The organism is Caenimonas aquaedulcis (assembly GCF_015831345.1).
In the GTDB taxonomy this organism is placed as follows: domain Bacteria; phylum Pseudomonadota; class Gammaproteobacteria; order Burkholderiales; family Burkholderiaceae_C; genus Ramlibacter; species Ramlibacter aquaedulcis.
This window is the reverse complement of record NZ_JADWYS010000001.1, coordinates 2,316,638-2,372,403: the sequence shown is the minus strand read 5'-3', so window position 1 is coordinate 2,372,403 and position 55,766 is coordinate 2,316,638. Positions and strand designations below refer to the sequence as shown.

At 69.6% G+C, this 55,766-nt stretch carries 50 protein-coding genes and 1 pseudogene (2 of these 51 running past the window's edge); 18 read left to right on the top strand and 33 right to left on the bottom strand.

Annotated elements, in window-relative coordinates; translation table 11 throughout:
- The 14 genes and pseudogenes from I5803_RS11385 to I5803_RS11320 all read right to left on the bottom strand — a co-directional run.
- Positions 1–223, bottom strand: the 5' end (the start) of a protein-coding gene (locus I5803_RS11385) for a LysE family translocator (RefSeq protein ID WP_196986476.1). The gene continues 392 nt to the left of window position 1, outside the view; 223 of the gene's 615 nt are visible here — the first part of the coding sequence; its start codon is at positions 221–223; its stop codon lies beyond the left edge, outside the window.
- Between the two features lie 22 nt (positions 224–245).
- A complete protein-coding gene (locus I5803_RS11380) occupies positions 246–710 on the bottom strand; it encodes a GNAT family N-acetyltransferase (RefSeq protein WP_196986475.1) in 465 nt (154 codons plus the stop codon).
- A gap of 7 nt (positions 711–717) precedes the next feature.
- A complete protein-coding gene (locus tag I5803_RS11375) occupies positions 718–1,086 on the bottom strand; it encodes a hypothetical protein (protein WP_354001651.1) in 369 nt (122 codons plus the stop codon).
- Positions 1,087–1,090: 4 nt separating this feature from the next.
- Complete coding sequence (locus I5803_RS11370; protein ID WP_196986473.1) at positions 1,091–1,336, bottom strand: DUF1653 domain-containing protein; 246 nt, start codon at positions 1,334–1,336, stop codon at positions 1,091–1,093.
- On the bottom strand, positions 1,336–2,109 hold the full coding sequence (locus I5803_RS11365; RefSeq protein WP_196986472.1) for a class I SAM-dependent methyltransferase: 774 nt from the start codon (positions 2,107–2,109) through the stop codon (positions 1,336–1,338). Before I5803_RS11365 ends, I5803_RS11370 begins: the two co-directional genes overlap by 1 nt.
- Before the next feature lie 41 nt (positions 2,110–2,150).
- A complete protein-coding gene (locus tag I5803_RS11360; RefSeq protein WP_196986471.1) occupies positions 2,151–2,585 on the bottom strand; it encodes a MarR family winged helix-turn-helix transcriptional regulator in 435 nt (144 codons plus the stop codon).
- Entirely contained in the window at positions 2,582–2,971 is a 390-nt protein-coding gene (locus tag I5803_RS11355) for a GIY-YIG nuclease family protein (protein WP_196986470.1), read from the bottom strand. Before I5803_RS11355 ends, I5803_RS11360 begins: the two co-directional genes overlap by 4 nt.
- A gap of 123 nt (positions 2,972–3,094) precedes the next feature.
- On the bottom strand, positions 3,095–3,610 hold the full coding sequence (locus I5803_RS11350; protein WP_196986469.1) for a hypothetical protein: 516 nt from the start codon (positions 3,608–3,610) through the stop codon (positions 3,095–3,097).
- A gap of 4 nt (positions 3,611–3,614) precedes the next feature.
- A complete protein-coding gene (locus I5803_RS11345; protein WP_196986468.1) occupies positions 3,615–6,836 on the bottom strand; it encodes an efflux RND transporter permease subunit in 3,222 nt (1,073 codons plus the stop codon).
- A gap of 15 nt (positions 6,837–6,851) precedes the next feature.
- Positions 6,852–7,979, bottom strand: a complete 1,128-nt coding sequence (locus I5803_RS11340; protein WP_196986467.1) for an efflux RND transporter periplasmic adaptor subunit — start codon at positions 7,977–7,979, stop codon at positions 6,852–6,854.
- A 208-nt stretch (positions 7,980–8,187) separates the two neighbouring features.
- Positions 8,188–8,667, bottom strand: coding sequence for a GNAT family N-acetyltransferase (locus I5803_RS11335; protein ID WP_196986466.1), 480 nt, complete (start codon positions 8,665–8,667; stop codon positions 8,188–8,190).
- Positions 8,664–9,407, bottom strand: a complete 744-nt coding sequence (locus I5803_RS11330) for a GNAT family N-acetyltransferase (protein WP_196986465.1) — start codon at positions 9,405–9,407, stop codon at positions 8,664–8,666. The genes I5803_RS11335 and I5803_RS11330 overlap by 4 nt, the downstream gene beginning before the upstream one ends.
- Before the next feature lie 3 nt (positions 9,408–9,410).
- A complete protein-coding gene (locus I5803_RS11325; protein WP_196986464.1) occupies positions 9,411–11,261 on the bottom strand; it encodes a sensor domain-containing diguanylate cyclase in 1,851 nt (616 codons plus the stop codon).
- Between the two features lie 22 nt (positions 11,262–11,283).
- A pseudogene (locus tag I5803_RS11320) lies at positions 11,284–13,113 on the bottom strand (carboxyl transferase domain-containing protein); the annotation flags it as partial.
- A 59-nt stretch (positions 13,114–13,172) separates the two neighbouring features.
- Here I5803_RS11320 and I5803_RS11315 point away from each other — a divergent pair.
- Complete coding sequence (locus I5803_RS11315) at positions 13,173–14,180, top strand: asparaginase (RefSeq protein WP_196986462.1); 1,008 nt, start codon at positions 13,173–13,175, stop codon at positions 14,178–14,180.
- Between the two features lie 82 nt (positions 14,181–14,262).
- Positions 14,263–15,576, top strand: a complete 1,314-nt coding sequence (locus I5803_RS11310) for a hypothetical protein (RefSeq protein ID WP_196986461.1) — start codon at positions 14,263–14,265, stop codon at positions 15,574–15,576.
- On the opposite strand, the gene I5803_RS11305 is transcribed toward I5803_RS11310, so the two are convergent.
- The 7 genes from I5803_RS11305 to I5803_RS11275 all read right to left on the bottom strand — a co-directional run bounded on the left by I5803_RS11305 (position 15,577) and on the right by I5803_RS11275 (position 23,180).
- Positions 15,577–16,989 (bottom strand): enolase C-terminal domain-like protein, encoded by a 1,413-nt coding sequence (locus tag I5803_RS11305; RefSeq protein WP_196986460.1) that lies wholly within the window; start codon positions 16,987–16,989, stop codon positions 15,577–15,579.
- Entirely contained in the window at positions 16,986–17,837 is an 852-nt protein-coding gene (locus tag I5803_RS11300; protein ID WP_196986459.1) for a sugar phosphate isomerase/epimerase family protein, read from the bottom strand. The genes I5803_RS11305 and I5803_RS11300 overlap by 4 nt, the downstream gene beginning before the upstream one ends.
- 19 nt (positions 17,838–17,856) lie before the next feature.
- Positions 17,857–19,389: a tripartite tricarboxylate transporter permease gene (locus tag I5803_RS11295; RefSeq protein WP_196986458.1), complete on the bottom strand. Its 1,533-nt coding sequence runs from the start codon at positions 19,387–19,389 to the stop codon at positions 17,857–17,859.
- Between the two features lie 15 nt (positions 19,390–19,404).
- Positions 19,405–19,968: a tripartite tricarboxylate transporter TctB family protein gene (locus I5803_RS11290; protein WP_196986457.1), complete on the bottom strand. Its 564-nt coding sequence runs from the start codon at positions 19,966–19,968 to the stop codon at positions 19,405–19,407.
- Between the two features lie 6 nt (positions 19,969–19,974).
- Positions 19,975–20,985 carry a Bug family tripartite tricarboxylate transporter substrate binding protein gene (locus I5803_RS11285; protein WP_196986456.1) on the bottom strand — a complete coding sequence of 337 codons (1,011 nt, stop codon included), beginning with the start codon at positions 20,983–20,985 and terminating at the stop codon, positions 19,975–19,977.
- 100 nt (positions 20,986–21,085) lie between these two features.
- The gene (locus I5803_RS11280) at positions 21,086–22,153 is read right to left on the bottom strand and encodes a dihydrodipicolinate synthase family protein (protein WP_196986455.1); all 1,068 of its coding nucleotides are present in this window, start codon (positions 22,151–22,153) and stop codon (positions 21,086–21,088) included.
- Between the two features lies 1 nt (position 22,154).
- Positions 22,155–23,180: an NAD-dependent epimerase/dehydratase family protein gene (locus tag I5803_RS11275; RefSeq protein WP_196986454.1), complete on the bottom strand. Its 1,026-nt coding sequence runs from the start codon at positions 23,178–23,180 to the stop codon at positions 22,155–22,157.
- Positions 23,181–23,313: 133 nt separating this feature from the next.
- Between I5803_RS11275 and I5803_RS11270 the strand changes: the two genes are divergently transcribed.
- Together I5803_RS11270 and rocF are read left to right on the top strand one after the other, a co-directional pair.
- Entirely contained in the window at positions 23,314–26,007 is a 2,694-nt protein-coding gene (locus I5803_RS11270) for an excinuclease ABC subunit UvrA (protein WP_196986453.1), read from the top strand.
- The gene (rocF, locus tag I5803_RS11265) at positions 26,004–26,912 is read left to right on the top strand and encodes an arginase (protein ID WP_231402390.1); all 909 of its coding nucleotides are present in this window, start codon (positions 26,004–26,006) and stop codon (positions 26,910–26,912) included. Before I5803_RS11270 ends, rocF begins: the two co-directional genes overlap by 4 nt.
- Before the next feature lie 12 nt (positions 26,913–26,924).
- Here rocF and I5803_RS11260 read toward each other — a convergent pair whose 3' ends face one another.
- The 6 genes from I5803_RS11260 to I5803_RS11235 form a co-directional block, all read right to left on the bottom strand.
- The gene (locus I5803_RS11260; RefSeq protein WP_196986451.1) at positions 26,925–28,427 is read right to left on the bottom strand and encodes a RecQ family ATP-dependent DNA helicase; all 1,503 of its coding nucleotides are present in this window, start codon (positions 28,425–28,427) and stop codon (positions 26,925–26,927) included.
- Between the two features lie 2 nt (positions 28,428–28,429).
- The gene (locus tag I5803_RS11255; protein ID WP_196986450.1) at positions 28,430–28,774 is read right to left on the bottom strand and encodes a hypothetical protein; all 345 of its coding nucleotides are present in this window, start codon (positions 28,772–28,774) and stop codon (positions 28,430–28,432) included.
- Between the two features lie 112 nt (positions 28,775–28,886).
- Positions 28,887–29,762, bottom strand: a complete 876-nt coding sequence (locus I5803_RS11250) for a peptidylprolyl isomerase (RefSeq protein WP_196986449.1) — start codon at positions 29,760–29,762, stop codon at positions 28,887–28,889.
- 62 nt (positions 29,763–29,824) lie between these two features.
- Positions 29,825–30,784, bottom strand: a complete 960-nt coding sequence (locus I5803_RS11245; RefSeq protein WP_196986448.1) for an NUDIX domain-containing protein — start codon at positions 30,782–30,784, stop codon at positions 29,825–29,827.
- A gap of 6 nt (positions 30,785–30,790) precedes the next feature.
- Positions 30,791–34,681 carry a cadherin domain-containing protein gene (locus I5803_RS11240; protein ID WP_196986447.1) on the bottom strand — a complete coding sequence of 1,297 codons (3,891 nt, stop codon included), beginning with the start codon at positions 34,679–34,681 and terminating at the stop codon, positions 30,791–30,793.
- Between the two features lie 17 nt (positions 34,682–34,698).
- The gene (locus I5803_RS11235) at positions 34,699–36,066 is read right to left on the bottom strand and encodes a hypothetical protein (protein ID WP_196986446.1); all 1,368 of its coding nucleotides are present in this window, start codon (positions 36,064–36,066) and stop codon (positions 34,699–34,701) included.
- A gap of 115 nt (positions 36,067–36,181) precedes the next feature.
- On the opposite strand from I5803_RS11235, the gene I5803_RS11230 reads away from it, so the two are divergent.
- Together I5803_RS11230 and I5803_RS11225 are read left to right on the top strand one after the other, a co-directional pair.
- The gene (locus tag I5803_RS11230) at positions 36,182–37,090 is read left to right on the top strand and encodes a LysR family transcriptional regulator (protein WP_196986445.1); all 909 of its coding nucleotides are present in this window, start codon (positions 36,182–36,184) and stop codon (positions 37,088–37,090) included.
- Positions 37,090–38,031 (top strand): Bug family tripartite tricarboxylate transporter substrate binding protein, encoded by a 942-nt coding sequence (locus I5803_RS11225; RefSeq protein WP_196986444.1) that lies wholly within the window; start codon positions 37,090–37,092, stop codon positions 38,029–38,031. Before I5803_RS11230 ends, I5803_RS11225 begins: the two co-directional genes overlap by 1 nt.
- A 13-nt stretch (positions 38,032–38,044) precedes the next feature.
- On the opposite strand, the gene I5803_RS11220 is transcribed toward I5803_RS11225, so the two are convergent.
- From I5803_RS11220 to I5803_RS11210, 3 genes are all read right to left on the bottom strand, one after another.
- A complete protein-coding gene (locus I5803_RS11220) occupies positions 38,045–38,344 on the bottom strand; it encodes a hypothetical protein (protein ID WP_196986443.1) in 300 nt (99 codons plus the stop codon).
- A 79-nt stretch (positions 38,345–38,423) separates the two neighbouring features.
- Entirely contained in the window at positions 38,424–38,687 is a 264-nt protein-coding gene (locus I5803_RS11215) for a hypothetical protein (protein WP_196986442.1), read from the bottom strand.
- A gap of 432 nt (positions 38,688–39,119) precedes the next feature.
- The gene (locus I5803_RS11210) at positions 39,120–39,710 is read right to left on the bottom strand and encodes a hypothetical protein (RefSeq protein ID WP_196986441.1); all 591 of its coding nucleotides are present in this window, start codon (positions 39,708–39,710) and stop codon (positions 39,120–39,122) included.
- Positions 39,711–39,829: 119 nt separating this feature from the next.
- Between I5803_RS11210 and I5803_RS11205 the strand changes: the two genes are divergently transcribed.
- From I5803_RS11205 to arsC, 7 genes are all read left to right on the top strand, one after another.
- On the top strand, positions 39,830–41,746 hold the full coding sequence (locus tag I5803_RS11205; protein ID WP_196986440.1) for a potassium transporter Kup: 1,917 nt from the start codon (positions 39,830–39,832) through the stop codon (positions 41,744–41,746).
- Positions 41,747–41,884: 138 nt separating this feature from the next.
- On the top strand, positions 41,885–42,817 hold the full coding sequence (locus I5803_RS11200; RefSeq protein ID WP_196986439.1) for a Fe-Mn family superoxide dismutase: 933 nt from the start codon (positions 41,885–41,887) through the stop codon (positions 42,815–42,817).
- A gap of 94 nt (positions 42,818–42,911) precedes the next feature.
- A complete protein-coding gene (locus I5803_RS11195) occupies positions 42,912–44,993 on the top strand; it encodes a TonB-dependent receptor (protein ID WP_354001650.1) in 2,082 nt (693 codons plus the stop codon).
- Between the two features lie 63 nt (positions 44,994–45,056).
- Complete coding sequence (locus tag I5803_RS11190) at positions 45,057–45,407, top strand: ArsR/SmtB family transcription factor (RefSeq protein WP_196986438.1); 351 nt, start codon at positions 45,057–45,059, stop codon at positions 45,405–45,407.
- Entirely contained in the window at positions 45,404–45,856 is a 453-nt protein-coding gene (locus tag I5803_RS11185; protein ID WP_196986437.1) for an ArsI/CadI family heavy metal resistance metalloenzyme, read from the top strand. The genes I5803_RS11190 and I5803_RS11185 overlap by 4 nt, the downstream gene beginning before the upstream one ends.
- Before the next feature lie 11 nt (positions 45,857–45,867).
- Entirely contained in the window at positions 45,868–46,536 is a 669-nt protein-coding gene (locus tag I5803_RS11180) for an aquaporin (protein WP_196988531.1), read from the top strand.
- A 19-nt stretch (positions 46,537–46,555) separates the two neighbouring features.
- Positions 46,556–46,969, top strand: a complete 414-nt coding sequence (gene arsC, locus I5803_RS11175) for an arsenate reductase (glutaredoxin) (protein WP_196986436.1) — start codon at positions 46,556–46,558, stop codon at positions 46,967–46,969.
- Here the strand turns inward: arsC and I5803_RS11170 are convergent.
- Complete coding sequence (locus I5803_RS11170) at positions 46,956–47,945, bottom strand: Bug family tripartite tricarboxylate transporter substrate binding protein (protein WP_196986435.1); 990 nt, start codon at positions 47,943–47,945, stop codon at positions 46,956–46,958. The genes arsC and I5803_RS11170 overlap by 14 nt on opposite strands.
- A gap of 100 nt (positions 47,946–48,045) precedes the next feature.
- Between I5803_RS11170 and I5803_RS11165 the strand changes: the two genes are divergently transcribed.
- From I5803_RS11165 to I5803_RS11145, 5 genes are read left to right on the top strand one after another with little or no spacing between them, the layout of a single operon-like run.
- Complete coding sequence (locus I5803_RS11165) at positions 48,046–48,735, top strand: aspartate/glutamate racemase family protein (RefSeq protein WP_196986434.1); 690 nt, start codon at positions 48,046–48,048, stop codon at positions 48,733–48,735.
- A 29-nt stretch (positions 48,736–48,764) separates the two neighbouring features.
- Positions 48,765–49,838 carry an isocitrate/isopropylmalate dehydrogenase family protein gene (locus I5803_RS11160; protein WP_196986433.1) on the top strand — a complete coding sequence of 358 codons (1,074 nt, stop codon included), beginning with the start codon at positions 48,765–48,767 and terminating at the stop codon, positions 49,836–49,838.
- Between the two features lie 28 nt (positions 49,839–49,866).
- Entirely contained in the window at positions 49,867–51,138 is a 1,272-nt protein-coding gene (gene otnK, locus I5803_RS11155) for a 3-oxo-tetronate kinase (protein WP_196986432.1), read from the top strand.
- Between the two features lie 8 nt (positions 51,139–51,146).
- Positions 51,147–52,073 (top strand): GntR family transcriptional regulator, encoded by a 927-nt coding sequence (locus I5803_RS11150; RefSeq protein ID WP_196986431.1) that lies wholly within the window; start codon positions 51,147–51,149, stop codon positions 52,071–52,073.
- Positions 52,070–52,756 (top strand): class II aldolase/adducin family protein, encoded by a 687-nt coding sequence (locus I5803_RS11145; protein WP_196986430.1) that lies wholly within the window; start codon positions 52,070–52,072, stop codon positions 52,754–52,756. The genes I5803_RS11150 and I5803_RS11145 overlap by 4 nt, the downstream gene beginning before the upstream one ends.
- 19 nt (positions 52,757–52,775) lie before the next feature.
- Here I5803_RS11145 and I5803_RS11140 read toward each other — a convergent pair whose 3' ends face one another.
- Positions 52,776–53,510 (bottom strand): ABC transporter substrate-binding protein, encoded by a 735-nt coding sequence (locus tag I5803_RS11140; RefSeq protein ID WP_196986429.1) that lies wholly within the window; start codon positions 53,508–53,510, stop codon positions 52,776–52,778.
- Between the two features lie 61 nt (positions 53,511–53,571).
- Positions 53,572–55,766, bottom strand: partial view of an L-glutamate gamma-semialdehyde dehydrogenase gene (locus I5803_RS11135; protein WP_196986428.1) — the 3' portion only. The gene runs 784 nt beyond the window's last position; 2,195 of the gene's 2,979 nt are visible here — the last part of the coding sequence; its start codon lies off the right edge, out of view; it ends in the stop codon at positions 53,572–53,574.

Genomic DNA, 55,766 nt, shown 5'->3' with positions numbered 1-55,766 from the left:
CGTACTTCAGCACATGGAAGGCCACCGCGCTCGCGTGCATCACCGCGGCCAGGCCCAGCACGGTCGCGGCCAGGTGCGGCACGATGCCCGCGGTGCATCCGAGCGCGGCGAAGATGCTGGCGCGGCGCCCCTGCATGATGCCGGTGGACACGGTGTGGATCACGCCGGGCCCGGGAATCAGCACGACGATGAGCGAGGTGATGAGGAACTCGAGCGTGATCATGGACCTCTCCGGTTGAAAGCCATCATGGTTTCGGAAGTTCCAGCGTCATGAAGACGCTGTGGGGGTCTTCCGCGTAGCTGCCGAAGGGGCCGCATTCGGTGAAGCCGACACTGCGGTAGAGCCGGTGCGCGGGCTCGAAGGCGGGATGCGACCCCGTCTCCAGGCTGAGCCTGTCGTAGCGGCGTTCGCGCGCCACGGACAGGATGTGCTCCAGCACTGCGCGGCCCGCACCGCGCCGGCGCATCGCGGCCGGCGTGCGCATGGACTTGATCTCCCCTTGGGTGGGCGAGAGCTCCTTGAGCGCGCCGCATCCGATGAGGTCTTCCCCGTCCCACACGGACCAGAAGGTGATGCCCGGCGCGCGCAGTTTCGACAGGTCGAGGGCGAACACGTTCTCGGGCGGCGAGAGCTCGTACATGTTCGCCAGGTGCTCCTCGAGCAGCGCGTGGACTTGCGGGCGGGTGAGGTCGTCGACTTCGATGCGCATGGTGGCTTCAGGTGTCCGGATGGTCGCGCTGGTATTTTGCCTCGGCCTGCTCCAGGTGGCGCACGAGCACGTGGGAGACCAGGTTGATGCCGATGCCGCCGAAGAGGGCGGGCAGCAGGTAGAGCGCGAGCGAGAGTTCGGAGAGGAAGACGGCATCGTCGGCCAGCGACGGCGTGAGCTTCGCGGCGGCGGCCACGTGCTGCAGCAGGTAGATGTCCACGGCCGACAACGCGACGAGGAGCAAACCCAGGCCGAGCACCGTGTAGGCAGAGATGGCCTTGCGCACGAGCATCGCGCCGTAGATGGCGACGGGCACCACCAGCGACAGGGCGACCAGCGCCCAGAACTCGACCTCGGTGAAGACGGACTGGCTCACCCGCTCAGCCGCCCACGGGCGCAAAGCGCGGCTGCCGCACGCCATCCACTTCGACGTCGCCGAAGAACATCGCGTGCGGCCTCACCCACAGGCCGGATGCGTTGTAGAGCGGGCGGTAGACCACCAGCGGCTCCAGCGTTTCGCTGTGGCGCGCGCCGCCGACCACTTCGTAGTCACCGCCTTTGTAGTGGCGGTAGCGGCCCGCGGGCGTGGCGGGCAGGGGAGGGAGATCGTCACCGGGCGCTGACATCAGTTCTTCACGGCGGCGAACGCCAGCGTGCGGTAAGGGAAACGCAACTCCGCCCGGCCTTGCAGCGCCGGGTGCGTCGCGACGAGCTGTTCCAGCTCCGCCTGGACGTGCGCCTTCCCGGCCGGGGGCAGCGCCGCGAGGAAACTCACGCTCATGAACCGGTCGATGACCACCTGCTGCGCGCTGCCCACGTGCTCGTACGCGAACGCCGTCTCGCGCAGCGGGCCGAAGCGCGGATGCGGGAAGGGCTTCTTCCAGTCGCCTTTGTAGAAGCGTGGCGCATCGCCCTCGTAGGGCGTGATGAGTTCGGTGATCGCGCGCACCCAGTCCACCGATTCGTCGCGCACGTTCCAGACGAGGCCGAGACGCCCGCCGGGCTTCAGCGCGCGCGCGAATTCATCCAGCACGTCGGTCGTGGCAAACCAGTGGAAGGCCTGCGCGCAGACGATCGCATCGAGCGACGCGTCCGCCACCGGCAGCGCCTGCGCGGTCCCGGCCAGCGCCACGACGCCGGGGAGCTTCGCGGCTTCCGCGCGCATCTCGTCCACCGGTTCGATCGCCAGCACCTGCGCGCCCGTGGCGCTGAGCAGCTTGCAGAACTTGCCCGTGCCCGCGCCCACATCGGCGACGCGCCGGCCCGGGCCCAACGCGAGGGTCTCCTCGAGCCAGGCCTGCAGTTCGGGCGGATAGTCGGGACGGCCGCGGCTGTAGGTGCCCGCCTCCCGGGCGAAGCCTTCGCGGGCGGCGGAATGGACGTCGGTGGTCGTGCTCATGATGCGCAGGATCATGCAGTCCCCGCGTGCACCATGCAAGTTCAAAGGCGCAAGGCAGGGGCATCGCACAGTCGTTGCAGGATGTCACGCAGGACCGCCGCGTTCGCCGCCGGCCCTTCCGCCAGCGCCTCGGCGCAGATCGCCTCCGCCGTGACTTCCGCTTCGCGCACGGCGCGCTTGCCGCCGGGCAGCAGCACGGCATAGCGCTTGCCGTCGGTGCCTGACTCGCGCCTGAGCTGGCCGGTTTTCTCCAGCGGCATGAGTTGCCGCGTGACCCCCGACAAGCGCACGCCCATGGGCGAGACCAGCGCCGCGACCGGCAGCCGTTCCTGCGGCGCACTGGCCAACGCGCGCAGCAGGCGGAATTCAGCCAGGCCCAGTCCATGCATCGTGCCGAGCACGTCATCGAGCTTGAGCATGAGGCGGGCATAGGCGTCGCACACCTGCATGCACAGGGCCATCGCGTCGGGCTTCATGCGGACACTCCTTCGCGCTCGTTGTAGCCGGCCGGGGCCCAGCTTCCGAGTTCCTGCCGCCACATCGCCAGCAGTCCCTCGAGTTCGGCCGCGGCGTCGAACCCCGGCTCCTCACGCTTCTTCACGGTGTCGACGATCTCGAAGCTGAACCGCTCCGCGCCCAGGCGCAGCCAGTCGGCCTGCAGCGCCTTGTTGCGGTGGCCTCGCATCGTGAGTTCGAAGCGCGCGCGGTTCATCGCGCCATCGACGTTCATGCTGCCGTTCACGTACACGCGGTGGTCGTCGAGGTTGCGTATTGCGAACACGCCGGCGGGCGGCGGGTTGTCCTTGTAGTGGCGCGAGAGTTCGCGGCGCGCGGACGGGGATGAGGGGGCGGGATTCGCCATGACAAAGCTCCTGGTTCGTTGGAGGCCAATCCCGCGCTTGGCCAACGAAACAACGGTGCCGTCAGGTCGAATGAATCGAGAAGACTGTGGAGGGTGAGAGCCTCTTGTGCGGGCAGGCGCCCCTCAGCGCCTGAGCCGCGATTGTAGCGAAGGGCGGGGTGTCGCGAAAGTGTCCGGCGGCGCGCGCAGGCGTTGCCGCGCGAGTGCGACCCACGGGGGGCGGCCATAGCCACGCACCAGGTCGCGGCCGATCTCGGCCCAGGAGGGGTCGGCCGGGTCGAGCGCGAGTTCGCGGATGAATTCGTCCCGGGCGACGACGTATTGCCGTCCGTAGGGCAGCACGAAGCTGCCGGGATGCGACGCCTGCGTCTCGAGCGCGGGCGCATAGGACGCGAACCACTCGTTGAACAGCGTCGTGCAGCGCGGGGCGTGCCAGAAGGTGCCCATGTCGTCGCCGTGCGCCGAATCGCCGCCGAGCACCTTGCGCGCATGATCCCAATCGCGAAAGCCCGCCTCGCGCGAGACGGCGATCAGTTCGTCGCGCAGGCGCAGGCCGTGCGATGCGTCCTCGCGGCGCGCCGCATTCAGCCGGATGCGCGCGCGGGCCTTGACCTCGGTGACGGCGGCGTTGTCGGCCAAGCGCTTACTTGCCCACGACCGCGGCGGCGTCGCCCTGGGGCACCGCGGCGCGGCCGCCGCGCCACTGTCGCAGCGCCCGCCACGCGCCGCGCAGCATCAGCAGCGCGAGCACCGCTTCGCCGGCCGTGAGCGCGAACGCCACGATGGCGTTGCGCCGCGCGGCGCGCCGTTGAAACTTCGCCACCATGCGGTCGCGCGCGATCTCGATGCTGTCGTAGAACGCGGGCACCACCAGCAGCGTGAGCAGCGTCGCCGTCAGCGTGCCGCCGATGATCGCGATCGCGAGCGGGCGGTAGAAATCCGCGCCTTCGCCGATGCCGATCGCGACGGGCATCATGCCCGCGATCAGCGCGAAGGTCGTCATCAGGATCGGGCGCAGCCGCGCACGGCCAGCCGCCATCAGCGCGTCCTCGCGGCCCATGCCGTCCTCGGCTTCGCGTTTGCGCGCGGCGTCCAGCAGCAGGATCGCGTTCTTCGCGACGAGGCCCATCAGCATGATGATGCCGATGAAGCTCATGAGGTTGAGCGTGGCGTGTGTCACGAGCAGGGCCAGCACCACGCCGATCAGGCTGAGGGGCAGCGACAGCATCACCGCCAGCGGCGCGGTGAAGGAGCCGAACTGCACGACGAGGATCAGGTACATGAGGCCCACGCCCATCGCGAGGGCCGTGCCCATCGCGCCGAACACTTCCTTCTGGTCCTTGCCCGCGCCGCCCAGTTCCACGCCGTAGCCGGGCGGGAATTCCATCGCCTTGGCGAGCTTCATCGCGTCCTGCGTGACGTCGCCCGACGCGCGGCCCTGCGCGTTGGCCGACACCGCGATCATGCGGCGGCTGTTCAGGTGCTGGATCTGCGCGGGGCCCTCGCCCATGGTGATGGTGGCGATCTGGTTGAGCGGCACGACCATGTTGCTGTTGGCCACGGCAATCGGCAGGCGCTCGATGTTCTCGGCGTCCACGCGGTCCTTGGGGTCGAGCCGCACCGCGACGTCGCGCGATTCGCCGGTCGGGTCGACCCAGTCGCCGACCTCCACGCCCGCGAACGCCACGCGCAGGGCCTGCGCCGCGTCGTTCACGGAGATGCCCAGCGAGTTCGCGAGACCGCGGTTCAGCTCGATCTTCAGTTCGTCCTTCGGGCTCGCTTCCGACAGGCCCACGTCCACCGCGCCGGGCACCGTGCGCAGCCGGTCCATGTACGCGTTGGTGAGGCCCAGCAGCGTGCGCGCGTCGGCGCCATAGAACTGGATCTGCACCGGCTTTCGCGTGCCGTTGTTCAGGTCGTCCTGCACCGTGTATTCGGCGCCCACGAGCTGCGCCATCAGCTTGCGCAGGTCCACCGCGATGGCCTGCGCCTTGCGCTTGCGCTCGGAGAGCTTGCCGATGTCCACGTAGACGCGGCCGCCGCCGATGTTCACGATGCTGTTGGTCGCCACCGTCTCGGGCAGCGTGCGCGCGAGCTCGGCGGCCTTCTCGATCTTCAGGCGCGTGTATTCCAGGCTCGCCGACGAGGGCGTGCGGATCTCCACGGCGATCACACCGGCGTCCTGCACCGGCAGGAAGCTCGAGCCGCCCAGCCACGCGTGCAGCCCGATGGCCGCGGCGAAGCTGCCGACGGCCGCCACCGTCATCCAGCGGCGGTGGTGCAGCGCCCAGGCGATGACGTTGCCGTAGCGGTCGGCCTGGTGGTCGAACCATTCGTTGAAGCGCTTCAGGTACAGGGAGATGCCCTTGTATTCGCGCTGGCTATGGCTCACCGGGTCGCCCCAGTAGGCGGAGAGCATCGGGTCGAGCGTGAAGGAGATGTACAGGCTCACCAGCACCGAGCACGCCACGGTGAGGGCGAACGGGCGGAACCATTCACCGGCCACGCCGGGCATGAACGCGACCGGGATGAAGATCGCGATGATCGAGAAGGTCGTCGCGGCGACGGCCATGCCGATCTCGGCGGTACCCACGCTCGCGGCGGTGCGCCGGTCCGCGCCGCGCTCCATGTGCCGCACGATGTTCTCCCGCACGACGATCGCGTCGTCGATCAGCACGCCGATCGCGAGCGACAGGCCCAGCAGCGTCATCAGGTTGAGCGTGAAGCCGCACAGCCACACCGCGATGAACGCGGCGATGGCGGAGGTCGGCAGGCTGAGCGCGGTGATCAGCGTGGAGCGCCACGAGTTGAGGAACACGTACACCACGAAGATCGTGAGCAGCGCGCCCAGCGTGAGCGAGTGGATCACGTTGTTCAGGTTGTCCTGCGCGTCCTCGCCGCCGTCGCGTGTGATCTCCAGCTTGGTGCCGGCGGGGAGGGTCTTGTTGATCTCCGCCGTCATCTCGCGCACCTTCTTCGCGACGGCCACCGTGCTTGCGTCGCGCGCGCGCGTGATGGAGATGCTCACGTTGGGGTGCGCGCTGCGCACGCTGAAGCTGTCGAGCTCGGCGAAGCCGTCCACCGTGCTCGCGATCTGGCCGAGGCGCACGATCTCGTCGCCGCGCCGCTTGACGATGATCTGCGCGAACTCCGCCGGCGATTCGATGCGGCCGACGAGGCGGATGCTCTGGTCCTTCAGCGGCCCGATGATGCGGCCCACGGGCGCCGTGGTGTTCTGGTTCTGCAGCGCGAGCACAACTTCGGCGACCGACACGTTGTATTCGCGCAGGCGGTCGGCCTTGAGCAGCACGGAGAGCTGTCGCTTGAGCGAGCCGTTGACGCTCACGATCGACACGCCGTCGATGCCGCGGAACTTGTCGGACAGCTCGTCTTCCGCCATGCGCGAGATCACCGCGTGGCTGAGCGAGGTGGACGACAGCGCGAGGTCCATGATCGGGAAGGCACCGGGGTCGCGCCGGCGGATCACCGGCTCGCGCATTTCCACGGGAAGCTTGTAGCGCACGGTCGAGATCGCGTTGCGCACCTCGTCGGACGCCTCGATCATGTTCTTGTTGAAATTGAAGATGACGATGATCCGCGCGTTGCTGTCGCTCGCGGTGGAGCGGATCTCGTACACGCCGGTGATGCTCTGCAGCGATTTCTCGATGCGGTTGATGATCTCGCGCTCGACTGTTTCGGGGGCGGCGCCGGGGTAGTTGATGTCCACGGAGAGCACCGGCTGCTCCACGTCGGGGATCTCGTTGACGCGCAGCTTGTTGAGCGCGAGCAGGCCCAGGCACATGAGCCCGAGGATGATGACGACCGTCGCGACGGGCCGCTTGATCGAGAAGTCGGAAAGGAACATGGCGCGCCTTCCGCTTCAGCGCACCGCCGACGACGCGGCGTTGGACGCCGTCACCGCCGAGGCCGTGGCCTGCACCGCCTGCCCGTCCTTGAGCGTGCCGCCCGGGTGCCGCAGCAGCCGGTCGCCGTCGGCCAGGCCGGCGATGACCACGTAGTCGCCGCGGCGCGGGTCGCGGTCGCCCACCGTCAGCGCCACCTTCCTGATCGCATTGCCCTGCAGGCGCCAGGCCCAGGACTTGTCGCCTTCGCGCACCAGCGCGGACGCCGGGATCACGAGCGCCGTGCTGCTGGACGCCTCGACGCGGCCCTCGGCGTAGAGGCCGGCCAGGCGCGCAGGCGCGTCGCCCGCGATGTCCACCAGCACTTCGACCTGCCGGGTGGTGGGATTGGCCGTCGGCGACACCAGCCGCACGCGGCCGTTGAAGTCCTGGCTGCCGTAGCCGTTGACGCGGAAGCTCACCGCCTGCCCGGCGCGGATCGACTGGATCGCGTCGGAGGACACGAGCCCCTCGAACCGCAGGCTGCGCGGGTCCATCACCTTCAGGAGCTCCTTGCCGACCTGCGCCGTATCGCCGGCGGAGACCTTGCGGTCGGCCACGATGCCGTCGAAGGGCGCGCGCACCTCGGTGCGCTGCAACTGCTGGCGGGCGCCCACGACGCGCGCCTTGGCGGCGGACAGGTCGCTTTGCGTGGTGTTGCGGCGGATTTCGGCGTCTTCCATCTGCTGCGCGGAGGTCATGCCGGATTCGCGCAGCGTCTTCAGGCGCTGGAACTGGCGCTCGGCCTGGTCGAACGCCTGCCCGGCGGCACGCTCGGCCTCCTGGGCGGACAGCAGGCTGTCGCGGATGGAGGTGTCGTCCAGGCGCACCAGCAGGTCGCCCTTTTGGACCGCCTGGCCGTTTTCCTTGAGCACCGCCAGGACGACGGCGGAGACTTCCGCGCGCAGGTCGGCCCGGCGGTCGGGCTGGATGCTGCCGGTGATGAGCGGCCCGGCCGTCACAGCGGAGGGCTTGAGGGTGATGACGTCCTCGGGGGCGATCAGGAGCGCCTGCGGCGTGGTGGCGGCCTTGGCGTCCGCACCGGCGCCCCGGTTGCAGCCGGCCAGCGTGGCGGCGACCGCCAGGGCAATGAAAAGAATACGCACGTCGAACCCCTCCAGGTTTTTGACCTCTGTGTAGATAGCGGAGGGCCTGTTTTGGAGTCCCGCCCGCGCCAGGGGCGGACTGTACGCACGCCCCGGCGGAAAGGCATCTATTTTGCGACGAACCGCCTGCGGAAGCGACAGGATGCCGGCGGACGGGATAAACCGGGCCGTTTGGGTACCTGGAGGGTTTTTTGCGAAGATCGCCCCCTCAGGCGAAGTACTTCACCCCCGGCTTCAATTCCTCGAAGATCAGGTAGTCCGTCGCGGCCATCCCCAGTGACCGGTAGGTGCGCTGGGCGGGGGCGTTGTCCTTTTCCACGTAGAGCCGGAAGCCGCAGATGCCCGGGTCGGCCCTGGCGAGTTCGCGGATGTGGTCGTACATGGCGCGGTACACGCCCTGGCGGCGCGCGTTTTCGGCCACGTAGACGCTCTGGATCCACCAGAAGAGGCCGTTGCGCCAGTCGCTCCATTCGTTGGTGACCAGCAGGCAGCCCACGACGTCACCGGCGCGCTCCGCCACCACGTAGAAACCCAGGGAGGGGTCGCCCAGCAGCCGCCTCACCCCGGCGCCGATCCGCTCGGGCAGGAGGTGCTTGTGTTCGGTTTCCAGCGCCATCGCGGCGTTGAAGGTGGCGATGGTGTCTGCATCGCGGGGCTGGGCCTTGCGGATGTGGAGGGGTGCATTCATCGGGGGGTCCAGTAGCTGTAGTTCCACGCGGTGGCAAACCCCGCGCGGCGGTAAAGTGAAATCGCCGCATCGTTGCCGGCTTCGACCTGCAGGAACATGCGCTCCATGCCGCGCGCGAGCGCGCCATGGGCCAGCGCGGCGAGCACGCGGCCCGCCAGGCCGCGGCCCCTGCAGCGCTGCGCGGTGCGCATGCCGTGGACGCTCGCCCATCCGTGGCTGTATGCGCCCATGCCGGCTGCGACAGTGTCGTCGTTTTCGCGCACGCTCGCGAAGAGCGCGTCCGGCGCCCGGCTCAGGATCGCGACGCGGCTGGCGCCCGCCACGGGGTCGAACCCCTCGCCCAGGAAGACCGACGCCCACCCCGGGTCCGGCCGCGAATCGGTGTCCGCCGGCGGCTCGCGCGTGAATGCGCGCACGCCCGCGGCAGGGGCGACCTGGACGTGCACCGGCTTGCCGGTTTCCGCCCAGCCGCGCCGGGCCAGGGCGTCGCGGCAGGCGTCGAAAGCCGCCACGGCGGGCAGCCGCAGCAAGGGACGCATCCCGCGCTCGAGGTAGCGCGACTCGATGGCTGCGATCAGGTCCAGCGCCGGGGGGTCGTGCGACAACGGCACGGCGCTCTTCGCGCGGTTGACGACGCCCGCGTCGAAGGGCAGCAGCCAGCCTGCGAGTTCCTCCTGCGCGGTCGGCGACACGGCGGCGACGGTGGCGCGCTCGATGGCGGCGATGTCGTCTGCACCCATGCTTCAGCGATTCGGCACGGACTGGGCCCAGGAGTCGGCGGTGCCGCCCAGCATCTGGGTCGGGGCTTCGAGCTCCTGGTCGTCCGCCTCGGCCTCCGCCGCCCGGCTCACGCCGGCCTCCAGGAAACGGATCGGCCGGCGCGTGCGCGCGGACATCGATGCGAGGTCGTTTTCCAGCGCCTGTTGCAGGGCCGGGGCTTCCAGCGGGTTTTCCGACAGCACGTTGCCCACCACGTGCAGGTTCAGGATGATCTCCGGCACCAGGTCCTTCAGCGGCATGAGGCCGTGCGCGACGAGCCGCGACGCGCGCTCCATCAGCGCGGCGCGCATCGTGACGGTCTCCACGATCAGGCCGATGGTGTTCTCGCTCACGCGCCCGATGCAGTCGGCGTCCGGCATGAGGCCCTGCAGGCGGATCGCCGCGCGGATCATCGTCTGCTCGGCGGCGGCGCTTCCGTGCGTCTCGCGGATGCGCGGGTAGTTGGTGACGCGGATGTAGAGCACCGCCGCGTTGTGCCGGCTGCGCTGCCAGCGGCGCACGGCGGCACGCACGCGGTCCGCGAACATGCGCGGCGCGAGCAGGCCGGTGAGCGGATCGATCGACGGCATCTCCCGCGCGCGCTCCTGCACCGCCAGGAATTCGCGCGAGCGCTGGTGCAGCGCGTACAGCAGCAGCGGCAGGATCGCGCCGATGGCGAGCGAAGTGGCCACGCTGGAGTCGAACTCGAAGGGCGCGATGCCGAACATGCGCAGCATCACGAGCAGCGTGAGCCCGATGAGGGGCGCATGCGCGATGAAGACCCACAGGCCCACCGGGTCGCCGCGGCGCCAGGTCCACAGCGCCATCGCGAGCACCGTGAGCGCCGCGGCGCCCATCGCCACCGCCATCACGGGCGGCAGGACGACGCCCAGCACCGCGAATGCCACGGCCACCGCGATCACGCCGCCACCGATCACGGCCGAGCCGTTCGACAGCGTCATGCCGCGCGTGCGCACGCGGCACAGCGCCCGAACGAGCCACACCGACACGCCGGCCGCCGCGACCGGGAAGACGGCCTTGGAGACGTCCGCCCACTCGATCGCGTCGCCCCAGAGGTACTGCGTCGTGAGCCCGGAGATCGCGGAGAAGGCGAAGCCGAGCAGCAGCGCGTAGGCGCCGTAGAGGAGGTAGGCGGAATCCCGGTAGACCACGCCCTGCACCAAGCAGGCCGCGACCAGCAGGGCGAGCATGCCCAGCACCAAACCGAAGCCGATGCCGGCGCGCTGCTCGGCCTCCTCGCCGGCCGCATCCGTCACGAGGCGGGTGGGCACGGGCGCCGGCACGGCATTGCGCACGCGCACCACGAACTGCCGCGTCTCGCGCGGCTCGAAACGCATCTCGAATCGCGCATAGCGCCCGTGCCGCGGCCATTGCGACTGGAGGACGCGGTCGCCGGCGCTGCTTTCGCTCCAGCGGCGGTTGCGCGATTCGTACAGGGTGACTTCATCGATCGAGGGCTGCGGCACCTGGAATTGCCAGGTCGCGGGTTGGTCGGAAGCGTTGTGCAGGCGCAGCGGGATCCACAGCTCGTCCTTCTCGGACAAGGGCACCGTGACGCCGTCGGGCTGCTCGGGATGGCCGCCCAGCCGCCCTGCGGCGGCGTCGGCGAAGGTGAGCGCCCCGCGCGGCGCGAGCACCTGCGGCAGGGCCGAGAGCGAATAAGGGCCGGCGCCCGGCGCGAGGTGGATGGCGGGGACCGAAGGCGCGGCGCCGTGCGACGCCGCCTGCGCGGCTGCGCAGAGGCAGGCTGCGATCAGCAGCAGGAAGAATTTCGCGATCGAGCGAGTAGATGCGGTGGGACGGGCAAACTCCACGGGGCCCATGATGCCCGGGGATTTACCAGGTGTCCACGCTGGCGCCCGGGGCGCCCGGGGCGCGGCGGGCGGCGGCGAGGCCGCGCGCGAGCCAGGCCCGGGTGTGCGCGGGGTCGATCACCGCGTCGATCTCCAGCGTGGCGGCCATGTTCAGCGCCTGGCCGTTGTCGTATTGCCGCGCCACCAGCTGCTCGTAGAGCCGGTCGCGCCCTTCGCCCGGCGCGGCGGCTTCGAGCTCCTTGCGGTAGCCCAGTTTCACGGCGCCTTCCAGCCCCATCGCGCCGAATTCGCCCGTCGGCCAGGCCGCGATGAAGTCGGGTTCGTGGAAGCCCCCGGCCGTCATGGCCATCGCGCCCAGGCCGTAGCCCTTGCGCAGCACCACGGAGAAGTAGGGCACGCGCAAGTGGGCGGCCGCGACGAACATGCGGCTCACGTGGCGCACCTGCGCGCGCGCTTCGATGTCCGGCCCCACCATGAAGCCGGGCGTGTCGACCAGGCTCACGAGCGGCAGGCCGTGCGCGTTGCACAGCTGCATGAAGCGCGCGGCCTTGTCCGCGGCGTCCGCGTCGATCGCGCCGCCCAGGTGCAGCGGATTGTTCGCGAGGAGCCCGAACGGGCGGCCTTCGATGCGGGCGAGCGCGGTGTGGATGCCTGCGCCGAAACCCGTGCGCAGCTCGAGCAGCGAGCCGGTGTCCGCAAGCCCCGACATCGCGGCGCGCGTGTCGTAGGCGCGCAGGCGGTTTTCGGGCACCACGTCGCGCAGGAGCAACGGATCGGGCGCGGTGAAGTGCTTGACGGGCCCCTGGAAGTAGGAGAGGTATTGCCGCGCCGCGGCGACGGCCGCCGCTTCATCGGCCACGAGGACGTCGATGACGCCGTTGCCGTGTTGCACGCGCGCGGGACCGATCGCTTCGGGCGCGAAGCTGCCCAGCCCGCCGCCCTCCACCATGGCCGGCCCGCCCATGCCGATGTTGCTGTCCTCCGTCGCGATGATGACGTCGCTGCAACCGAGCAGCGCCGCGTTGCCCGCGAAGCAGCGCCCGGAGACGATGCCCACAACGGGCACCTGGCCGTTCAGCCGCGCGTAGCCCGCGAAGGTGCCGACGTGCAGGCCCGCAACCACCGGCATGTCCGTGTCGCCCGGCCTTCCGCCGCCGCCCTCGGCGAAGAGCACCACGGGCCAGCGGTTCTTCAGCGCGAGGCCCAGCATCCGGTCGGTCTTCTGGTGGTTGCGCATGCCCTGCGTGCCGGCGAGCACGGTGGCGTCGTACGCCATCACGACGGCGCGGGACTTCTCCGGCCCGAAGAGCGCGCCGTTGATGTTGCCGACGCCCGTCACCATGCCGTCCGCGGGCGTGTTGCGCATCAGGTCGTCCTCGCTGCGCCGGCTGCGCTGCGCGGCGACGGCGAGCGCGCCGTACTCGTCGAAGCTGCCCGCATCGCACAGGTCCGCGACGTTCTCGCGTGCGGTGCGCTGCCCGCGTTCGCGCCGGCGCTGCACGGCCTGCGGGCGCGCGGCGTCGAGCGTGAGCGCGTGGCGGTCGATGACGCGCTGCAGGTCGGGCCGGGGATTCGTGTTCGCGCTCGCCGTTTCCATGCCGGGGTCGGCGCGCGGTGCTTGCGGCTTGTGCGCAGCCACCGGTGCCAGGCGCGCGAGCACGTCGCCTTCGTCCACGATGTCCCCGCGCTCGAAGAACAGTTCGATGACGTCGCCATCTTCGGTGGCGCGGACTTCGTGCTCCATCTTCATCGCTTCGAGGATGGCCACGACCTGTCCCGCCCGCACGGTCGCGCCCGGCGCGACTTGCCATTCCACCAGTTGGGCCTGCAGGGGTGCGCGAAGGTCAGTCATGAGGGGATTGTCGGGAATTTTGACGGCCGGACGCGCAAGCCGCAGAAGATAATCCCCCCATGACTTCCCTCGTCCCCCTCATCGAGCTGTACCGCGGCGGCACGCTGGAATCCACGCACTTCGGCGCCGTCGCGCTGGTCGATACGCAGGGCCGCCTGCTCGCGAGCGCCGGCGACCCGATGCGCACGGTCTTCACGCGCTCCACGCTCAAGGCGCTGCAGGCGCTTCCCTTCATGCAGGCCGGCGGCCCGAAGCTCTTCGGCTTCACGCGCGAGAACGTCGCGATGATGTGCGCGAGCCACAGCGGCGAGCCGATGCACGTCGCCAACGTGGAGGCGATGCTGGACAAATCGGGCCTGACCTACAAGACGCTGCAGTGCGGCTGCCACATGCCCTACTACGTCGAGGCGGGTGTCGGCCCGGCGCCCGCGGTGGTGGACGAGCGGCACAACAACTGCAGCGGCAAGCACGCGGGCTTTCTCGCGCACTGCGTGCAGCAGGGCTGGCCGGTGGCCAACTACCTCGCGCCGGGGCATCCGCTGCAGCAGGCGATCCGCCGCGACGTCGCGCGCTCGGTGGGCCTCGCGCCGGAAGACCTGAAGGCCGGCACCGACGGCTGCTCCGCGCCCAACTACGCGGTGCCGCTGGCGCATCTCGCGCGTGGCTACGCGCGCCTCGCGAGCGGCGAGGCCGACGGCGAATTCGGCGAGAGCTTCTCGCAGCTCGCCGACGCGATGACGGCGCATCCCGACCTCGTCTCCGGCACCGGCCGCAGCGACCAGGCCTTCATGCGCGCGGGCCGGGGCGACTGGGTCACCAAGGCGGGCGCCGACGGCATGCAGGCCTTCGCGAGCCGCAGCCGCGGACAGGCCTTCGCGCTGAAGATCTCCGACGGCAACAAGCTCGCCGTCAACGCGGCGACGGTGGCGGTGCTCGACCAGCTCGGCTGGCTCGACGCGCGCCAGCGCGACGAACTGCGGCCGTGGCGCAGCGAGGCGATCGCCAACGCGCGCGGCACGCAGGTCGGCGAGCGCAAGCCCGCGTTCTCGCTGCAGTTCGTGGCCTGAGCGCCGCATCCGGATTACCGCGCTGGCGCTCGCGCGCACCCCGCGTTAGGATGCCTCATCCATATCGAAGAGGAGCGGGCCCATGGCAGTCGGATCCATTGTCGGCAGCTGGTATGCATCCAACCCCGGCGGGGGGACGGACCAGATCTGCTATTCCTTTCTCGCGGACGGCACCTTCCTGGTTGCGACCAAGGGCACGAGCTCGCGCGAGCCGAGCGGCTTCAACGGGCTGGAATACGGCACCTACACCTGGGACTCGCTCAGCAGCACGCTGAACCTCGTGTTCACCGTCAACACCGACGGCACCTGGGGCCTGTCGGACGGCAACATCACCGGCGCGCAGGTCCAGGGCGACATCCTGACCTTGACGGGCGACAACGACCCGGTGCTGGTGCCGCGCCTCTTGACCTCACCGGGCTCGATCGTCGGCTCCTGGTTCTCCGCACAAACGACCGGCGGCTCCGAAAAGCTCGTCTTCACCTTCCTCGCCGACGGCACCTACCTCCTGGCCGACAAGGGCAGCCACGCGAAGGACCCCACCGGCGACAGCGGCATGGAATGGGGCACCTACGCGTGGGACCCGGCCTCGGGCGCGCTCGCCGTGCAAACCCTCGCCAACACGGACGGGCAGTGGGGCTTCTCCGACGCCCATGGCGACATTCCGAACCTCGTGGTCTCCGGCGACACGCTTCTCGCGAACGGCGTGCCCTTCGCCGTGCGCATGTCGCCCTACGCGAACATCGTCGCGGGGACAGCCGCGAACGACTCGCTCGCCGGCACGATCTACAACGACAGCATCTACGGCTTCGGGGGCAACGACAGCTTCACCGGCGCCTACGGCAACGACACGGCGGACGGCGGCCCCGGCATCGACACCGCGATGTACCTGCAGCAGCGCTTCAACTACACGCTGGCCAAGACGGACACGGGCTTCACCGTCACCGACAAGAACCCCGAGGAAGGCATCGACACCCTGCTGGATGTCGAGCGCCTGCACTTCATCGACAAGAACGTCGCGCTGGACCTTTCCGGCAACGCGGGCATGGTGGCCAAGATCCTGGGCGCCGTGTTCGACGGACCCTCCGTCACCAATCGCGCCTACGTCGGCATCGGCCTGTCGTACGCCGACGGCGGGATGGGCTACGACGCGCTGATGCAGCTCGCGCTCAACGTGCGGTTGGGCGCGGTGCACTCGCACAACGATGTCGTCACGCTGCTGTACGGCAACGTGGTCGGCGGCGCGATGACGCCCTCGACGATCGCCGGCTATGTCGCCTTGCTGGACAACGGCAGCTACACCGAGGCGCAGCTGGGCATCCTGGCCGCGGAAACGACCTTCAACGCCACGCAGATCGGGTTGAACACCCTGATCCTGCAGGGCCTCGAATACACCTGATCAGGCGAGCACCCGCATCGCCGCGAAGTCCGGCATTGCGGCGCTCGCGTAGCCGGCGCGCGCGAGCGACGCGATGCGGATGCGGCCGTCCCGGATCGCGAGCCGCACCGCGCCGTGGCTGCGCTCGTACACATCCGGGTGGGCCGCGAGGAAGGCGTCCTGCTCGCGCTGCGATTGCGCGGCCATCCCGTTGACGTAGTGGTGGCCGTTGCGCTCCACGTGACGGATGCCCAGCAGGTTGACCAGCGCCAGGTCCTGCTGCACCGAGAGCCCGGCCTGCGTCGTGAGGTCCTCCGCGGACATGAAGTAGCGGGCCGCACCTTCCTGCCGGTTCCACGCCGCGCAGCGTGCTGCATTCAGGATGGACTTGTACAGGCCCTTGCAGGTCTTGGAGGAGACGCCGTCGTAGCCGCGCGCGCGGGCGCGCAGGAAGGTGTCGAGTTCGCCGTCGGACTCGTCGATGATCACCGGCTTGCCCAGCTGCGCGCCGCGCAGGTCTTTCTCCAGCGCCGTCTTGCGGGCGATGGGCTGCTCGATGAAGAGGATGGAGCGCCACAGGCGCGCCAGCGCGGGGCGGCGCTGGATGCCCTGCACGAGTCCGGCGACGGCCTGCGCGTCCTCGTACTGCTCGTTGCCGTCCAGCGAGGCGAAGTACGGTGGGGCCGCGCGGTCCAGCGCGGACGCGATCGCCTCGAGCCGCGCGAGGTCCGCATCGACCTGGCCGTTGACTTTCAGCTTGAAATAGCGATGGCCGTACGCCGCGATCACTTCCTCGAGCGTTTCGGGCAGGCCGTCGTCCACGCGGTGCGTGAGGTCCGCGGCGGTGATCGCATCGAGCAGGCCGACCGTATGGCGCGCCTCGATCTCCGGGGCCGGCCGCGAGGCGGCGAGGAGGCCGCCGACGTCCAGGCCCGCGAATTCCAGCCGGCCTTCTCCCACGCCGGGCAGGTTGCCCGCCATCGCCGCGTAGAAGGAAACGCCCCGCGCGCGGCACAGCGCATCGAGCACGGCGCGATCCACCAGCGCGGGGCCGTAGCTGGCCAGCAGGGGGTTGTAGCCGCGCTGCGCACTCGCGGCCTGGTGCACGTCGTGGTGCCGCGCGAAATGGCCGAAGGCCGTGGCGGGCGCCGGGTCCGACAGGTAGGCCTCGCGCGCCATGCGCAACACCTCGCGCAGCTGGGCGAAGTTGTCTTCGTTGGACAGCGCGAGGTTCTTGTCGAACCACTTGGGCGCCATCATCTCGGCGGCCGCGCCCCAGCCGCTGCGGCCGTCGGCGAATTCGATGTGCGCGCGCGCGAAGGCCTGCGGGCATTCGGTGAGCGTGACCACGCCGAAGCGGAACGGCAGCCGCAGCACCACGGGCCGCTCGAACAACTCGATCTCGCGAATGCGGAACGCGACCGGTGGCGTCATGCTGCGGGCTCCAGCCCTTCCAGGATGCCCCTGAGATAGCCGATCGCGCGCGCTGCGCAGCCGGGGCCGTCGGGCACGTAGTCGAAGGGCTCGACCGCCACCACGCCGTCGTAGTCGCCCTGCGCCTGCAGGCGCAGCAGGGTTTGCAGGATCGGCGCGAAGCGCATCTCGCCCTGCCCGGGGCCGCGGCGGTTCGGGTCGTTCACCTGCACGTGCGCGACGTGGCCCGAAGGGATCCACCGCGCCATCAACTCGGGGACCGCCTGGGCTTCCGCTTGACCCGCCGCGCTGCAGTCGATCATCGTGCGCACACCGGGCGAGCCGATCGCATCCACCATCGCCGCCGCTTCGGCCACCGTGTTGAGGAGGTCCGTCTCGCGCGGCGACAGGGGCTCGATGCAGTAGACCAGGCCGAGGTCGCGCGCCGTGTCCGCCACCTGCGCGAAGCACTCCTGTGCGCGCGCCAGCGCTTCCCCGCGCGTGCTGCCGTCCGGCACCGAGCGCTGTTTGGGCGATCCGTGCACGAGGTACTGCCCGCCCATGAGCGCGCACAGCTCCGTGAGGCGCCGCATCACCGACACCGTCCTCGCGCGCACGGCGGGGTCGGCATCGACGATGGACAGGCCTGCGGGCGCGACCAGCAGCCAGTGGAGACCCGTGATTGCAAGGCCCTGGTCTTCCGCCATGCGCCGGTAGGCGCGCGCCTGCGCGTCGGCGATCTGCATCGGGTCTTCCGCGAGCGTGAAAGGCGCGACCTCCAGCCCGTCGTAGCCGAGCGCGGCGGCCGTCACGCACTGCCGCGCGAAGGCCATGGGCTGGAGCACCTCGTTGCAGAGCGCGAATTTCATGAATCGATTGTGGCGCGCTTCAGGCGCGGCGTGCGAACAGGGAGCGGATGCCCGCGCCCATCGCACCGGTCACTCGGTTCACGGCGGCCTTGAAGGGCGGCACATACAGCAGGATGGTGAAGATCGTCACCACCGCGAACGCCAGCGAGATCGGCCGGCTGAAGAAGGGCCCGAGGCTGCCGTCCGAGAGCACGAGGCCGCGTCGCAGGCTCTTGTCGAGCAGCGGACCGAGCACCATCCCGAGCACCAGCGGCGCCATCTCGTAGCCGCGCCGGCGCAGGAAGAAGGCGACGATGCCGATCGCGAGCATCGCGTACACGTCGAACAGGCGCGACGCCGTGGCGAAAGCGCCGACCACGCACAGCACGAACACGATCGGCATGAGGATCGCGCGGCGCACCTTGAGGATGTGCAGAAGCGGCCGCACGCCGAAGAGGCCGAACAGCAGGATGGTGATGGATGCGAGCGTCGTCATCGCCACCACTTCGTAGATGAAGTGCGGATGCTGGATCATCAGCATCGGCCCGGGCTGCACGCCGTGGATGATCATCGCGGCCATCAGAACCGCCGACGGCGCGGAGCCCGGGATGCCGAGCGCGAGCGAGGGAATGATGTGGCCCGGGATCGAGGACATGTCGCCCGTCTCCGCGGCCATGAGCCCGTCGATGGAGCCCTTGCCGAATTTCTCCGGCTCCTTGCTCACGGCCTTCGCGGCGGCATAGGACATCCACGCGCCCGCGTCCTCCCCCACGCCCGGCAGCAGGCCCGTCAGCACGCCGATGATCCCGGAGCGAAGCACCGTCCATTTGTACTGGATGATCTCCTTCCAGCGCGGCAGCACGGAATCGCGCATCTCCACCATCTTGCGCTCGATGGGGTCGGCCAGCGTGGTGAGCACTTCGGCCAGGCCGAACGCGCCGACCAGCGCGGGGATGAGCGAGAAGCCGCCGGAGAGTTCGTCCCAGCCGAAGGTGAAGCGGTCGTACGCGTACAGGCCCTCCTGGCCGATCTGCGCGATGAACAGGCCGAGCAGGCCCATCAGCCAGCCCTTGAGCGGGTCATGGCCGACGATGCTGCCGGACATCGTCACGCCGAAGAGGGCGAGCCAGAAGAATTCGAAGGCGCCGAAGGACAGCGCGACTTCCGCGAGCAGCGGCGTGAAGAGCGCGAGGCATACGACGCCCAGCAGCGTGGAGACGAAGGCGCCGGAGGTCGCGATGCCGATCGCCCGGCCGGCCTGTCCCTGCCTGGCGAGTGCGTAGCCGTCCGCGCAGGACGCCGCGTTCGCGGCGGTGCCGGGGATGTTCAGCAGGATCGCGGTGCGCGAGCCGCCGTACAGCGCGCCGACGTAGGAGCAGATCAGCACCAGGATCGCCTGGTTGGCCGGCAGCTTGATGGTGAGCGTGGTGAGCAGCGCGATCGCGAGCGTCGCGGAGAGCCCGGGCAGGATGCCCATCACGATGCCGACGAATGCGCCGCCCAGGCCGTACAGCAGCGTCATGGGGTCCATGAAGCTGAGCCAGGCGCGGCCGAGGTCTTGGAGTCCTTGCATGGGATTCGTTTCGCTTCAGGGCATGCGCACCAGGAACAGTTCCTGGAAAGCGAGTTGCGTGATGACGGAAGTCGCCGCGCCGATCACGAGCGCCTTGGCCCACACGCGCACATTCAGTTCGCGCTCCTGCGGATCGCGGCTCATGCGCTGCATGACGAGGATGGAGGCCGTCACGTAGATCGTCGACGCCACCCAGAAGGGGATGCCGTGGCCGATGAGGACGACGCCGTAGCCGACGCACAGCGCGAGCACGACGGCGATGCGCAGGCGCTGCTCGCGCTCGTCCGGCCCGGCGGGGAGCAGGGGCGTGGTGAACGCCCCGCGTCGCCAGCTGCGCAGGCCGAGCACGAGGCCCAGCAGGATCATCACGATCCCGAGCAGCGCGGGCAGCAGGCCGGGGATCGTGTACGGGTTGATGCTCTGCCGCTCGAGCCGGTCCATCGAGAGCGAGCCGGCCAGCACGGCGATGCCCAGCACCGTCCAGCCGATCGCGTCCTTCAGGTCCGAGCGCGGCGGGATGGGCGCGTCGTCCTGCGCCGCGCCGTCAGGCGGCGCGGCTGCGCTGTGGTCGGGCGTCATCGCCGCTCAGGGCTTGGGAATGCCGACGGTGTCCGGAGACACTTTCGCCTTGCCGCCTTCGAACAGCACCCAGGCGTTGGCCTGGATCGCGGGGAACACGGCCTTCTGCGCGGCATCGCCGGACTGCGGCGCGAACAGGGCGCCGCGGCTCGCCGCGTACTTCTTCAGCGCGTCGCTCTTGGTGATCTGCTCGTTCCAGATGCGTTCGACGGTCTTGACGACGTCGTCCGGCACGCCCTTGGGAATGAAGATGCCGAAGTAGTTGGCGGGCGCGGTGAAGCCGGGCAGCGTCTGCGACAGCGGCGGAATCGTGCCGTAGCCCTCGAGCTCGAGCGCCTTGTCGCTCACGGCGGCGAGCGGGCGCAGCCGCTTGCCGCGGATCATGTCGGCCTGCTCGACCGCGAGCTGCGTCGTGGCGTCGGCTTCACCGGCCACCACGGCGACGACGGCCGGGTTGCCGCCGTCGTAGGTGACGTGCTTGTATTTCACGCCCGTCACCTTGCTGATCAGCTCCATCGCGTTGTGGCCGGCAGACGTCACGCCCGCGGTCGCGACGCTGACCTGGCCGGGCTTGGCCTTCATCGCATCGAGGAACTCCTTGGCGTTGTTGTAGGGCGTCTTCGGGTTCACGCCGATCACCTGGATGTTGGCGACGTTGAGGAAGAGGTGCCAGTCCTTGATGCTGGTGTTGACCGAGCCGAGCGTCTGGTAGGTGCCCAGGTCCTGTGCGGCCCCGGCCGTCCAGGTGTAGCCGTCCTTGGCCGCATCGAGCGCGCTCTTGGTGCCGATGGCGCCCGACGCGCCGGGCTGGTTGACGATCACGATGGTCTGGCCGAGCGCCTTCTCCAGCTCGGCCGCGGTGACGCGCGTCACCTGGTCGGTGGAGCCGCCCGCGGCCCACGGCACGATCAGGTTGATCGGCCGTGTGGGCTTCCACTGCTGGGCCAGGGCCGGTGCGGACAGGGCGAGGGCGGCGGCCGCCACCGAGACGGCTTTCAGGAAATGGCGCTTGTGCATGGTGTCTCCAGGGAGGGTTAATTCACTAAACGGTTAATTGAATGGACTCTACGGGCTCGGGTTTTCGCTGTCAATACGGTTTGCCCGGGGTCGGGCGCGTTCACGCCAGCCAGCGCGCGCGATGTTCCGCGACGAAGGCGTCGTCGACGAGGTGCGGGTAGTCGCGAGTGACGCGTGTCAGTTCTTCCGCCTGCCCCGCGCTCAATCCTTCGTTCGCATCGAGGCACCAGGTTCCTTCCAGCAGGCCCTGCCGGCGCAGCACTTCGTGGCAGCCGGCGATGCAGCCGTGGAAGTCGTGCGCCACGTCGAACAGCGCCGCGTTGCAATCGGTGACCTGCGCATCGAGCGCCAGCAACTCCGGCGTGATCCGCCCCGCGGCAACTTCCGCGTGGATGCGATCGAGCAGTTCCACCGCGCGCCGGGTCCACACGCTCCAGTGGCCGAGCAGGCCGCCGCGGATGCGCACGGTCACGGCCTGGCCGTCGCGCATGAACGTGAAGGGCGCGAGCAGGTCCATGACGATGTGGTCGTCGTTGCCGGTGTAGAGCGTCACCCGCTCTTCCGCGCCCGCCGCGACCACGCCGCGGATCACGTCGAGCGTGCGGTAGCGGTTGAAGGGCGCCATCTTGATCGCGATCACGTTGTCGATCTGCGCGAAGCGGTGCCAGAAGCTCGCGGGCAGGTGGATGCCGCCGACCGCAGGCTGCAGGTAGAAGCCCACGAGCGGCATCGCCTGCGCGACTGCGCTGCAATGCGCGACGATCTCGTCCTCGCTCGCGCCCTTCATCGCCGCGAGGCTCAGCAGGCCCGCGTGGTAGCCGAGCCCGCGCGCGGTCTCCGCTTCGCGCACCGCCTGGTCCGTGCGGCCCGCGAGGCCCGCGACCATGAAGAGCGGGCGCTTGCCGCCGATCGGCGTCCACTCGCGCGCGGTCTGCATGGCCAGCTCGAGCACCGGCCGGTACAGGCCGACCTCGCGGATGGCGAATTGGGTCGAGTGCACGCCGACCGCGACGCCACCTGCGCCCGCGTCCAGGTAATAGCGCGTCATCGCGCGCTGGCGGCGTGTATCGAGCAGCCGCGCCGCATCGAGTGCAAGCAGGTGGGCCGGGATCACCGCGCCCCGGCGCAGCACGGCGAGCGAATCGGGGGGAATGTCGCGCCAGTGCATCTCAGTACTTCCCGTCGCGCGCTTCGTAGTGCGTGGGCTTGCCCAGGCTGTCGCCGCCGCGCTGCACCCAGTCCGCCGTCCAGTCCAGCATGCGATCGAGCGACACCTGCGGCGGGCCGAACAGCCGGAACGCCTCCGCGCAGTCGACCAGCCATGCCGTCGGTGCTTCCTGCCCGGTCAACACGGGTGCGACGCCCAGCCGTTCGCCCAGGCGCGTCGCGACGTCGCGGATGCTGATCTTCGGGCCGCTCACGTTCAGCGGCGAGGTCGGCGTGTCGCAGTGCGCCAGCGCGCGCAAGGCCCAGTCGTTGGCCTCGCCCTGCCAGATGACGTTCGCGTGGCCCATGGCGAGATCGATCGGCTCGCGCCTGCGCACCTTCTGCGCGACGTCGTGCAGCACGCCGTAGCGCATGTCGATCGCGTAGGACAGGCGGATCAGCCGTCCCGCGGTGTCGAGTTCATGGGAGAAGTGTTCGAACATGCGTTCGCGGGCGACGCAGGAGTTGGCGTATTCGCCCGAAGGCGCGGTGGGCGGCACGTCCTCCCCGGCCCCGTTACCCGAGGTGGCGACGAAGGGATAGACGCAGGCCGTCGAGAAGGCGACGATGCGCGACGCGGCGAAGCGCTCGGCCACGAGAGCGGGCACGTGCGCGTTCATTGCCCAGGTCAGCCATTCGCTGCCCGTGCTGCCGAACTTGCGGCCCGCCATGAAAACGATGTTGGGCACGTCGGGGAGCTTTTGCAGCTGCTCGCGCGAGAGCAGGTCGGCCTCGATGCAGACGATGCCGTGCTGCTGCAGTTCCTCGCGCAGCCCGGCCTGCGAGAAGCGCGCGACGCCGATGACGCGCCGCGACGGGTCGGCCCGCTTGGCCATGCGCGCGAGCGTCGGGCCCATCTTGCCGCCCACGCCGAGGATCATGATGTCGCCCGGGACGCGCGCCAGCTCGCGTTGCAGGGCTTCGGAGGGTTGCGTCATCACCTCTTCGAGATGGCGGACGTCATCGAAACGGTCGGGCAGGTTGGGCATGCGGGTCACTTTAACCAGCTGGTGAAATCCGTTCAATGCGGCGAGTGCTTAAGACGAAGGCACTGCGTCGCAGCGCCCCGGGAATCGCCTTCATCCGACTTGCGTGCAGGGCGAATGGTGTTAGGGTGGTTCGATGGCCCGAGACCGCACTCTCCCCAGCTCATCCGGCGGTACCCCTGACGAGTCCGGCGTGCCCCTCGCGCAGCGCATCGGCCGCGGCTTCGTGCAGGTGCGCGGTGCACGCACGCACAACCTCAAGGACGTGAGCGTCGATGTGCCGCGCGACGCGCTCGTCGTGTTCACCGGCGTGTCGGGCTCCGGCAAATCGTCGCTGGCCTTCGGCACCCTGTATGCGGAGGCGCAGCGCCGGTACCTCGAATCCGTGTCGCCCTACGCCCGCCGCCTGATCGACCAGGCGGGCGTGCCCGAGGTGGATTCGATCGAGGGCCTGCCGCCCGCCGTCGCGCTGCAACAGCAGCGCGGCACCCCGAGCGCGCGCTCGTCCGTCGGCAGCGTGACGACGATCTCCAGCCTGCTGCGCATGCTCTATTCGCGCGCCGGCACCTATCCGCCCAGGCAGCCGATGCTCTATGCGGAGGACTTCTCGCCCAACACGCCGCAGGGCGCGTGCCCGCGCTGCCACGGCCTCGGACGCGTCTACGAGGTCACCGAGAAGCTGATGGTGCCCGACGATTCCCTCTCGATCCGCGACCGCGCGATCGCATCCTGGCCGCCGGCCTGGCACGGCCAGAACCTGCGCGACATCCTCGTCACGCTGGGCTACGACGTCGACACGCCGTGGCGCGACCTGCCGAAGAAGGACCGCGACTGGATCCTCTTCACCGACGAGACGCCGACGGTGCCTGTGTACGCCGGCTTCACGCCCAAGGAGACGAAGGCCGCGCTGCGCAGCAAGATGGAGCCCAGCTACATGGGCACCTTCACCGGCGCGCGCAACTACGTGCTCAACACCTTCGCGACGACGCAGAGCGCGCTCATGAAAAAGCGCGTGTCGCGCTACATGGAGGCGAGCCTGTGCCCGGTGTGCGAGGGCAAGCGGCTCAAGCGCGAGGCGCTGTCCGTGACTTTCATGGGGCTGGACATCGGGGAGCTCTCGCGCCTGCCGCTCTCGCAGGTCGCGCAGCTGCTGCGCCCCGCCGCCGAAGGCACGATGTCCGGCGGGGGCGACAAGGCCGTGCTCGCGCGCGCCGCCGCGAAGCAGGCCGTGAAGGAGCGCGTGGCCCAGGGCGGCAGCGCGCATGCGGCCGCGCCCGACGTGCGGCGCACGCCCAACCTCTCGGAGGAAAAGGTGATCGCCGCACAGCGTATCGCGAAGGACACGCTCGCGCGCGTCGCCACGCTGGAGCGCCTCGGGCTCGGCTACCTTTCGCTGGAGCGCAGCACGCCCACGCTGTCGCCCGGCGAGCTGCAGCGGCTGCGCCTCGCGACGCAGCTCGGCTCGCACCTCTTCGGCGTCGTCTATGTGCTCGACGAGCCCTCCGCGGGTTTGCATCCCGCGGATGGCGAGGCGCTGCTCGATGCGCTCGACCGGCTGAAAGCGTCCGGCAACACCCTCTTCGTGGTCGAGCACGACCTCGCGGTGATGAAGCGCGCCGACTGGCTGGTCGATGTCGGGCCCGACGCAGGCGAGCAGGGCGGCGAGGTGCTCTACAGCGGGCCGCCCGAAGGGCTGCGCGCCGTGGCGGCGTCGCGCACGCGCGAGCACCTCTTCGGCGAGGTTGCGCCTCCCGACCGCGCACCGCGCGACGCGAAGGGCCACCTGCGGCTGGAAGACGTGACCCGCAACAACCTGCGCGATCTGGACGTCGCGTTTCCTCTGGGTTGCTTCACCGTCGTCACCGGCGTCTCCGGCTCCGGCAAGTCGAGCCTGGTGAGCCAGGCGCTGATCGACCTCGTGTGCGCGCACCTGGGCAGCGAGGCGCCGCAGGAACATGACGACGAGCCGCCCGCCCTCGACAGCGCGGACACCACCGCGCCGACGAGCGGGCGCATCGCGGAAGGCGCGAGCCGCATCCGCCGGCTGGTGAACGTCAACCAGAAGCCGATCGGCCGCACGCCGCGCTCCAACCTCGCGACCTACACGGGCCTCTTCGACGCCGTGCGCAAGCTCTACGCGGCGACGCCCTTGGCCAAACGCCGCCGCTACGACGCGGGCCGCTTCTCCTTCAACATGCCCAAGGGCCGATGCCCGACCTGCGAGGGCGAGGGCTTCGTGTCCGTCGAGATGCTCTTCATGCCGAGCGTGTACGCGCCGTGCCCCGAATGCCATGGCGCGCGCTACAACGCGCAGACGCTGGAAGTCGAGTGGAACGGCAAGTCCATCGCGCAGGTGCTGGGCATGACGGTCGACGAGGCCGCGGCCTTCTTCGACAGCGAAGCCACCATCGCGCGGCCCTTGCGCGTGCTGCAGGACATCGGCTTGGGCTACCTGCGGCTGGGGCAACCCGCCACCGAGCTGTCGGGCGGCGAAGCGCAACGCATCAAGCTCGCGACGGAACTGCAGCGTGCACAGCGCGGCGACGCGCTGTACGTGCTGGACGAGCCGACGACCGGCCTGCACCCGCGCGACGCGGACCGTTTGCTGGTGCAGCTCAACGGACTGGTCGATGCGGGCAACACGGTCATCGTGGTCGAGCACGAGATGCGCGTCGCGGCGCAGGCGGACTGGGTGATCGACGTCGGGCCCGGCGCGGGCGAGGAGGGCGGGCGCATCGTCGCGCAGGGGCGTCCGCAGGAGGTCGCGCGTGCAAAGGGCAGCCGCACTGCACCGTACCTGGCGCAATGCCTGACACAATCGCGGGCATGAAGACAGTCAGCCTCATCGGCGCGCCCACGGACGTGGGTGCGAGCGTGCGGGGCGCGGGCATGGGGCCGGACGCCTTGCGCGTCGCCGGCCTGTTCGAGATGCTGCGCGACCACCGCTTCAACGTCATCGACCACGGCAACCTCGCCGGGCCGCCGACGCCCTGGACCGAGCCCAAGGGCGGCGTGCGCCACCTCGAGGAAGTCGTCGCTTGGAACCGCGCGGTGTTCGATCGTGTGGCGGCGGTGCTCGCCGCCGGCCAGACGCCGCTCCTCATGGGCGGCGACCATTGCCTCGCGATCGGCTCCATCAGCGCCATCGCGCGGCACTGCCGCTACGCGAAGAAGAAGCTGCGGGTCATCTGGCTGGACGCGCACACGGACGTCAACAACGAAACCATCAGCCCGTCGGGCAACGTGCACGGCATGCCCGTGTCCTGCCTGCTGGGCTACGGGCCGAAGCCCCTGATCGGCTGGAGCGGCCAGCCCGCGGCGCTGACGCCGGAGGACATCGACTTCATCGGTATCCGCAGCGTGGACAACGACGAGAAGCAGACCATCCGCCGCCTCGGCCTGCAGGTCTTCGACATGCGGCACCTGGACGAGCACGGCATGCGCAACACCATGATCGAGGTGCTGCAGGATGTCGACGACGACACGCACCTGCACGTGAGCTTCGACCTCGATTGCCTGGACCCGGCGGATGCGCCCGGCGTGGGCACGGGCGTGCGCGGCGGGCCCACCTACCGCGAGATGCAGCTGTGCATGGAGATGATCGCGGACACCGGCCGGCTCTCCTCGCTCGACGTGGTGGAGATCAACCCCGCGCTCGACGTGCGCAACCGCACCGCCGAACTGGCGGTGGAATTCATCGCGAGCCTGTTCGGCGCCTCCACGCTCGCGCGTTGAGCCGCCCCGTCGCTACGCGGCGGCCCGTTCCAGTTCCTGCTCGTGCGCGGCGATGCGGCGGCAGCTGTCGCAGCTTTCGCAACGCTCGAAGGGCGCGTCGCCCTCCAGGTGCTCGAGCAGCAGGCGCCATCGGCACGAGCCCGTTTCCGCATAGGACACCATGCGCTCCAGGCCTTCGCGGTCCTGGTCGCGCTTGTTGCCGTAGGCCGTCATGAGCGCTTCGAGCTCGGCGGCCTTCACGTCGGCGCGCAGCAGGCGGATGCCCTTCGCGTCCTGCGCGACGATCTTCTTCCTGCGCAGCAGCCCGAGCGCCACCTGCAGCTTGCCGCGCGGGCAGGCCGTGCGGCCCTGCAGCGTCTGCAGGGTCCATGTGTCGCCTTCCGGCGGCGGCTCGGCCAGCGCGTTGCAGATCGCCTTCGCATCGTCCGCGCCGGGATAGCGCCCGACGAGGAAGAACTGCTGCACCGATTTGTCCGCGCGCAGGAACAGGAGCGAGCAGTCGGCGGCGTCGCCGTCGCGGCCGGCGCGCCCGGCCTCCTGGTAATAGGCTTCCAGCCCCGCGGGCATCTGGTAGTGCAGCACGAAGCGGATGTCGGGTTTGTCGATGCCGAGGCCAAACGCGTTGGTGGCGACCATCACGCGCACCTCGCCCGCCATGAAGGCTTCCTGCGCCGCCGAGCGTTCCGCGGCAGCGAGCTTGCCGTGGTACAGGCCCGCGGATTCTCCGGCTGCGAGCAGTGCTTCGTGCACCAGCTTCGCGGCCTTCACGGTCGCCGCGTAGACGAGGCCGCTGCCTTCATGCTCCTTCACGAAGGCCACCGCGCGTTCGAGCTTGTCCTGCTCGCGCGCCACCGGCTCCACCTGCAGGCCGAGGTTCGGGCGGAAACTGCCGGTCTGCACGATGCCGGCCGCGGGAATCCCGAGCTGGCTGCAAATATCCCTGGCCACTTCCTCGGTCGCCGTGGCGGTCAGCGCGAGAACGGTTGGATTGCCCAGCGCCTTGCGCGCATCGCCGATGCCCAGGAAGGCGGGCCGGAAATCGTGCCCCCATTGCGAGATGCAATGCGCCTCGTCCACCACGAGCTGGCCGACTTCATGCGCCTGCATCGCCTCGACGAAGCCCGGCTCTGCCAGCCGCTCGGGCGTGGTCATGACGATGCGCGCGGAGCCGTCCTCCACGGCCGCCAGCGCGGCGCGCTGCTCGTCGGAGTCCACCGCGCTGTTGAGTTGCACCGCCTTGATGCCGAGCTCGCGCAGGCTTTCGCACTGGTCCTTCATCAGGGCGATCAGCGGCGAGACGACCAGCGTGCGGCCGGAAAGCAGCACCGCGGGCAATTGGTAGCACAGGGACTTGCCTGCGCCGGTGGGCATGATCGCGAGGGTCGATTGCCCGGCCAGCACCCGGTCGATCACGGCCTGCTGTCCCGCGCGCAGGCGGTCCAGGCCGAAGACCTCCTCGAGCGTGGCGCGCACCTTGCGCGCGGACGGAGCCGGCGTCTTGCGACGTGCCGGCATCGTCAGAGCGTTTCGGTACCGGCGGGCGCGTCCGGGTCGAGCTCGGCGCTGGCGTCGCCCGCGTCGAGGTCGGTGAATTCGTCCGCATCCGCCACGTCGTCGACGAGGTCAGTGCCTTCGCCCATGCGCACCACGCGATCGGGCAGGATGTCGCCGCCTTCGCGGTCATCGGCCTCGACCGATCCGCGCTCGCCGGTGCCGACGGAGTCGCTGTCCGCGTGGGCCTCGTGGGTGCCGATCGTGTCGCTGCCGGAGTCGGAGTTGTCGCTCGGGCCGAGCATGCCGGCGTCGCGGCCGGTGGGAAGGGCGGGCGCGGGCTCCGCGCCCAGGATGCTGCTGTATGCCATGGGGTGTCCTTGCTATGCGTTGACACCACTGTGCGGTGCGCGGCGCGTGCCGCGCGTCGTCCCCTGCGGACCTGTGCTGTGGGACGGGCCTTACCCGCAGGCCGGTTGCTGCTCAGTAACCTGCGCCCTGCGCCACGGCCAGCCAGTCGGCGACCGTGCCCAGCGAGTGCGCGACACCGTCGCCGGCGCCGAGCAGGTACCAGACCTGGCCGTCCTTCGTGCCCACGTAGACGTTCGTGCCGCTGTAGTAGCGGTAGTCGTAGCCCTGTGCCTGGCCGGTGAAGGCCTTGGACGGCTGCGCGTACTGCGGAAAGTTCGCTTCCAGGTAATTGAAGATGCGGTCGCTCGTGGTCTGCACCGCGGGGAACTCGGTGACTTCCGTGATGAGGACGGCGTTGTCGCGCGTCACCGTCGTCGAGTTGACGAGGTTGTAGACCGGCAGTTCGGTGAAGGGCGAGCCGGCGTTGACGCGCGGCAGGTTCGCGATGCGGTCCGCGACCGCCATGCTCGGCGCCGTGACGCGCGCGAACACGGTGAAGCCGCCGTTCTGGTTGTCGAGGTTCGCGGCGTTGTTTCCCATGTTGATGAACCACTGGCTCGTGGCGCTGTCCGGCGTGGAGCCCTTGGCCATGGCGACGGTGCCGCGCACATTCGAGCGCGTCGGGCTGAATTCATTCAGCAGGTTGCCGCGCGACGGGATGGCGTAGATCTTGTCCGTCCACAGGTAGCCGCCGCCCTGGATCACGAAGGGTGTCGCCGGCGAGGTGAGCCAGGCGCTGCGGTGGATGAAGTCGTCGGTGTAGTCGCCGGCCCGCACGTAGGCCAGGAAGTTGGCGACGGTGCGCGGCGCTTCGCTGTCCAGCAAGCTCATGTCGATCGGCCCGAGGATCGTGTGCAGGCGGACCATGGTGTTCGCCTGCGCGGACCCGAAGGCGGCGAGGGCGGCGACGAGGAGGAGGGCGCGAAGGCTCGTGAAGAGGGACATCATGAAACGAAGGGGATGAAGTCGGGCGAAGCCCGCATTGTGCTTGAGCTGCAGTGGTTCGCGAATCACCAGAAGGCCATCGGTCGGATACCGACATACCTCGGCGAAGCGAACCCCCCGGCCTTGTCGCGCCAGTACGCATCGCCCAGCAGCGCCGGAAACACCATTCGCGCGGCAATTTCTTCGCGGCTCAAAAATGCGGCTTCCGTGATGAATTCCAGCGTCGCGAGCCGGCCCGTGGTGTCCAGCGCGCCGCCGGTGACCTTCGCGGTGAACCACAGCTTGCAGAACCGCGTGGTGGGGTTGTGGAATTCCTCGACATAGGCGAGCGTTTGCGCCTGCACGTGCAGGCCGCATTCCTCGAAGGCCTCGCGTTTGGCCGTGGCGAGCAGGTCTTCGGTTCCGATCGCCCCGCCGCCCGGCGCCACCCAGAAGTCGTAGACGCCCTCCCGCACGCAATGCACGAGCAGCACCCTCTCCTGGCCGTCCTCCACCAGGACGCCGGCGGAGATGCGGTGGCGCAGTTCATCACCCGCGCCGACGGCCGCGGTGTCGAGCGCGGCGGCGAGCGATGCCCCGGAGAACGCGTCGTCTCCGGTGATCTCTTCGCCGACGAAGGAAGGCGCGACGAACTGCGCCGCCGATTCCAGGGAGTCGAACTCGGTTTCGAACACGGCCGGCGCGCGGCCCGCGCCGTAGATGTCGAGCGCGCCGCCGGCGACGCGGTACCGTTGCTTGGTGACGCGGCAGCCGCCCAGGCGCGCGAGGACTTCGTATTCCTGCGCCGACAGGTAGAAGTTGGTGATCGAGGGATAGGGCGAGCCGGGCACCGGCTCCTTGCGCGCGAACTTGAAGACGGGCGCATCCTCCTTCGAAGTCACCTTGCGCAGGCGCATGCGCGTGCCCGTGAGGTAGAGGTCGTCGATCGTGCGCGCGGGGCCGTGCGCGAGACTCGCCGCCGCCGCCGGGTCCACCAGCCACCTGCGCTCGATCTCGTGGCGGGCGTAGCGGCTGGTGTGGGTCATGAGGTGTCAGGTCTCGGGTGTGCCGTGGAGGTCGATGCCGATGATCTGCGCGCTCACGTGGCCATGCCCGTCGTCGAGCAGCACCGTGAAGCGATCTTCCCGCTGCGCCCCGGGGGCGAGCAGCGGATCGGCCACCGCATTGTCCACGGTATAGAGCCAGTTGACCTGGCCCGCGTGGCCGTCCGAGCGAACGCTGGCCGTGAGCGTGCCGAGATTGCCTGCCTGCGACTGCACCGTGACACTGTGGGCGGTGTAGCTCGCGTCCACGAAAGTGAAGGCGCCAGCCGTGGCCAATGTGGCGGAAGCATTGCTGCCGCCCAGGTCATCCACGGCGCCGGGTGCGGACCAGTGATGGGACGGGTCGAACCCCAGCGTCGCGGAGGCGACGCCTTGAAGCGCGACGGCGGTCGCCGCGTCGATGCCCAGGTCCGCCGCGACCTGGTCGCCCGCGCCCAAAGCGCGCGCGTCCAGGCCCGTCAGCGTTTCGAACAGCGTGAGTCCCGCGAGGTAGGAGCCGTACTTGCTTGCGTGCAGGTTGTCGTCGAACCACAGGTCGACCTTGCCCGTCGCCACGCTGGAAGTCGATGCCTCGGTGTAGGGATCGCGCACGGCCAGCCCGTTCTGCACCGCCGTCATGAAGGCCGTGCTCACCGGCGCCACGCCCGCGAAGTCGGGGTTCACCGCGGCGAGATGCGTGTACGCATAGGTAAGGGCGCTGCTCATGCCTTCGAGCGTGAGGAAGTAGGCCGTCGCCTGGGTCGACGACTGCGTGATCGAGCCCGTGCCGGTATACGCGCCTGCGTTGGGGCCCGAGGTGACGAGGGTCTTGTCGGTCACTTCGTCCCAGGCGCCCGCGATCATGTCGGGACGCGCCCAGGTGGCGTAGAGGTACACGTCCGTCGCCAGGTCGGCATTCACGTTGGCCGGGATCGTCGTGCCCGGGACGGTGATGGAATCGGCCGCGCCGGTGTGGATGTAGTTCTCGATCAGCGTCGCGTACTTCTCGAAACCGGGAATGTCGGCGTTGGCGCCGGACGTGGTGACGAGCGTGGCTCCGGTCGCGCCGGTGGTCGTGATGCCGAAATCCGATTTCGACGGGTCGCTCGCGAAGTACGTCGCGGTGCCGGACTCGTTGAAATTCACCGTCAGCGCGTTCGCGGTGCTGCCGCTGCGCGTGAAGGTGTAGACGAGCTGCTGGCCCGCGTTCTCGTAGGTGCTGGCGGCGCTGCTGAGTGCGAGCGTTACGTTCGGCAGGCTCGTGTCCACGCCCGCGGCGAAGTCGTCGTTCACGATCGTCGCGGTGACGGGGCCCGCGGTGCCGATGTTGTAGTCGGCGCCGGCGGAAGGATGCACGAGCGTGACCTTGATCGACTCGTCGGATTCGATGGCGGTGTCGGCATGCGGGTCCATCGTCAGGCTGGCGGACGTCTGCCCCGCCTTGATGACAATGGTGCCGGTGTTGGAGGTGAAGGAGACGCTGCCGGTCGTCGTGTTCACGCCGGTGCTGCCGCTGGTCGCGAAACCGCCGCCGTTGGTGAAGCGGTAGGGCGAGGTGCTGCTGCCGCCCGTCGCGGAGAACGCGCCGGTGGTGGTGTTGTACATCTCCAGGTCCTGGCTGGAGGAGATGGTGGTGGAGACCGACGGCGAGGTCGAACCGTCGCGGAACACCGTGAAGTTGATGACGAGGTCGCTCGTCGTCGCGCCGGTGCGCGTGAAGGTGTAGACGAGGTTGCCCGTGCCGTCCTCCGCGACGGAGCCCGGGTTTGCGACCAGCGTGACCGTCGGCAGCGCGGGGTTGCTCACGGGTGCGGTCGGGTCGTCGTTGAGCAGCGTCGTCGTGATCGCGCCGCTGGTGCCCACGCGGTAGCCGCCGGCGGCAGCGAGCGTGAGCGCGAGCGTCTCGTCGTACTCCTGCACCGCGTCGCCGGTGGGCGTGACGATCAGGCTGGCGGTGGAACTGCCGGGCGCGAAGGTGATGCTGCCCGAGCCGCCGGGCAGCGGCTCGTCCGTCTGGTCCTGCAGCACGACGATGTCCCAGTCCTTGCTCGCGATGTTCCCGCGCAGGTCCCAGCCTGCCGGCGAGGAGTTCGTGTAGTGGCCCTGCAGCGTGGCGGCATTGCGCGCGGAGATGGACACGTCGTAGTTGAGCCCCACCTCTTTGGCGAACCGGTCGACCAGGCCGGGGACGCCGCCCCAGGGGTGCGGCTCGTACAGGTTCGAGCCGGTCAGGTTGGCGAAGCTGCCGCCGCGCTCGGGCGAGGTGAGGTCGTGCACGCCGTCGGGGTTGGTCACGGGGTCGTAGGTGTTGTACGACATGACGGGATCGACCCGCGCGAAGGTCGCGCTGTTGCCGACGAAGAGCACGTGGTTGAAGACGGTCGCGATGTCCACCTGCGGCGCACCGGACCCCTCGTCGCCTGCGTTGCCAGCGGCATCGGTGAAGCTGGACGGCAGTACCGAGATGTGCGCGCCGGTGCTGAGCGTCGCGCTCGCGGTCGCGGTGAAGGTGGCGGTGCGCGTCAGGCCGCTGCCGCCCAGGGGGCCGAGCGTGCCACCGGTGACGGCGATGTCGGCGTCCGTGAAGCTCGCGCCCGGGTCCTCGGAAAACGTGAAGGTGATGGTGGCCGTGCCGCCGGTGGCCAGTGTGTCGGCCGAACTCGAGATCGACAGCGTCGGCGCCGTGGTGTCGACCATGTAGGCCGCGTTGTCCGGCACGGCGGCGTGCGCAAGGTCCGCGGGCGCGGTGCCGTCGGCCAGCGTTGCGCCCTCGAGGACGAGGCTGTCCGCGTCGATGCCGATGCCGTTCGCATCGGTTTGCCCGGCGGCAATGGTGTATGCGAATACCAGCGAGGACGTGCCGCTGCCCGACACGTACGCCGCCTGCGCGGTCTCGCCGCCGATGTTCAGCGCGAGGTGGGGCGTGCCGGTGACGGTGGTCGGCTCCGTCATGGTGACGGTGACTTCGACGACGTCGCCCGCGTTCAGCATGCCGTTCGACGCGCCGCTGGCCGAGGTGATCGCGACACTGCCGACGGCGGGAGCCACGTTCGTGACGTCGACGACCAGGGCCTGCGTCGTGACGTGCGCGCCGTCGCTGGCGATCACGTCGAAGCTGTAGCTCGCCTTCGCCTCGAAATCGGCGGGTGTCTTGAGCGTGACGACGCCCGCGGCGGAGATGTCCAGCAGCGCCGCGTCGGCGCCGCCCAGCGAATAGGTCGGCGCCCCGAGCTGGTCGGGGTCCGTCGTGGTCGCGCTGTAGATCGGCGTGTCGACGGGCGCGTTCTCCGCGACGGTGCCCGTCGCGCCCGAGGTGAACACGGGCGCGTTGTCGTCCAGGTTGCCGACCATCACCACGACCGCTTGCGCCGTGGCGCTCGCGCCTTCGCTCGCGATCACGTCGAAGCGGTAGCTGGCCTTCGCTTCGTAATCCGCGGAGGCGAGCAGCGTGACCGCCCCCGTGACGGCGTCGATGCGCAGCAGCCCCGCGTCCGCGCCGCCGAGGCTGTAGCGCATGTCGCCCTTGAAATGATCGGGATCCACCGCCGCAGCCGTGTAGATCACCGTGCCGGGCGCCGCGTTCTCGTCGACGTGCCCCGTGGGCCCGGACGTGAATTGCGGCGGCGTGTCGTTGAGGTTGACCACCGACACCAGGAGCGACTCGCTCGTCGTCTTGCCGTCGCGCGTCGTGACCACCGTCACGCTGTAGCTCTCCTGCGTCTCGAAGTCCGCGGGCGCCTTCAGGGTGAGGATGCCGCTTGCGGAGATGTCGAACAGGGCGGCGTCCGCACCGGTCAGTGCGTAGTTCGCCGGCCCGCTCCTGCCCCCGGGGACCTTGTAGATGGCGGTGCCGGGCGCGGCGTTCTCCGCCACCTTCTCTTTGCGCGGATCGTTGCTCATGGTGTCTCCTGGGATGTCTAGGAACGCGGCGGGACGCGGCTCGCGAGCGGCGCGGGATGGAACTGCGGGCGGAAGCGGCAGCCCGCGCCGAAAGCCGGCTCGAACTGCGCGCACTGCTCGGCGATCTGTTCCGGCGTGGGCTTCGCGCCGCCCTGCACCCAGCTGCTCAAGGCCGCGAGCAACGTCGGGTACACCGGGTCGCTCAGGTAGCTGTGCGTGTTGTCGGCGGTGAAGGTCTGCACCAGGTGCGAGGCCGTGCCGGCCTTCTGCATGGTGCGAAGGAAGCTGTCGTCCATCTCGACGAAGGCCGTCGGGTCGTCGATGCCGTGCACCGTGAGCACGGGCACCGGGATGCGGCCGTCCGGGTCCGTGTCGGCCGCGAAGGTCGCGACGGCCTGCGGGTCGGCGGCGTAGCGGGCGACACTTGCGTTCAGCGCGGCGTCATCGGGCGATCCGCTGTACTTCACGCCCATGTTGCCGAAGGGGCTGCGGCCGCCGGTGCGCAGCTGCACCACGTCCTGGAAGTGGAAGGTGGCCCACGCGAGGTGGCCCGCGATCGAGCTCGCGGGAATCTTCACCACGTCGACGATGGTCTTGACCTTGCGCTGCTGCTCGGGCGTGCGCTGCGCCGCGGGTTTGTCGAGGCCCAGGCAGGCGTTCACGCGGTCGCGAAGGTCGTTGCTGCTGAGCTTCGAGCCTGCCGGCAAGCCGATGGACATCGGGTATTGCGGCTCGTCGGGCCGCGGATGGTTGCCGCAGAGCGATTGGTAGATCACGCGCAGGTCGATGCGGAAGTCGTATGCGGTCGAGCCGCCCGCGAGAACGCCGCTGGAGAGCAGCACGCCGTCGTAGGGGCGGCGGCCGCTGCCATCGTCCGTGAACATCGACGCGCCGACGGCCGCGACGCTCGCGCCCCAGGACTGGCCGTGCAGGATCGTGAGCTTGGGCCTGGCGACCTGCGAGACGAAGATGCGGCGCAGCCGCTCGGTGTCCTCGGCCGCGGCGCGCACCGCCACGCCGCCCTGCCGGAACGTGGAGCCGGCCCACGCGTAGCCTGCCTTCACGACGATGGCCCAGCGCTCCAGGTCCTCGACGCTGCGCTCGAGCCTGGGCGCGCCGAGCGCCGGGCCGCCGTGCGAATGCATCACCAGCGTGCCGTTCCATTGCGCAGGCATCGCGATGAGGTAATACGCACCGGCCGAGTCCTTGCCCGTCAGGCAGCGCGTCGTGGCGGGCACGGCGGCAGGGCAAGCCACCGCCTGCGGCGCCTGCTCGACCGTGGCGGGGAGGGTGGCGCTTGCGCGTGGCTGAGCCGGCGGGCCCTGCGTGGCGCAGCCCGCGAGGGCGAGCAGCGACAGGGCGGCCAGGATGGAACGGGACTGCATGTTCTTGTCTCCAACGTTGTTCTTGGGCGCAAAGATAAGAGACCGTCTTCATTAATGCAAATACAATGAAACGCCCATCTGCAGACGAAAAACATATGCTCTGCCGGCCCGCCGCATGGACCTGAAATCACTCCGCTACTTCGTGGCCGTCGCCGAGACGGGTCACATCACGCGCGCGGCCGCGCGGCTGGGCATGCAGCAGCCGCCGCTCAGCCAGCAGATCCGCGCGCTGGAGGAGAGCCTGGGCACCACCCTGTTCGTGCGGCATCCCAAGGGCGTGACGCTCACCGACAGCGGCGAGCTCCTGCTCGTCGACAGCCGCCGCCTGCTGGGCGACGCGGAGGCGGTGAAGACGCGCATGCGCGCCGTCGCCGCCGGGCATGCGGGCGTGCTCGCGGTCGGCTACACCTCGTCCGCCGCGGCGCACGCCCTGACGCCCAAGGTCCTGCGCGAAAGCCGCCGCGCCTTTCCGGACATCGCGCTGCAGATCGCCGAAGACCATGCGGCGGGCCTGACCGAATCGCTCGCGACAGGGCGCCTGCATTGCGGCTTCCTGCGCGTGCCTGTCGCGCGGCCGGCGGGGCTCGTTTTCGAAACGCTTGCGCGGGAGCCGGTGCTCGTCGCGTTGCCGGTGGGCCATCGCCTGCTCAAGCGCAAGGCGCGCGCGCTGCCGCTGACGCAGCTGAAGGACGAGCGCTTCATCCTCGTGCGGCAAAGCGGCGCGGCGGGCCTCTACGCGAACCTGCTCTCGCTGTGCGAGAAGCAGGGCTTCACGCCGGTCGTGGCGCACGAGGTCGGCCGCATGATGACCGCGCTCAACCTCGTCGCGGCGGGGGAGGGCATCACCGTCGTGCCTGCGTCCATGCAGGGCGTGCACGCGCAGGCGCTGGAATACCGGCCGCTGGAAGGCGCAAGCAGCCTCGACGCGCCGCTCACGCTGGTGTTTCGCGAAGCGGACTGCCACGGCGCGCTGCGTTCGTTCGTCGAACTCGCACGCGCCACCGCCGCGGTCAGGAGCAAGTGATGCGCAGGCGGCAGCTGATCGCATGGGCCGGCGCCTCGGGCACCGCGATGGCATGGCCCGCGCACGCGGCGTCCACCCTGCGCATCGTCGTGGCCTATCCGCCGGGCGGCATCAGCGACCGCATCGCGCGACTGCTGGCAATCAAGCTCGCGCCGATCCTGGATGCGACCGTGATCGTGGAAAACCAGGCGGGCGCCGGCGGGAGCGTGGCACTGGCCGCCGTGTCGCGCGCTGCGCCGGACGGGCGCACGCTGGGCTTCAGCGCGATCAGTCCCATCGCGCTCTCGCACTACTTCGGCCGGCCCGCGCCGCGCGTGGTGCCGGTGAGCGGCGTGATGCACACGCCACTGCTGCTCGTGGGCACCTCCGCGCTCGCGGCGCGCAGTTTCGCGGACATGGTGACGCAGGCCCGCGAGCATCCAGGCACGCTGCGCTGGGCCACGTCGGGCATCGCGACCATCGGGCATCTCGCGGTCGAGCAGGTCAAGCGCGAGATGCGCGTGGACGTCGTGCACGTGCCCTACTCGGGCGGCGCGCCGCAATTGCAGGACGCGCTGGCGGGGCGCTTCGAGCTCCTGTCCACCAACCTCGCGCCCTTGCAGATCGATTACGTGCGCAGCGGCCAGCTGCACGCGCTGGCGCTGGGCGCGCCGCAGCGCTCGCCCCTGCTGCCGTCGCTGCCGACCTTCACGGAGCTCGGCTGCCCGGGGGCGAACCTCAGCTCGCTGTTCGGGTTGTTCGCTCCGGACGGCACGTCGGGGGGCGTCGTCGCGCGGTTGAATGCGGCGTGCGCGCAGGTGCTGGCGCAGCCCGAGTTCCGCCAGGTCCTGATCGATGGCGGCAACCTCCCCGCGACGGGAAGCGCAGCGGACTTCGTGCGCGCGATAGAGCGGGAGTCGCGGGCCAATGCGCGGCTGGCGGCGAGCATGCCGGCGCGTTGACCTTGCGCGGGACCTACACGCGGATCTCGAACATCGCGTCGCCCATGTAGCGGTTCGGCCCGAACACCGCGCTCACCGCCGCGAGTTCGGCAGCCTGCCACTGCTCCACGACCACGCGCTCGGCGTCGCTCAGCAATTCCAGGTCGGGCGATTCGCCGTAGGTGCCGACGATGCGCTGCCAGGCGAGGTACACGGGCGCGACCAGCTCGGGGGAGCCCAGAGCGGCTTCGAGCGTGTCGCGAAAGAGCCGCTCGGCCTTGCGCAGTTCTTCGGGTGAGACGTCGGCCTGGAAAAGGGTGAGCTGGTAAGTCATGCCTGCGGATGATCGCATCCCGGGCGAAAAAAAACCCCGGGGGCCGAAGCCGCCGGGGCATGAGGGTTGCGGGCGGGTTTCACAGGCGCTTCACACCTGCGATGAAACCGACCAGTTCGCCGTTGACGTACAGCGCGCCTTCGGGGGCGCCGGCGTCACGGTGGAGGGCGTGGAACTCCACGACACCGTGCATCGCGCGCGCCGCCTCGCGCGCGCTTTCGCGGGCAGCGACACGGTCGAGCATCTCGCTCGCGCCGCGCAGCAAGGCGGCGAGGAGGTGCAACAGCGTGGCGCTGAAGGGACGGGCCGCTTCGGCGGGGGCCCAGCTCAAGGTCTTGGTCATCGAAGTCTCCGTGGGGGACGCCGCGCCTCGTGAGCGAAGCGCCCCGGGTTTCAGGGCTCAAAAGGGCCGCCGCCAAAAGCAAACGGCCCGGGACGAAATGCCACCGGGCCGCTGGGTCCAACTGCAAGGGTTCAGCAGCTGGGCGGTCCGGCGCCGCGGGGGAGTTGTGCTCGCAGGGCACGGATTCCGAAGCCGTGGAGCGAAAGCTGCGCACCGGCTGCGACGCAGCGGAGCGAGACGTTCGATCGGGACAGGGCTTGGAAAGACATGGACGCGGGCTGGGTGGAAGGGAGGGCTTCACCGCAGGAATTTCCGACGGCTTGCGCAAATGATAAACATTCGATTATCAGTACACAAGTGAAATTCATCACAGGCGCGCGGCGGCGCGGGCGCGTGTGTCGCGCGCGCCACAACCTTTCGCAGACGAGCAGGTCAGCGCTTGCGCTTGAGCGGCGCGATGCCGGCCTGCGTGCGCTTCCAGAGATCGTCGGGCTCGTCCTGCGGCCAAGCGCCCGGCGCCCGCTGCGGAGGCGTGGGCGTGGAAGGCACGGGCGGGACCGGCGGCACGGCGGGCACCAGCACTTCGCCGAGCAGGTCCAGCAGGCGCGTCCGGGCGCGCTGCGGGTGGCGCCGGTAGTAAGTGAGCACCAACCCGACGATGAAGCGCTCGTCGTCGTCCTGCGGCAGCGGGCTCTCGGCAGGCAGAGGCGGGGAAGCCTGTGCGCCAGGGGCCGGCGAAGGCGACGCTGCGCCTGCGGGGCCGTGCGGGACATCCATCCAGCCGTTGGGCTTCTTCGACAATTGCTCGAACTGGCGGGCGAGGCGCTCGCCGATCTGCCGCGAGCGGCCCTTGACCTGGCTCCAGTAGCTGGGCTGGATCTGCAGGCGCTCCGCGAAACGCCTTTCCAATCCGCGCAAGGTGGCGGCGTCGGGATCCTTGACGGTATTGCGGACGAACTCGTCGAAGAGGGCGAGCGCATTGTCCATACGGACCTGGGCGATGTCTCGCGGGGCGGTGTGCATGAAGGGCAATGATAAAGCTTCGTGCATCACCTTATGCACCGAATGGCTGGCCACACGCATGTTGCGGCGCACAAAAATCAGGCGTAAGCTTCCCAGCCGGTTAACTTCCGGCCTCTGGAATGAATGCCCTGACCCTCGAGCCGCCGCGCGGCTCTTCTCCCGCAGCCGCATCCCTGCGTCCTGCGATTGCCCTGGCCGCACTGGGCGTCGTCTACGGCGACATCGGCACCTCCCCCCTCTACGCCTTCAAGGAATGCCTGAACCCGGCGCACGGCGTGCCGCTCGATGCGAACGCCGTCCTCGGACTGCTCTCGATGGTGTTCTGGGCGCTGACGATCGTCGTCACCCTCAAATACGTGCTCTTCGTGCTGCGCGCAGGCTACGACGGCGAAGGCGGCATCCTTGCGTTGCAGGCGCTGGCCAGGCACGCGGTCGGCGGGCGCGACGCGAAGGGCTGGCCGCTGGGCGTCATCGGCGCGCTCGGGCTGGTGGGCACGGCGATGTTCTACGGCGACAGCCTCATCACGCCGGCCGTCTCCGTGCTGTCCGCCGTGGAAGGACTCAACGTCGCGACGCCGGCCTTCGAGAAGTACGTGGTGCCCCTGTCTCTGGGCATCCTCGTCGCGCTCTTCGCGGTGCAGCGCTTCGGCACCGGCCTGGTCGGCAAGGTGTTCGGGCCGGTGATGCTGCTGTGGTTCGGCACGCTCGCCTGCCTCGGCCTGCGCCAGATCGCGATGGCGCCCGAAGTGCTGCAGGCGGTGAACCCGCTGTGGGCAGCGCGATTCCTCGCGGACCATCCAGGGCAATCGCTCGCGGTGCTGGGCTCCGTGTTCCTCGCGGTGACGGGCGGCGAGGCGCTCTACGCCGACATGGGCCATTTCGGCGCTTCCGCGATCCGGCAGGCGTGGTTCCTGGTCGCGCTGCCCGCGCTGGTCATCAACTACTTCGGGCAGGGCGCGCTGGTGCTGCACGACGCCACCGCCATCGACAACCCCTTCTTCCGCATGGTGCCGTCCTGGGGCGTGATGCCGATGGTGGTGCTGGCGTCGGCGGCGACGGTGATCGCATCGCAGGCGGTGATCTCCGGCGCCTTCTCTCTCACCGTGCAGGCCATGCGCATGGGCTACCTGCCGCGCCTGCGCGTGGTGCAGACCTCGGGTGACGCCATGGGACAGGTCTACCTGCCCGTCGTGAACTGGCTGCTGATGGCCGGGGTCCTCGCCATCGTGGTCGGCTTCGGCAATTCCTCCTCGCTGTCCGCGGCCTACGGGATCGCGGTGTCGATCACGATGGTGACGACCACGCTGCTGGCGATGGTCGTCGCGCTGCGCCTCTGGCGCTGGAACGTCTGGCTCGTCGCTGCCGGCGCGGGCGCGCTGCTCGCGGTCGATGTGCTGTTCGTGCTCGCGAACAGCCTGAAGATCGCCGAGGGCGGCTGGCTGCCGCTGGTGGTCGCCGCGCTGATCCTCGTGGTCTTCACCACCTGGTCGCGCGGCCGCAGCCTGACCCGCGAGGCTGCCCTCGCGGAGCGCGTGGAACTGGGGCCGTTCGTGCAAGCGCTCGCGGTGCAACCGCCGCACCGCGTGCGCGGCACGGCGGTGTTCCTCACCGCGGAGCCCGATGCCGCGCCGCACGCCCTGTTGCACAACCTCAAGCACAACCAGGTGCTGCACGAACGCGTGATCGTGCTGCAGGTGCAGGCGAGCGACACCCCGCGCGTGGACTTCGCCGAACGCCTGCAGGTGCGCGACATGGGCCTGGGCGTGTGGCAGGTCACGGCGCGCCATGGCTTCATGGAAACGCCCGACGTGCCCGCGTTCATGAAGCTGCTGTCCTACCAGAAGGGCATTCCCATCGAGGCGATGACGACCTCCTACTTCACCTCGCGCGAGACGACGCTGCCGGCGCACATGGCCGGGCTCGGCCGCGCGCGCCGCGTGCTGTACGTGTGGCTGCATCGCAATGCAGGGCGCGCGTCGGACTACTTCGGCCTGCCTTCAAATCGGGTGGTGGAGATGGGCCGGCGCACCGCCTGACCGGGTCGCGGTGTCGTGGCGGCCCGTGATTAGAATGGCGCAGCGGGGACACGAGCAGACTCCCCGAACCCCAGACGGCTCCGCCGTCCAAGCTCTGCTCCTGATCCAGGGCCGTCGGGCCCTGTTAGGAGACTTCGCTTGTCCAATCCATATCCCGCTTCCGAACTGCGCACCCAACCCCTCCCGGTCGATCCGGCCAGGCTCCATGGCTTGTCCGAAAAGATCGTGCGCAGCCACCACGAGAACAACTACGGCGGTGCGGTCAAACGCCTGAACGCGATCCGCGCCGAATTGGCGGCACTGGAGTTCGCCACGGCCCCGGGCTTCCAGCTCAACGGGCTCAAGCGCGAGGAACTCATCGCCACCAACTCGATGCTGCTGCACGAGCTGCACTTCGCGTCGCTGGGCGGCGATGGCGTCACCATGCAGCCTGCCATGGCGCTCGCGCTCACCGCGAGTTTCGCCGGCATCGAGCGTTGGCGCGAGGAGTTCGTCGCAATGGGCAAGGCCCTGGGCGGCGGCTCGGGCTGGGTGCTGCTGTGCTTCCAGCCGCGCGACGGGACGCTCGTCAACCAGTGGGCGGCCGACCACACGCACGCGATCGCAGGAGGCGTGCCGATCCTGGCCCTCGACATGTACGAGCATGCGTACCACATGGACTTCGGCGCGCAGGCCGGCGCCTGGGTGGACGCTTTCATGAAGAACATCGATTGGGATGCCGTCTATGCCCGCTACCAGTCCGCCGTGCATGGCGCGACCGAAGCGTTGGCGGTGGAGCGCTCGGAGATCGCCGATGCGCAGTTGGTCGACGTCCGGCGCGCGGGCGTGTACGAACAGGCCGGGCAGGTCATTCCCGGGGCCACGTGGCACGACCCGGCGGCCGTCGGAGCGTGGGGCGCCAGCCTGCCGAAGGACAGGGAAGTCGTCGTCTATTGCGTCTATGGACACGAAGTGGGGCGCAGCACGGCCCTGCGCTTGCGTGCCCAGGGGGTGAACGCGAAGTTCATGCGCGGCGGGATCGACGGCTGGAAGGGCGCCGGATTGCCGCTCGCCGACAAGGCGGCCTCCTGACCGGAAGCTTCACGGCGTTCGATGGGTTCGCGCACGGCGTGAAATAATCGCCGCACCCATTGACCGGGGCGATTCAACGCCCTTCGCTTCTCCCGTGACACACACATCGATCGCCTCCCGGCGGGCAGGGCGCCCGCATGCCGTCGCCATGGCGGCCTTCGCGGCTTGCGCCGCCGCATCCACCTTCGCGCAGTCCGTCGGCTCCACGCTGGCGCCGGTCGAGATCCGCGGCAACTACGACAACGCCGTCGGCTCGTCGGACGCCGCGAGCCAGGGCAGCGTGAGCGCGCGCCTGATCGCGACGCGCCCGACGGAGCGCACCGGGGAGATCCTGGAATTCGTGCCCGGGCTGATCGTGAGCCAGCACAGCGGCGACGGCAAGGCCAACCAGTACTACCTGCGCGGCTTCAACCTCGACCACGGCACCGACTTCGCCACCTTCGTCGACGGCATGCCCGTCAACATGCGCAGCCATGCGCACGGGCAGGGCTACACGGACCTCAACTTCCTGATCCCCGAACTCGTCTCGCGCATCGACTACCGCAAGGGGCCGTACTACGCGGAAGAGGGCGACTTCGCGTCGGCGGGCGCCGCGCACCTGCGCCTCATGGACACATTGCCCGCAGGCATCGCCTCGCTCACGCTCGGGCAGAACCGCTACACGCGCGCGCTGCTGGCAAAGTCCACCGCGGCCGGCGCGGGCCAGCTGCTCTATGCGCTCGACCTCGCGCGCAACGACGGCCCGTGGGTGAACCCCGAAAGGCTGCGCAAGTTCAACGGGCTGCTGCGCTACAGCCAGGGCACGCGCGACGAAGGCTTCAACGTGACGGCCATGGGCTACAGCGCGCGCTGGAACGCCACCGACCAGATCCCGCAACGCGCGGTGGATGCGGGCCTCGTGGACCGCTACGGCGCGATCGATGCGACCGACGGCGGCGAGAGCTCGCGCTACAGCGTGTCCGCCGCGATGCGGCAGCGCAATGCGCTCGGCCTCCTCGAAGTCAATGCCTACGCCATCCGCTCCCGCCTGGACCTCTTCAGCAACTTCACCTACTACATGGACGACCCGGTGGGCGGCGACCAGTTCGAGCAGAAGGAGCGCAGGAGCGTCGCGGGACTGAACCTGAGCCAGACGTGGAACATGAAGCTGGCGGGCTTCGATGCCGTCAACCGCGTGGGCCTGCAGACACGCTACGACCGCGTGTCGCCCGTCGGCCTGTACCGGACGACCGCGCGCGTGCAGACCTCGCTCGATCGCGAAGACCGCGTGCGCGAGACGAGCGCGGGCGTGTTCGCGGAGAACACGACGCAGTGGCACGAGAAGTTCCGCACCGTGGCGGGCGTGCGCTGGGATCGCTACCGCTTCGATGTCGCAAGCAACATCGCCGCGAACTCCGGCAAGGCGGGCGACCACCTCGCGTCGCCCAAGCTGTCCTTCATCGTGGGGCCCTGGGCGAAGACGGAGTACTTCCTCAACTGGGGCGAAGGCTTCCACAGCAACGACGCACGCGGCACCACGCAGGTGCTCACGCCGAAAGACCTGCTGCCGACCACGCCCGTCACGCCGCTCGTGAAGACGCGCGGCAGCGAAATCGGCCTGCGCACCGAACTCGTCCCCGGCCTGCAAAGTTCGGTCGCGCTCTGGCGCCTGCGCATCGCGTCCGAGCTGGTGTTCGTCGGCGATGCGGGCGATACCGCGCCGAGCCGCCCCAGCGCGCGCCACGGCGTGGAATGGAACAACCACTATGTCGCGGACAACGGCCTGCTGCTGGATGCGGACTTCGCGATCTCCCGCTCGCGCTACACGCAGGACGACGCTGCCGGCAATTTCATCCCCGGCTCGATCGAGAAGGTGGTGTCGCTCGGGGTGACGATCGTGGACCGGGGTCCCTGGTCCGGCAGCGTGCAGCTGCGCTACTTCGGGCCGCGCCCGCTCGTGGAAGACAACTCGGTGCGCTCGTCGAGCACCGTGCTCACCAACGCGCGCGTCGCGTACAAGCTCGACGCGAAGACGCGCGTGGCGCTGGACGTCTTCAACCTGTTCAACCGCAAGGCAAGCGACATCGACTATTACTACGATTCGCAGTTGCGCGGCGAAGCCTCGCCGGTCACGGACCGGGTGTTCCATCCCGTGGAGCCGCGGGCCTTCCGGGTGACCTTGACGCACAACTTCTGACGCGTTGAGCCCCTTGGGCGACAAGGGCCTTGCAAGTTTCCATAATTCGACTATTATCGAAATATGGAAGAAACAGATGCGATCCAGCAACTCGCGGCCCTCGCCCAGGCCATGCGCCTGCGCGTCTTCAAGGCGCTCGTCGTCGCCGGGCCGGAAGGCCTCACGCCGGGGCAGCTGGCCGAGTCGCTGGAAGCGGCGCCGGCCACGCTGTCCTTCCACCTGAAGGAATTGACGCACGCCGGGCTCGTTTCGCAGGAGCGGGACGGGCGCAACCTGATCTACCGCGCGAACTTCGAGCAGATGAACGCGCTGCTGTCCTACCTGACCGAGCATTGCTGCCAGGGCGCGGCATGCGGGGTCGCACCGGGGCGCTGCGCGCCCACCAAACCATCCACCAGGAGAAAAGCATCATGAAGCGATTCCATGTCCACGTGCACGTCGACGACCTCGCGAAGAACATCGCGTTCTATTCGGCGATGTTCAACGCCGCACCGGCCCGCACCGAGGGCGACTATGCCAAGTGGATGCTGCAGGACCCGCCGGTGAACTTCGCGATCTCGACGCGCGGCGATGCGCCGGGCGTGGGCCACCTGGGCATCCAGGTCGAGAGCGAGGAAGAACTGTCGGCGATGCGCGCACAGGCCGCGAAGGCCGACATGACGCTGCAGGACGACGGCGAGACGACCTGCTGCTACGCGCGCAGCGACAAGTACTGGGTGACCGACCCCCAGGGCGTCGCCTGGGAGCAGTTCCACACGCTGGACAGCATTCCCGTGTTCAGCCAGCCGCGCGCGGCGGGTGCTTCGTGCTGCGCAGGCAAGGCGCCGGACGTGAAGGCCGAACCCGCGAAGGCGTGTTGCTGAAGCCGGCGCCGGTGCGAAACCTGCGGCGCGAACTCTTCGCCGAATTCATCGGCACCGCGCTGCTGCTGTGCGCGGTGATCGGCTCGGGCATCATGGCCGAGCGGCTGAGCGCGGGCAACACCGGCGTGGCGCTGCTCGCGAACACGCTCGCCACCGTGTTCATCCTGTACGTGCTGATCGAGGTGCTCGGGCCGGTGAGCGGCGCGCATTTCAATCCGGTGGTCTCGGTGGTGCTCGCAGTCGCCGGCGCCGGCGAAGGCCGGGCACGGCGCACGGCGCTCTTCATTGCCGCACAGCTCGCCGGTGCGATCGCGGGCGCCGCGCTCGCCAATGCCATGTTCGACCTGTCCCTGCTGCATGCCAGCAGCAAGATGCGCGCGAGCCCGGGGCAGTGGCTGGCGGAGGCTGTCGCGGCGGCGGGCTTGATCGTGGTGGTGCTGCGCGCGCCCAGGGGCAGGGCTGCTGCGCTCGTCGCCAGCTACATCGGCGCGGCGTACTGGTTCACCGCCAGCACCTCGTTCGCCAACCCGGCGGCCGTGCTCGGTCGCATGATGAGCGACACCTTCGCGGGCATCGCGCCCGCGAGCGCAGCGGCATTCGTCGCGGCGCAGTTCGCAGGCGGCGCCGTGGGGATGGCGGTGTCCCGTATGCTGGGGCCGCCCGATGCGCAGGCCGGGTGACATGAAGGGAGAATGCCGAATGGACGAAGTGACGATCTATCACAACCCGCAGTGCGGCACCTCCCGCAACACGCTGGGCCTGATCCGCAACGCCGGCATCGAGCCGGTGGTCATCGAATACCTCCAGCACCCGCCTACGCGCGAGCGGCTGAAGGAGCTCATCGCCGCGATGGGCGTTCCCGTCCGCGACGCGATGCGGCGCAAGGGCACGCCCTATGACGAGCTGGGTCTGGACGACCCCGCCGTCACCGACGACCAGCTGCTCGACGCGATGCTCGCGCATCCGATCCTGATCAACCGGCCCATCGTCGTGACGGCGAAAGGCGTGCGCCTGTGCCGGCCCTCGGAAATGGTCGTGGACCTGCTGCCGAGGCCGCAGCGCGGGCTCTTCACCAAGGAAGACGGCGAAGTCGTGAAGTTCAATCCGACTTGATGTTCCTGTCGCGGATGAGCTGCCCCCAGCGCTGCGTTTCCGCGCCGATGAACTCCGCGAACTGGGCGGGCGTGCCGCCGCCGACCACGTTGCCGGGCTCGGTGATGCGCAGCGCGAGATCCGGCTCCCTGAGGGCCTGGTTGATCGCCGCATTGAGCTTGTCGACGATCGCCTTCGGCGTGCCCTTGGGCGCCACGATGCCGAACCAGTTCGAGATTTCCATGTGCCTGATGCCGAGTTCCGCGAAGGTCGGGACGTCTGGCAGGCTGGGCAGCCGCCTGTCGTGCGCGACCGCGAGCGCACGCAGCTTCGGCGGCGAGGCCTTCAGGTAGCCGATCGCCGACGGCACCATCTCGAACATGTAGTCGACCTGTCCGGACAGCATGTCGTTCATCGCCGGGCCGCCGCCGCGGTAGGGGATGTGCGTGGCGAACACGCCCGTTTCCGACTTGAACATTTCGCCGGCGAGGTGGAATGACCCGCCCGACCCGGCGGAGGCGTAGCTGAAGCGCCCGGGCTTCGCCTTCATCGCGGCGAGCAGTTCCTGCGCGTTGCGATACGGGGACTTGTCGTTGACCACCAGCACCAGCGGGCCCTTCTCGATCAGCGCAACGGGCACGAGATCGGTCGCGGGGTCGAACGGCGTCGTGCCGGGGATCAGCGTGCGGTTCACGGTGAGCGGCGCGAGGTTGCCGATGCCGATGGTGTAGCCGTCGGGCGCGGCCTTGGCGATGGCCAGCGTGCCGATGTTGCCGTTCGCGCCGGGCTTGTTGTCCACGATCAGCGGCTGGCCCAGCGAGGCGGCGAGTTTCTGCCCGACCTGCCGCGCACGGACGTCCGAGCTGCCGCCGGCGGCATAGGGAACGATCAGCGTGATCGGCCTGGACGGATAGGCGCGGGCCGCGTCCTGCGCCGCCGCGGTGAAGGGCGCGAGGAGTGCGCCTGCAAGAATGAGGAAGGGTCTGCGGGGGATCATGCGGGTCTCCGGATCGACGGCCTGTAAAGCCTGTAATGTACTAAAAATAAACTTGATACAATCCATCCGAAACGCATTCATAGGGAAAGTACCCATCAAGATGGCCGCTCTCATTGCACCAAGAATCGCCTTGATACACGCGACGCCACTGGCCGTGCAGCCGGTCGCGGTGGCCTTCGACGAGTTGTGGCCGCAGGCGAATCGCATGAACCTGCTGGACGATTCGCTCTCGCAGGACCGCGCGGCGGCTGGCGAATTGAATGCAGCGATGACGCAGCGCTTCGTCGACCTCGCGCTCTATGCGCGCGGCTGCGGCGCGCGCGGCATCCTTTTCACCTGCTCCGCGTTCGGCCCGGCGATCGAAGCCGCCGCGCAGGCCGTCGGCGTGCCCACGCTCAAGCCCAACGAGGCGATGTTCGACGAGGCCCTGGCGCGTTGCGCGCAGCTCGGCGGCTCGCGCACCGTCGGCCTGCTCACGACCTTCGCGCCCACGGCGCAGAGCCTGCGCGAGGAGTTCGTGCAGCTCGCGGTGGACCGCGGCGCGTCGGTGGAACTGGAAGTGGCCTGCGCCGATGGCGCGATGGAGGCGCTTTCGGCCGGGGACGCGGCCGGGCACGACCGGCTGGTGCTGGAGCACGCGCACCGGCTCTCCCGCTGCGACCTGCTCCTGCTGGGCCAGTTCTCCATGGCGTCCACGCGCGCGGCGGTCGAAGCCGCCGTCGGCCGCCCGGTCCTCACGAGCCCGCACAGCGCGGTGCGCGCCATGCGCACCGCGCTGCGCGCGGACTGACACCCACCCCTCGACCCCCAAGGATCCCCATGAAACTCATCGTGCTGCCGTGCGACGGCATCGGCCCCGAGATCGTCGCCGCCACCGTGGACGTGCTGAAGGCCGCGGACAGCCGCTTCGGCCTGCACCTGGAACTCGACTACGACAGCGTCGGCTTCGAGAGCCTGCGCGAATACGGCACCACGCTTCGCGACGAAGTGCTCACGCGGGCCCGCGGCTACGACGGCATCGTGCTCGGCACGCAGTCGCATGCCGACTATCCCGCGCCGGAGCAGGGCGGGCGCAACGTCTCGGCCGGGTTTCGCATCGGGCTCGACCTGTACGCGAACGTGCGCCCCGCGCGCACGCGCCCCTTCCTGCCGTCCAACCTGCGCGAGGGCAAATCGATGGACCTCGTCATCATGCGCGAGGCGACCGAGGGCTTCTATCCCGACCGCAACATGAGCCGAGGCTGGGGCGAGGTCATGCCCAGCCCGGACATGGCGCTGTCCACGCGCAAGATCACGCGCCATTGCAGCGAACGCATCGCGCGCCGCGCGTTCGAGCTCGCGATGACGCGCCGCAAAAAAGTCACCGCGATCCACAAGGCCAACAGTTTCCACATGACAGACGGCCTCTTTCTCGAAGCCGTGCGGCATGTCGCGAAGGACTTCCCAGAGGTCGCGCTGGACGACCTGCTGGTGGATGCCTCCACTGCGCAGCTGGTGCGCGAGCCCGAGCGCTTCGACGTGCTGGTCGCGACCAACTTCTACGGCGACATCCTCTCGGACCTCGCGAGCGAACTCTCCGGCAGCCTGGGCCTGGCCGGCTCGATCATGGCCAGCGACACGCTGTGCTGCGCGCAGGCCCAGCACGGTTCGGCCCCGACCATCGCGGGCCAGGACATCGCGAACCCGACCTCGATGATCCTGTCGGTCGCGATGATGGTGCGCTGGGTCGGCGACAAGCAGGGCAACGCCGCGATGCAGCGCGCGGGCGACGCGATGTCGGCGGCGGTGGACGCGACGCTCGCCAACCCCGCGACGCGTACGCGCGACATCGGCGGCGCCATGGGCTGCAAGGCGTTCGGCGCCGCGGTCGCCCGGGCCCTCGCCGCCGCCTGAGCCGCGCGACCGGATAAGCTTGGCACCCATGACAAGACCCCTGCTGGGCTGTATCGCGGACGACTTCACCGGCGCGACCGACCTCGCCAACAACCTGGTGCGCGGCGGCATGCGCGTGGTGCAGGCGATCGGCGTGCCGGACGCACCGCTCGACGAGCCGGCCGATGCCATCGTGGTCGCGCTCAAGAGCCGCACCATTCCCGCGGACCAGGCGGTCGCGCAATCGCTGGAGGCGCTGTGCTGGCTGCAAGCGCAGGGCGTGCAGCAGGTGTACTTCAAATACTGCTCGACCTTCGACTCCACGCGCGCGGGCAACATCGGGCCGGTGACGGAAGCCCTGATGGACGCGCTGGGCTGCGACTTCACCATCGCCTGCCCCGCCTTTCCGGACAACGGCCGCACGGTCTTCAAGGGCTACCTCTTCGTGGGCGACGAGCTGCTGCATGAATCGGGCATGCGCAACCACCCGCTCACGCCGATGACGGATTCGAACCTCGTGCGCGTCCTGCAGTCGCAATCGAAGGGAAAGGTCGGACTGGTCGACTACCGCAGCGTCGCACGCGGGCCGGCCGGCATCGCGCAACGCATCGAACAACTGCGGGCGCAGGGCGTTCGCATGGCGGTGGTCGACGCGACGAGCAATGACGAACTGATCGCCGCAGGCCCCGCCTGGGCGGGGCTGCCGCTGGTCACCGCGGGCTCGGGCATCGCGATCGGCCTGCCGCAGAATTTCGGCTTGCATGCGGGCACGGGCGAAGCGGCGCAGCTGCCGCCCGCGCAGGGCCTGCGCGCCATCGTGTCGGGCAGCTGCTCCGTCGCGACGAATGCGCAGGTGGTGGAGTTCCTGCGCTCCGGCGGCGCGGGCTTCGCGATCGATCCCCTGCAGCTGGCCGCGGGCCAGGACGTGCCGGCGCAGGCGCTGGAATGGGCCCGCTCGCGGCTGGAGGCGGGGCCGGTGCTGGTCTACGCGACGGCCGAGCCCGCGTCCGTGCGCGCGGTGCAGGACCGCCTGGGGGTCGAAGCCGCGGGTGCGCTGGTGGAGAACGCCCTGGCCGCCATCGCGCAGGGCCTGGTGCGGGCCGGTGTCGCGCAACTCGTGGTGGCGGGGGGTGAAACCTCGGGCGCCTGCGTGCAGGCGCTCGGCATCGCGCGCATGCGCATCGGGCCGCAGATCGCGCCCGGCGTGCCCTGGTGCCACGCGCGTTCGCCGCTCGCGCCGCAAGGCCTGCACCTGGCGTTGAAGTCGGGCAATTTCGGCGGGGCGGGGTTCTTCCGCGACGCCTTCGAGCTACTGCGCTGATACGGGCCATGGCCACAGCCCGCAGCTCCCGCAAACCGCTCGCGCCGGCACCGTCGCGGGTGAGCGCGCTGATCCCGACACTCGCCTCGCGCATCGTCGAGCTGATCCGCCGCGAGGACTTCCCCCTCGGACACCGCCTGACCGAGCAGTCGCTGGGGGAAGAACTCGGCGTCTCCCGCTCGCCGGTGCGCAAGGCCTTGCAGTACCTCGCGGGCCAGGGCGTCGTGAGTTCGCAGCCGCACCGCGGCTTCCAGCTCGCGCTGCCGCGCGAGAAATTGGCGCGGCTGGACCTCGCGCCTGTCGCGGACTCCGAGGACTCCACCTACCTGCGCATCGCCAACGACCGCATCGCCGGGAAACTGGAGCAGGAGGTCAGCGAGGCGGATCTCATGGCGCGTTACGGTTTGGCGCGGCCGGCGGTGCAGCGCATCCTCAACCGCATGGCGCGCGAAGGGATGGTGGATCGCAAGCCGGGGCGCGGCTGGATCTTCCGCCCGCTGCTCAACGACCTCGCCTCGCACCGCGAGAGCTATCGCTTCCGCATGATCATCGAGCCCGCGGCCATCCTCGAGCCGGGCTACGACATCGACCGCGCCGAGCTGGAGAAGTGCCGGCGCGAGCAGCTCGCGCTGCTGGAAGGCGGGCCACTGCGTTGCAACCCCGCGCAGCTGTTCCAGGCCGGCGTGCACCTGCACGAGACGCTGGTGGCGGGCGCGCACAACCGATTCCTGCTGGAGTCGCTGCGCACCATCAACCAGATGCGCCGCGTGGTGGAGTACGGCACGCGGCTGGACGCCGCGCGCCTGCAGCGCCAATGCGAGGAGCACCTCGCGCTGATCGACCTGCTCGCGCGCGGCGAGCGCATGGAAGCCGCGCAGTTCCTGCGCCAGCACCTGAACACCGCGCGCATCACCAAACTGGGAGAAGCGTCATGAACGAAGCGCAGGCGAGGGACGAGATCTGCCGCGTCGGCGCGAGCCTCTTCGCGCGCGGCTACGTGCATGCGACGGCGGGCAACATCAGCGTGCGGCTGCCCGCCGCCGATGGCGGCGGATTCCTCATCACGCCGACCGATGCCTGCCTGGGCACGCTCGACCCGGCGCGCCTCGCGAAGCTCGACGACGCCGGCGTGCAGACGGGCGGCGACCGCGCGAGCAAGACCATCGCGTTGCATCGCGCCATCTACGACGCGACCGCGGCCGCCGGACAGCCCGCGCACTGCGTGATCCACACGCACAGCACGCATTGCGTGGCGGCGAGCCTGTCGCCGCCCCCCGGCGTGCCCGAAGGCGAACTGCTGGCGCCGATCACCCCGTATTTCGTGATGAAGGTGGGCCACGTGCCGCTCGTCCCGTATCACCGCCCCGGCGATGCCGCTGCGGCGCATGCGGTGGCCCAGGCCATTGCGCGGCATGCGGCGCGCGGCGTGCCGATCCGCGTGGTGATGCTCTCGCGGCTCGGCCCCAACGTCTGGCACGACACGCCCGCACAGGCGATGGCGGTGCTCGAGGAGCTGGAAGAGACGGCGAAGCTCGCGGTGCTCGATCGCGGCGCGGCGCGGCCGCTGGACGAATCGCAGATCGAGGACTTGCGCCGGACCTTCGGCGCGCAGTGGTGAGCTGACCGCCGGGAGAAACTCAGGCAGCGGGCGCGACGGAGGCGCCCTGGATTCCGTGCCGCTGCAGAGCCTTCGCCACGAAGCCGCTCGCCTTCATCTCCTCGACGAAACGCGCGAGTTCCGCGGCGGCTTCGGGCCCGCGGCTCTTGGGCAGGCCCATCGCCTGCTGGATCACCATGAAGCGCCCGGGCAGCAGGCGCACGCCGGGCACGCGCTGCGCATCGGATTCGAGTTGCTGCTTCACCCCGGCGGCGACGTCGAAGCCGCCCTGCATGAAGTGATCGACGACGGCCTGGGAGGTGGCGGCGCGTTCGAGGCTCGCGTGGCGGATCTCGCGCGTGAGATACAGGTCGTACGCGCTCGCTTTGCCCACCACGACCGTGCGGCCCGGCACGTCCACCTCGCCGTTGGATTGCAGGGGCGACTCCTGCCGGACCATGTAGGCGCCCTCGATCAGCACGTAAGGCGCGGTGAACGCGATGCTCTCGCCGCGCGCGGGATCGACGGCGAAGAAGCCGAAGTCCGCGCGCTCTTCGGCCACCGCGGCGACCGACTTGCCCGCGGCGTCGAACACCACGAGCTCCAGCGGCAGGCCGAGGCGCTTCGCGAATTCACCTGCCAGGTCCACCGAGACGCCATGCGGTTGCGCCGCGCCGGGCGCCTGGCTGGCGAGGATCGGGTTGCCGAGGTTGATGGAGGCGCGCAAGGTGCCGGTGGGTGCGAAGGTCCGGAGGAGGGCGGGGGTGATCGTCATGGCGGCGGTGTCGTAGAAGGGATCACGCGACCATACCGCAAGCGCTCCCGCTGCGGCGGCCTCACGCCAGCAGCTGCACGTTGCCTCCCGCCGCGGTCGTATTGATCGTGAGAGTCTGTTCCGCGCAAAAGCGGTACAGGTAATGCGGGCCGCCGGCCTTCGGCCCGGTGCCCGACAGGCCCTCGCCGCCGAAGGGCTGCACGCCCACGACGGCGCCGATCATGTTGCGGTTGACGTAGACGTTGCCGATGTGCGCCTGCGTGGCCAGCGCGTCCGCGCGGCTGTCGATGCGGGTCTGGATGCCCAGCGTGAGTCCGTAGCCGAGCGCATTCACTTCGTCGATGACCGCCTGCGGGTCGCCGCGCCAGCGCACGATGTGCAGCACGGGGCCGAAGATTTCGCGGCGCACGTCGGCGATGCTGTTCATCTCGAAGGCCTGCGGCGCGATGAGATGGGACCCCGGCGTGACGGGAGAAGGCGGCAGCAGCGCCCGGGCTTCGCCATGCAGGCGCTGGAGTTGCTGCTGCAATCCGTCGAAGGCTTCGTCGTCGATGACCGGCCCGACGTCGGTGGACAGCAGCGCGGGATCGCCCGTCACGAGCTCGCGCGCGGCGCCCTGGATCATCTCGATCACGCCGTCGGCGATGCCCTCGTGCACGCACAGGAGGCGCAGCGCCGAGCAGCGCTGACCCGCCGAGCGGAAGGCGCTCTGCACGACTGCATCGGTGACCTGCTCGGGCAGCGCGGTGGAATCGACCAGCATCGCGTTGATGCCGCCCGTTTCGGCGATCAGCGGGACGATCGGGCCGTCCTTGTCGGCGAGGGCGCGCTGGATGATCTTGGCGACTTGCGTCGAGCCGGTGAAGACGACGCCGGCGACGCGCGGATGCGCAACGAGCGCCGCGCCGACGGTTTCGCCGGGGCCGTGCAGGCATTGCAGCGCGTCTTTCGGCACGCCGGCTTCGTGCAGCAGCGCGACGGCTTCGAGCGCGATCGCGGGCGTCTGTTCCGCGGGCTTGGCGAGCACGGTGTTGCCGGTGGCGAGCGCGGCCGCCACCTGGCCGGTGAAGATCGCGAGCGGAAAGTTCCAGGGGCTGATGCACACCCAGGGGCCGCGCGGGGTCAAGCGCAGTTCGTTGGTCTCTCCCGTGGGCCCAGGCATCGCGACGGGCTGCATGATGCGCTCGGCCTCGTTCGCGTAGTAGCGCAGGAAGTCGACCGCCTCGCGCACCTCGGACACGCAGTCGCCCCAGGTCTTGCGCGCTTCCTTCACCAGCAGCGCGCACAGCGCGGGCATGCGTGCTTCCATCATGTCCGCTGCGCGGCGCAGTACGGCCGCGCGCGTGGCCACCGGCGTCGCGCGCCACGCGGGGTAGGCGGCGAGCGAGCGCGTCATGGCCGCGGCCACGTCTTGCGCGCTGTTCTCCGCGACGTGCGGCGCGCTGGCCTGGCCGAGCGCCGCGAGCAGGGGCGCGCGCATGCTGTCCACCGTGAGGTCCAGGCCCGCGCTGTTCGCGCGTTGCGGGCCGTAGAGCTCGAGCGGCAGGGGCAGCGAAGGCGCCGGCTCCAGGCGCAGCGGCGAGACGAGCAGCTGGTCCATGCCCACCGATTCGTCGGCGAGCTGGTGGACGAAGGAGGAGTTCGCGCCGTTCTCCAGCAGCCGGCGCACGAGATAGGCGAGCAGGTCGCGATGCTGGCCGACGGGCGCGTACACCCGGCAGGCGATGAGTGGGTTGCGCATCACTTCGCGGTAGACACCTTCGCCCATGCCGTGCAGGCGTTGGAGTTCGAAGGCGCTGCCGGTCCTCGACGCCATCTGCAGGATGGCGGCGATGGTGCCCGCGTTGTGCGTGGCGAACTGCGGATAGATCACGTCCTGCGCCTGGAGCAGCGCGCGCGCGCAGGCGAGGTAGGAAATGTCCGTGTGGTGCTTGTGCGTGAACACCGGGTAGTGGGGCAGGCCGGCTTCCTGCGCGCGCTTGATTTCGGCGTCCCAATAGGCGCCCTTGACGAGGCGGCACATGAAGCGCAGTCGGTAGCGGCGGGCGATTTCCGCGACATGCTGGATCAACTCCAGCGCGCGTGTCTGGTAGGCCTGCAGCGCGAGCCCGAATCCCTGCCACTGCGGGTGCTGCGCCGCGATGCGCTGCGCGAGCGCCTCGAAGACGTCGAGCGAGAGTTCCAGCCGGTCCACTTCCTCCGCGTCGATGGTGAGGTTGATGTTCGCGCGCGCCGCCTGCTCGCACAGGCCCCACA

Bases quoted from the DNA above. Each gene is read 5' to 3' on its own strand.
- I5803_RS11240 (WP_196986447.1), bottom strand. From the start codon at position 34,681: ATGAGCAACGATCCGCGCAAAGAGAAGGTGGCGGAGAACGCCGCGCCC.
- I5803_RS11215 (WP_196986442.1), bottom strand. From the start codon at position 38,687: ATGACCAAGACCTTGAGCTGGGCCCCCGCCGAAGCGGCCCGTCCCTTC.
- I5803_RS11140 (WP_196986429.1), bottom strand. From the start codon at position 53,510: ATGACGATCACCCCCGCCCTCCTCCGGACCTTCGCACCCACCGGCACC.
- I5803_RS11345 (WP_196986468.1), bottom strand. From the start codon at position 6,836: ATGTTCCTTTCCGACTTCTCGATCAAGCGGCCCGTCGCGACGGTCGTC.
- I5803_RS11355 (WP_196986470.1), bottom strand. From the start codon at position 2,971: ATGGCGAATCCCGCCCCCTCATCCCCGTCCGCGCGCCGCGAACTCTCG.
- I5803_RS11365 (WP_196986472.1), bottom strand. From the start codon at position 2,109: ATGAGCACGACCACCGACGTCCATTCCGCCGCCCGCGAAGGCTTCGCC.
- I5803_RS11145 (WP_196986430.1), top strand. From the start codon at position 52,070: ATGAACGAAGCGCAGGCGAGGGACGAGATCTGCCGCGTCGGCGCGAGC.
- rocF (WP_231402390.1), top strand. From the start codon at position 26,004: ATGAAGACAGTCAGCCTCATCGGCGCGCCCACGGACGTGGGTGCGAGC.
- I5803_RS11310 (WP_196986461.1), top strand. From the start codon at position 14,263: ATGGCAGTCGGATCCATTGTCGGCAGCTGGTATGCATCCAACCCCGGC.
- I5803_RS11255 (WP_196986450.1), bottom strand. From the start codon at position 28,774: ATGGCATACAGCAGCATCCTGGGCGCGGAGCCCGCGCCCGCCCTTCCC.
- I5803_RS11290 (WP_196986457.1), bottom strand. From the start codon at position 19,968: ATGACGCCCGACCACAGCGCAGCCGCGCCGCCTGACGGCGCGGCGCAG.
- I5803_RS11190 (WP_196986438.1), top strand. From the start codon at position 45,057: ATGGAAGAAACAGATGCGATCCAGCAACTCGCGGCCCTCGCCCAGGCC.
- I5803_RS11285 (WP_196986456.1), bottom strand. From the start codon at position 20,985: ATGCACAAGCGCCATTTCCTGAAAGCCGTCTCGGTGGCGGCCGCCGCC.
- I5803_RS11230 (WP_196986445.1), top strand. From the start codon at position 36,182: ATGGACCTGAAATCACTCCGCTACTTCGTGGCCGTCGCCGAGACGGGT.
- I5803_RS11170 (WP_196986435.1), bottom strand. From the start codon at position 47,945: ATGATCCCCCGCAGACCCTTCCTCATTCTTGCAGGCGCACTCCTCGCG.
- I5803_RS11260 (WP_196986451.1), bottom strand. From the start codon at position 28,427: ATGCCGGCACGTCGCAAGACGCCGGCTCCGTCCGCGCGCAAGGTGCGC.
- I5803_RS11330 (WP_196986465.1), bottom strand. From the start codon at position 9,407: ATGGGTGCAGACGACATCGCCGCCATCGAGCGCGCCACCGTCGCCGCC.
- I5803_RS11305 (WP_196986460.1), bottom strand. From the start codon at position 16,989: ATGACGCCACCGGTCGCGTTCCGCATTCGCGAGATCGAGTTGTTCGAG.
- I5803_RS11205 (WP_196986440.1), top strand. From the start codon at position 39,830: ATGAATGCCCTGACCCTCGAGCCGCCGCGCGGCTCTTCTCCCGCAGCC.
- otnK (WP_196986432.1), top strand. From the start codon at position 49,867: ATGACAAGACCCCTGCTGGGCTGTATCGCGGACGACTTCACCGGCGCG.
- I5803_RS11245 (WP_196986448.1), bottom strand. From the start codon at position 30,784: ATGACCCACACCAGCCGCTACGCCCGCCACGAGATCGAGCGCAGGTGG.
- I5803_RS11185 (WP_196986437.1), top strand. From the start codon at position 45,404: ATGAAGCGATTCCATGTCCACGTGCACGTCGACGACCTCGCGAAGAAC.
- I5803_RS11220 (WP_196986443.1), bottom strand. From the start codon at position 38,344: ATGACTTACCAGCTCACCCTTTTCCAGGCCGACGTCTCACCCGAAGAA.
- I5803_RS11165 (WP_196986434.1), top strand. From the start codon at position 48,046: ATGGCCGCTCTCATTGCACCAAGAATCGCCTTGATACACGCGACGCCA.
- I5803_RS11270 (WP_196986453.1), top strand. From the start codon at position 23,314: ATGGCCCGAGACCGCACTCTCCCCAGCTCATCCGGCGGTACCCCTGAC.
- arsC (WP_196986436.1), top strand. From the start codon at position 46,556: ATGGACGAAGTGACGATCTATCACAACCCGCAGTGCGGCACCTCCCGC.
- I5803_RS11280 (WP_196986455.1), bottom strand. From the start codon at position 22,153: ATGCACTGGCGCGACATTCCCCCCGATTCGCTCGCCGTGCTGCGCCGG.
- I5803_RS11335 (WP_196986466.1), bottom strand. From the start codon at position 8,667: ATGAATGCACCCCTCCACATCCGCAAGGCCCAGCCCCGCGATGCAGAC.
- I5803_RS11210 (WP_196986441.1), bottom strand. From the start codon at position 39,710: ATGCACACCGCCCCGCGAGACATCGCCCAGGTCCGTATGGACAATGCG.
- I5803_RS11150 (WP_196986431.1), top strand. From the start codon at position 51,147: ATGGCCACAGCCCGCAGCTCCCGCAAACCGCTCGCGCCGGCACCGTCG.
- I5803_RS11380 (WP_196986475.1), bottom strand. From the start codon at position 710: ATGCGCATCGAAGTCGACGACCTCACCCGCCCGCAAGTCCACGCGCTG.
- I5803_RS11370 (WP_196986473.1), bottom strand. From the start codon at position 1,336: ATGTCAGCGCCCGGTGACGATCTCCCTCCCCTGCCCGCCACGCCCGCG.
- I5803_RS11360 (WP_196986471.1), bottom strand. From the start codon at position 2,585: ATGAAGCCCGACGCGATGGCCCTGTGCATGCAGGTGTGCGACGCCTAT.
- I5803_RS11250 (WP_196986449.1), bottom strand. From the start codon at position 29,762: ATGATGTCCCTCTTCACGAGCCTTCGCGCCCTCCTCCTCGTCGCCGCC.
- I5803_RS11235 (WP_196986446.1), bottom strand. From the start codon at position 36,066: ATGCAGTCCCGTTCCATCCTGGCCGCCCTGTCGCTGCTCGCCCTCGCG.
- I5803_RS11315 (WP_196986462.1), top strand. From the start codon at position 13,173: ATGACTTCCCTCGTCCCCCTCATCGAGCTGTACCGCGGCGGCACGCTG.
- I5803_RS11160 (WP_196986433.1), top strand. From the start codon at position 48,765: ATGAAACTCATCGTGCTGCCGTGCGACGGCATCGGCCCCGAGATCGTC.
- I5803_RS11295 (WP_196986458.1), bottom strand. From the start codon at position 19,389: ATGCAAGGACTCCAAGACCTCGGCCGCGCCTGGCTCAGCTTCATGGAC.
- I5803_RS11300 (WP_196986459.1), bottom strand. From the start codon at position 17,837: ATGAAATTCGCGCTCTGCAACGAGGTGCTCCAGCCCATGGCCTTCGCG.
- I5803_RS11225 (WP_196986444.1), top strand. From the start codon at position 37,090: ATGCGCAGGCGGCAGCTGATCGCATGGGCCGGCGCCTCGGGCACCGCG.
- I5803_RS11275 (WP_196986454.1), bottom strand. From the start codon at position 23,180: ATGCCCAACCTGCCCGACCGTTTCGATGACGTCCGCCATCTCGAAGAG.